This window comes from Arthrobacter sp. 9AX, assembly GCF_902506095.1.
Classification (GTDB): Bacteria; Actinomycetota; Actinomycetes; order Actinomycetales; family Micrococcaceae; genus Arthrobacter.
This window is the reverse complement of record NZ_LR733293.1, coordinates 55582-111493: the sequence shown is the minus strand read 5'-3', so window position 1 is coordinate 111493 and position 55912 is coordinate 55582. Positions and strand designations below refer to the sequence as shown.

Below are 55912 nucleotides of genomic sequence, written 5' to 3'. Positions count from 1 at the left end.
TGCATTTGATGCGGACCGCCCCGTGATGACCCTCACCGAGGTGGCTGCGCGCACCGGGCTGACCCGGGCTACCGCACGGCGGTTCCTGCACACGCTGGTGGAGTTGGGTTACGTGCGGACCGACGGCAAGACCTTTGCGCTCACCGCCAAGGTGCTCCAGCTCGGCTACGCGTACCTGTCCGGATTGTCGTTGCCGCAGCTGGCCCAGCCGCATCTGGAGGAGCTCTCCTTGAAACTGGGCGAGTCCACCTCTGCGGCTGTGCTGGATGGAACGGACATCGCCTACATCGCTCGCGTCACGACGCGCCGGATCATGAATGTCGGCATCACGGTGGGCACCCGCTTCCCGGCCTACGCCACCTCCATGGGCCGCGTGCTTCTTGCTGCGCTGCCGCCCGCGGCGTTGGAGGCCTATTTGGCAGAGGCGGAGATCAAACCGCTCACTCCGCGGGCTCTTGGAACCGCCAAGGAGCTGCTCGCGGTGCTGGACATCGTCCGCGCCCAGGGCTGGTGCCTGCTGGACCAGGAGCTGGAACTGGGTCTGATGTCCGTGGCTGCCCCCGTGTACGACGGACCCAAGGTGGTGGCCGCCGTGAACGTCTCGCTCCAGGCCCAGTCCGTGGCAGCCCGGCCGGACCCGGAGTCATACCTGGCGTCGGTGGCCCGGGAGATCGTGGCGACGGCGAAACTCGTCTCCGCGGACCTCACAGCCCGCGGCTGACCCCCACAGCCGGCCCGGGCGCCGGAGCGACCCCGGGTTTCATAGCGCAGACCGGTACAAGCAGATCGGTACGAGCCGGGCGGACTGCGGCCCACCGCTCAACGAACTGCTTGATGATTCCTACCTGCCCGCGGGTGGCAGGCCATAGACTCTAGCCAACTACGTGCAGCAGCGCCGCTCCGCGAAGCCCAAGATCCAACGCATCCGGGAAGGCGGCGCCGCAGCACCCGTGCAGCGATGGGAGTCAGCGGGTGAAACTGGGCATACCGCGGGAACGCCGGGAGGGTGAGCGGCGGGTCGCTGCCACACCGGAGTCTGCCAAGCAATTGGCGGCGCTCGGTGTGGAAGTGCTGCTTGAGGCGGGCGCGGGCGAAGCCGCCGGGTATCCGGATATGGCATACAGCCACGCCGGCGCCACGATCGTTCCGGACCTGGACCTGGCGCGGCTCGATATCCTGGCACATGTCCGCCCCCTCGACCCGGACACCGCGCGGTCCCTGAAAAGGGGCGCTGTCACCGCGGGCCTCGCGTCGCCGTCGTCCGAACTCCCCACTGTCGAGGCACTTGCCGACGCCGGCGTCACTTCCTTCGCCCTCGAACTGGTGCCCCGCATCTCCCGCGCCCAGTCCATGGACGCCCTGAGCTCCCAGGCGCTGGTGGCCGGCTACCGCTGCGTGTTGGAGGCGGCCATCCGGCTGCCACGGTTCTTCCCGCTCTACATGACCGCAGCCGGAACCGTCCCGCCGGCAAGGGTCCTGGTCCTCGGGGCGGGCGTGGCCGGCCTGCAGGCCATCGGCACCGCAAAACGCCTCGGCGCCCGCGTCTTCGCCAACGACATCCGACCCGCTTCCGCGGATGAGGTGACCTCGATGGGCGGCACCTTCATCCGGCTGGACCTCGAAACCGCCGAGGCGGCCGGGGGCTACGCCCGCCAGCTCAGTTCCGACGCCGGCACCAGGCAGCGGCAGCTCCTCGCCCCGCACGTGGCGCAGGCGGACGTGCTGATTACGACGGCGGCCGTCCCCGGCAGGCGCGCCCCGCTCCTGGTCACCACGGAGATGGTGCAGGGCATGCGCCCGGGCTCGGTCGTCGTCGACCTCGCTGCCGAGTCCGGCGGCAACGTGGAGGGCGTTGTCCCCGGCCAGGACATTCCCGTCCCCGCCGCGGACGGCTCCGGCTACATCACCCTGGTGGGACTCAAGGACGCGCCCTCGGCCATGGCCTTTGACGCGTCCCGGCTGTACGCCAAAAACGTGGCCAACCTGCTGGCCCTCCTCATCAAGGAGGGTACTTTGGGTATGGATTTCGACGACGAAGTCCTGGCAGGTGCCTGCCTGACGCACGACGGCGCGGTGCGGCACCAGCCCACTGCCGAACTGCTGGCGGCGCGGGCCGGGAGCCGCCGGGAAGGGACGCTCTGATGGACGGAATGAGCCTGCTGACCATCACGGTCCTGGCTGTGTTTGTAGGCTTCGAAGTGGTCTCCAAGGTCTCCAGCACTTTGCACACGCCGCTGATGTCCGGTGCGAATGCCATCCACGGCATCATCCTGGTGGGCGCCATCATCGTTGCCGGACAGGCAGGTGGCCCGTGGGTACTCGCGGTGGCCCTGCTCGCCGTCGTCCTCGCCACGGCCAACCTGGTGGGCGGCTTCGTGGTGACGGACAGGATGCTGCACATGTTCCACGCGAAACGGGAGGTCGGGCCGCAAAAGGCCGGCACCAAAGGGGCGAAGGTGGACGGCAAATGAGCCTCCTCGACCCCGTCTGGTCCTCACTCCTCTACCTTGCCGCCGCCGTCTGCTTCATCCTTGCCCTGCGCGGCCTCAGTTCACCGCGCACCGCACGCCGCGGAAACCTCATCGGCGCGCTGGGAGCCCTGATCGCCGTCGTGGCCGTGTTCCTGTCCGCCAGGCTCGAAAACATCCCCTGGATCCTCGCCGCCATAGCCCTCGGCGCTGCGGTGGCTGCCCCCGTGGCCCGGCGCGTGAAAATGACCCAGATGCCGCAGCTCGTGGCGCTGTTCAACGGCGTGGGCGGCGGTGCGGCCGCGCTGGTGGCGCTCCTGGAACTCAGCCACGCGGAGGACCCCTGGGTGCGTCTGGCCATCGTCTTCACGCTGCTCGTGGGTGCCGTCTCCTTCGCCGGCTCGGGCGTCACCTTCGCCAAGCTGCAGGAGCTGATGACCACGCGTCCAGTGGTGTTCCCGGGACTGCCCGCCGTGATGACGGCGGTGCTGCTCGCGGCGGTGGTGGCCGGTGTCGCCGTTATCCTCACGGGTTCGCCGCTGCTGGCGGTGCTGCTCCTGGTGCTGGGCCTGGTCGCCGGCGTGCTCCTGGTGCTGCCCGTGGGCGGCGCCGACGTCCCCATCGTGATCTCACTGCTGAACGCCTTCACCGGCCTGGCAGTCGCGGCTTCGGGCCTGGTGCTCGGCAACGTGCTGCTGGTGGTGGCGGGCACGCTGGTGGGCGCTTCGGGCACCATCCTCACCCGCGCCATGGCCGCCGCCATGGGCCGCAGTGTGGCGGGCATCCTGTTCGGTGCCTTCAAGGGAAGTTCGACGGCGGGATCCACCGCCCTGAGCGAACGTCCCGTGCGGTCTTCCAGCGCTGAGGACGTGGCGGTCCTCCTGGGCTATGCGCAGCGGGTGATCATCGTCCCCGGGTACGGACTGGCGGTGGCGCAGGGCCAGCACACCGCGGCGGAACTCGCGCAGGCGCTGGAGGCCCGCGGCATCGACGTCGATTTTGCCATCCATCCCGTGGCAGGCCGCATGCCCGGGCACATGAACGTCCTGCTGGCCGAGGCCAATGTGCCCTATGAATCGCTCAAGGAGATGGGTGAGATCAACGCCGAATTCAAGACGGCGGACGTTGCGCTGGTGGTGGGTGCCAATGATGTGGTGAACCCGGCGGCCAAGACGTCCGCCGGCTCGCCCATATACGGGATGCCCATCCTGGAAGTGGCCGACGCCCGGCAGGTGGTGTTCCTGAAGCGGTCCATGCGGCCAGGGTTCGCGGGGATCGAGAACGACCTGTTGTACGAGCCGCAAACGTCCCTGCTGTTCGGTGATGCCAAGGATTCGCTGGCCCAGGTCCTCGGAGCGGTGAAGGCGCTGTAGCCTGTCTTGCTGCCCGGCGCCCGCGGGCAGGCTAGTCTTCTGTGAGAAGTAGCCTTCCCATCCGCCACCAGAGGACGCCATGACTGCCAATTCCACTGCCCCCAGGCGAGCAGCCATCATCATCAATCCTGCCAAGCCGGTGGACATCGACGTGCGCGGCCTGGTGTCCAAACACTGTGTGGAAAACGGCTGGGGCGAAACGCTGTGGTTCGAAACCACCAAGGAGGACCCCGGGGTCGGCCAGGCGAAGGAAGCCCTCGCGCAGGGAGCGGACCTCGTTATTGCCGCAGGCGGCGACGGGACGGTCCGGTGCGTGGCCGAGGTGCTTTCCGGCAGCGATACCCCGATGGGCCTGCTTCCCCTCGGCACCGGAAACCTGTTGGCCCGCAACCTGGGCATGGATGTCACGGACTACGACGGCGCCATGGCCGGTGCGCTGACCGGCACCGAGCGGAAGATTGACGTAGTCCGGGCCCGCCGGAGTGACCCGGACAAGGAGCAGCTCTTCCTGGTGATGGCCGGGGTGGGGTACGACGCCACCATCATGGCCGACACCAACGAGGACCTTAAGGACAAGGTGGGCTGGCTCGCGTACGTGGACGCCGGCATCCGGAACCTGCCGGGAAAGCCGGTCAAGGCGACCATCGTGATTGACGGCAAAACCGTGGTGCAGCGCGGCGTCCGCAGCGTGATGGTGGGCAACTGCGGCAAGGTGCAGGGCGGGCTGGAGATCTTCCCGGACGCCAAGGTGGATGACGGGCTGCTGGACGTTGCCGTACTGGCACCCCACCACGGAAAACTGGGCTGGCTCTCGGTAGTGGCCGGCATGATCGGCAAGGGCCGCGGCAAGGACACCGCCGTGGAGTATTTCCAGGGCAAATCCGTGGAAATCACCCTGGAACACAGCGACGACTACCAGCTCGACGGCGACCACGAGGGCCAGGGCAAACACGTCCTGATGACCATGGCCCCATCTGCCCTGACCCTGCGCATGTAGGCCTGGTTGAGGGGCGGCTACCGGGGGAAGACGGCCCGGCGGTACGCCAGGATTTCGGCGAGCTCCGCGAGCCGGTGGGCCCGCGCAGACTCTGCCGGCGTGAACGGCTCCCCGGGCCGGACGAAGGTGATGGGGCCGTGCCAGGCCGTCGGGATCTTCAGGAGGGTGCCGGCGTCGTACTGTTTCGCGGCCCCGGCGGGAGTAAGGATCCTCGCCTGCAGCAACTCGGCCACCGCAAGAGGAAGCTCCTCCGGCGCGTCCGCGATGCGGGCGGCGAGGCTGAGGGCCTTGGTCTGCCCGTCAGCCATGGCCAGGGCGGTGGTGGGCCAGACGTGCGGACGGGTGCCGCCGCCGTCGTGCAGGGCAGCCAGGAGTTCACGTTCACCGAGGTGCCCAGGCGCCGAAAGGACAAACTCGTCCAGCACGCCCGCCGCCACCGGGTGGACATGGATGCTCAGGATGTTGGTCCCGGTCCTGGCCAGCGCCCGGGTGAGCCGCTGCAGCGAACCGGGCTCATCCAGGAGGACAGTCCGGGCCCGCCACAGGGCAGGGGCCGCCGCCAGCTTCCGCCGGTGCCGCAGCGCCGGCGCATGAAGCCAGCCGCGCAGGATCCGCGCCGCGGACGGTTCGGCCACCCAGATCACCAGCACCGTGGCGGTCAGGGTAAGCACCAGCACCTTGGCCACGTACGGCAGGTGGGTTTCCACCACCAGGGCATGCACCAGGAGTTCGATGGGAAGCATCACCGCCACGTTGGCCAGGGTCAGCCGCGCTTTGGGAGGTTCAGGCATCAGGCCGCAGACTTCGCAGCTCAATTCGGCAGCGGGTGTATTCCGTGCGGGAGGCTTCATGCCTCAAGCATCGTGCGGCGCTGTTTCGGTGGTATTGCCCCGCCGTTCCATTCATGGGAACGCCAGGGTCCGTTGCGGAGGCCGCCGCCGTAGGATTTAGCATGAACGTCAGCGCGGCCGCCCGTCACAATCCACCCAGCAGGAAGGCGCCGCCCCGTGAAGCTGCTCGCTGAGATTTTCGGCATCGGTCCAGGCAACAAGGACCACCACCCGGCGATCAGGTGCGCGGTGGGCGTCTTCGTTCCGCTCCTCACGCTGGTGCTCCTGGGCCGGCTGGACCTGGCCATCTTCGCGTCCTTCGGCGCCTTCACCGGCATTTACGGCCGGGGCGAGCCGCACGGCACCCGCTTCGCGCTCCAGTTGCGGGCAGGGCTGCTGATGCTCGCGGTCATCCTGCTCGCCACGCTCGCGGCCAGGACCGCCGCCGCCCTCAACTTGGACAGCACCGGCACCGCATGGCTCCTGGTTCCCGCCACCACGCTCGTGGCCGGAGCCTGCTCCCTGATCATCTCCTGGTGGCGGATTCGCCCGGCGGGCTCGCTGTTCCACATCTTCGCATTCGCCGCCATCGCGTCCATCCCCAACCAGCCGCCGCTGTGGCAGGCGATGTTGGTTGCCGTCCTCACCACCGCGTTCTGCCTGTTGATCGGCTTCTCGTCCAGGATCCTGCCCAGCCACCGTTCGCCATGGATCCGGCCGCGGCCCGTCCGCCGAACCCCCAACGAGCGACGCGCCGCCTGGCTGGAGGGGCTGGGCTACCTCATCGCCGCCGGACTCGCGGGCTCCCTTGCCACCTGGGCCGGACAGCTGCTTGGCTTCGGGCACAATTACTGGGCCATGGTGGCGGCCGTGGTCCCGCTGGTGGGGCACACCACCCGGCACCGGGTCCGCCGCGGCGTCCAGAGGATCATCGGCACCATCCTTGGCCTGGTCATCCTGGCCGGGATTGTGCTGCTGCACCTTGAGCCCTGGCAGACGGTGCTGGTGATGGCCCTCTGCCAGTTCGGCGCGGAAATGTTCATCATCCGCCAATACCTGCTCGCCCAGCTCTTCGTCACGCCCCTGGCCCTGATCTCCACGCTCCTGGTGGTGCCCGCGCCGCCTGACATCCTGCTCCGGGACCGCATCATCGAAACGGTGATCGGCGCCGTCGTCGGCATTGCCGTGGTGCTGGCGCCCGGTGCGTGGCGCCGGTTACGGGAACGGACGACGACGGGTCCCGGCGAAGTGCCCCAGGCACCACGGCCGCGCCGGGGGTAGGCTGGGAAGCAGCCCATTGAACGGAAGCGGGGTGTGCTGTGGCCAATTCCCCTTCCGGCGATTCCGTAGTGGACCGCATCGTCCGGCTGATCGCCGCCTTTCCGCAGGACGTGGGTGCCCTGCAGCTCTCCGAACTCGCCGAACGCGCCGGGCTGCCGCTGACCACCACCCACCGCCTGGTCCGCCAGCTCGCAGGCCATGGACTGCTGGACACCGGCCCCGGCGGCACGGTCCGGCCGGGCCTGCGTCTGTGGGAGCTCGTCAACCGCACGTCCCCGGCACTGGCCTTGCGTCAGGCCGCGATGCCGTTTATGGAGGACATCCAGCACGTCCTCAACCAGAACGTGAACCTGGCCGTGCTGGACGGCTGGGAGGCACTCTTTGTGGAGCGGCTGTCCCGGCGCGGTTCCGTGGCCAACCGCGCCCAGGTGGCCGGCAGGATGCCCATCCACATTTCGTCCGCCGGGTTGGCGCTGATGGCCCACCAGGACAGGGCGCTCCAGCGTGAGTACCTGGACCAGTTCTCCGATCCGGACGGGAAACTCACCCCGGACGGTGTCCGGAGCATGCTGGCCGAAACGGCGCACCAGGGCTTCGCCCAGCTGAAGGGTGTGGTTGATCCGGACACCTGGGGGATCGCTGTCCCGGTGCTTAACAAGAGGCAGCGCGCGGTGGCGTCGCTCGGCGTCGTGGTTCCCTTGCGGGAGATGCGCCTGCAGGCGCTGGTTCCGGCGCTCCAGACGGCCGCACGGGGCATCGCCCGCCGCCTCGCAGACTCCTGAACCATTCAACGGAATCGTTGTGTCGGGAATCACCAGCGGAAGCGCACACTGGGTGGCAGACCTACCCGACGGCGCCGCCCCTGCGGAGCCCCGCAACGAAGCGAGACGCGCTCATGGCACGCAAGATCATTACCACCCAGGTGGCCATCATGGGAGCGGGGCCCGCCGGGCTAATGCTCTCCCACCTGCTGGCGAAAGCCGGCATCGAGTCCACGGTCATCGAAGTCCGGAGCCACGAGGACATCGCCCACACCGTCCGCGCCGGCATCCTGGAACACGGCACGGTGAACCTGCTGGTGGACAGCGGCGTGTCGGACCGGGTGCTGCGTCAGGGCGACCGGCACGACGGCATCGAGCTGCGGTTCAACGGCGAAAGCCACCGCGTGGACTTCAAGGAGCTGGTGGGGGAGTCCGTGTGGCTGTACCCGCAGACGGATGTGTTCCTGGACCTCGCCGCGCGCAGGAAGGATGACGGCGGCGACGTCCGCTACAGGGTTACCGACACGTCCGTTCACGACCTCGAGGGCAAGCCGAAGGTCTGGTTCACCGACGCCGACGGCGTGGAGTTCGAGATCCAAGCCGACTTCCTGGTGGGCGCGGACGGCTCCCGCAGCCACTGCCGGTTCCAGATTCCTGAAGCGCACCGCAAGTGGTACTTCCACGAGTACCCGTTCGCGTGGTTCGGCATCCTGGCCGAGGCGCCGCGCAGTTCGGACGAGCTCATCTATGCCAACTCGGACAACGGGTTCGCGCTGATCAGCCAGCGGACCGAAACGGTCCAGCGGATGTACTTCCAGTGTGACCCCAAGGAGAACGTGGCCGAATGGGATGACGACAGGATCTGGGCCGAGTTCCGCTGCCGGGTCAACGGCAACGGCTTCGAGCTCAAGGAGGGCCCTGTTATCGAGAAGATGGTCCTGCCCTTCCGCAGCTTCGTCCACACCCCCATGCGGTACGGCAACCTGTTCCTGGCCGGCGACGCCGCGCACACCGTGCCGCCCACCGGCGCCAAGGGCCTGAACCTCGCCATCAACGACGTCAAGGTCCTCTTCGAAGGGCTGGACAGCCACTACAACTCCGGCTCCGACCGGCTGCTCGAGTCCTACAGTGAACGCGCCCTGCAGCGGGTATGGAAGGCCCAGCAGTTCTCCTACTGGATGACCACCATGCTGCACACCCCGGCCGGCGCCGATGACTTCTCCCGCGCCCGCCAGTTGGGCGAGCTGAACTCGGTGGTCTCCTCACGGCACGGCATGGCCTACCTCGCCGAGGCCTACACCGGCTGGCCCGGCCAGGCCTGACCCCCACCCCCACGCGGAGTTTTTGTCCACATATGCAGGCCTAAGGGGCGTTTTGCCCTGCATATCTGGACAAAAAACTCGGGGGACCGGACGACGGCGGGAGGCCGGGGCGCAGGCTCAGGGTGCCAGCAGCCGCCGGACTGCTGCGGCAATGGCTGCGGCGTCGGGCTGCTCGTCGCGCCTGACCGTGAGCAGGTGGAGCAGCACACCGTCGCCGTAGTCGGCCACGTCCCGTGCACGGCCGGCAGGATCAGCTGCCCCCAGCGCGGTGAGGGCCTGCTCCAGCCCGCCCACCAGCCGGAAGTGCCCGGCCGTGACGGATTCGGGCTTGTCCAGCGACAAGGCCAGCCGGGCACGGGTGAGGCCTGCGTGCTTCCCGGCCAGCGCCAGAATTAGGCTGGCCAGTTGGTGTCCCAGCTCCTCAACGTTTTGCGGCGGGCCGGCCGGTCCCTGGTCCTGCAGGAGTGCGGCGTCCAGCTCCAGGAGGCGGTCCAGCACCGCGTCCACGAGGGCCGTGCGGTTCCGGTAATAGTTGGACGTGGTGCCTTCGGGCAGGCGTGCGGCGGCATCCACCGCCCGGTGGGTGAGGCCCTTCATGCCCTTGTCCGCCAGAAGGGCCAGGGCAGCATCCAGCAGGCGGGTCCGGCGGTCAGGCATGGGCCCAGTGTAATTGCCACTTCCGGGGCACTACAAAAGTAGTAAAATTGCTCCATGGATGCGATTTCGATCGTTGGCGGCGGCATTGCCGGGTTGGCGCTCGCCGCCAGCCTTGACCCAAGCCGGTTCCAAGTGACAGTTTTCGAGAAGCGGCCGGAGCTGCCCGCTGTGGGCAACGCGCTGGGGATGTGGCCGAACGCCCAGCGGGCGCTGGCGCGGCTGGGGGTGCTGGAAGAGGCCCGGGCCGTCAGCCCTATGATTGGCAGCGGATCGGTCCGCAACGCCGCCGGCGAGCCCTGGATTACCGTCGACGGCGGCGAGATGTTCGGCATCTCGCGCGTTGACCTGCTGCGGCTGCTTGATTCGGCCGTGCCCGGGACGGTCCGGCGGGTTACGAGCCAGGTCCAGGCGCTGCCGGCCGGCGGCGGCCTGGTGGTTGGGGCGGACGGCGTGCACAGCCTGGTCCGCCGCGAGGCCTGGGGTTCCGGGACGGAAGCCCGCCTCACGCCCTACCTGGCCCTGCGCGGTACTCTCCCGTCCCTCGTCAGCCCCGACGCCGTGGGCGAGTACTGGGGCCGCGGCGACCTGTTTGGGATGGCCGCCTCGAACAGCGGCATGTTCTGGTACGCCAGCTACCGGTCCGGGCTTGGGCCCTATGACATCGACGTGGCCTCCGCCCTGAAACAGGCCCGGGAACGCTACGCCGGGCACGCGCCGGCCATCCGGCAGGTGCTGGCCGCCGCAACACCCGGCGCCTGCCTGGTGCAGCGGATCTGGACAACCCCTTATCTCAGTTCCTTCGTGCGCGGCAGGACTGTACTCATCGGCGACGCCGCACACGCCATGCTCCCCACCCTCGGCCGTGGCGCCTGCGAGTCGTTGGTGGACGCGCTGACACTCGCTGACCTCCTGAACACCCTGCCCGAAGACCAGGCCCTGCGTGCCTACGACCGGCAGCGGAGGCTGAGGACACGCACCTTGAGCCTGGCATCCTCAGCGCTGGGGCGGGTGGCGCTCGCGGAAGGTGCCCAGCCCTTCCGTGACCGCCTGCTCAACCTGGCCCGACGGCGGAACGCACCCGCCGCCGTCGGGCGCGGTTAAGCCGCCGGGTCACCGCGCGGGTGCTGCCGGAAGCTTGCTGTCCTCACCCGAAACGGCCGTGACGGCGGGCGGAGGCGCGGCCGATGACACCGGTGGAAGCGCCCGCCCGCGCTTCGGGGATGTTCCGCGACGGCCGGCGCGCCCATATACGAGGTACATGGTCACACCCGTGATCACCATCAGCAGCACGGTGTACACGAAAGTGTTGGCCACGCCTTCCACCCCCTCCGCGCCGTCGGTGTTGGCTTTGATGACCAGGCCCAGGGGCTGGACCAGCGGGTGGGCCAGGAAGATGGCGGTGTCGTAGTCGTCCAGGAGGCTGTTGAAGTTCAGGGCGGTGATGGCCGCAGCCGCGGGCAGCACCAACGGCAGGAGGATCCGGCGGAACATGTAGAGGGTCTTGGCGCCCATGATGGCTGCCGCCTCCTCCAGCGAGGAATTCACCGAAGCGAAGGAGGCCTTGAGCATCCGGAGCGTGAAGGGGATCTTCACCGTGACGAAAGCGATCAGCAGTATCACCGTGGTTCCCGTCAGGACGGCACCGCCCACCAGCGGATTCGGGTGGTCATAGCTGACGATCAGGCCCAGCGCGAGCAGTGCCGATGGCAGGATCCACGGAATGTGAAGCAGGTACTCGAAGGCAGTCGCCACCCAGTTCCTGTACTTCTGCAGCAGCCGGGCCACAAACAGCAGTCCGCCCACGGCAATCAGGGCCGCCAGGGCGCTGTACACCACACTGACAATGAACGGCCGCAGCCCGGACTGCTGGGTCAGGACCCGTGAGTAATTGTCCAGCGTGAGGCTGCCCAGTGAGAGCTGGCCGGTCTGGATGGCTGCGCCGTCCGCAAACGAGTACAGGACGATCAGCACCACCGGGAGCGTATATATCGCAAAGAGTATATAAGCCGCGGCGTGGACCACCACGTTGGCCACCGGGTTGGTGATGTCCTGCTTCTGCAGGGCGGAGGACACCTTGGAGACCGAGAAGTAGGTGCCGCCCCTTTCGAGCCTGGACATCACGGCCAGCATCAGGATGGTGGCAAGGCCCAGGATGACCGCCAGCAGCGCGGCGAGGTCGCGGGACGTAGGGCTGTTGGTGAAGGTAAGGATCATCGGCGTGATCGTCTGGAAGTCCCGGCCGCCCAGCACCTGCGGGGCGCTCAGGGCACCGAGGCCGGTCAGGAAGGACAGGATGGTGACGGCGAACAGCGTGGGCTTGAGCATGGGCAGCACAATCCGGCGGAGGATGGTCCAGGGGGAGGCGCCGAGGTTCTTCGCCGCCTCGATGGTCTGGTAGTCGATGCCCTTCAAGGCGTTGGCCACAAACAGCATGTGGTTGGTGGTGGTGGCGAAAGTCATCACCACCAGCACCGCGAAGAAGCCCGAGAACCATCCCGGATCCATGCCCGGGAACATCTTCACCAGCAACGACGTGACAATGCCTTTGTCCCCATAGATGAATTTGTACCCCGCCGCCAGGACGATGCCGCCGTAGATGAACGTGGAGGCGTACCCCAGGAACAGGATCCTCGATCCCCTGATCCGGAAGTAGTGCGTCACCAGGACAATGAAGATTCCCACCAGGTTCACGGTGACGGAGAGCGCCACGGCGAGCAGGAAACTGTTCCCGAGGGCTTTTATGGCGCGCTGGGAGGAGAACAGCTTCTCGGCGGCCCGGCCGGAGAAGCTGCCGTCCGGGAAAAACGTTGCCAGCAGGATGTTGAGGTTGGGCCAGACCAGGAACGCGGCGATGAACCAGGTGAGGACAGCCCCCACCACCAGGACAAACGGCGAGCGGGCCATGCTCCGGACCGACGTGCCGCTCATGGCAGCCGGACCGCCTGGTCTTCCCGCTGCAGGGCCGCCCCGGTCTCCGGGTGGTACTGCAGGACATGCGCGGGCTGGAAATACACGGTGACTGTACTTCCCGGCTCCGGCTGCGGGCTGCCGTCCTCCCGGAGCAGCAGACGGATATCGGCGCCGTGGCTGTGCACCACGTACCGGCTGTGCAGGCCGTGATAGGTGCGGGAGGTCACCGTGCCGGGAAGCCCGACGACGGTTCCCCCGTCCGCATTCAGGGACGCCTTCTCCACGCGCAGGTAGGAGTTGGCGTCCGTGAGGAGGTCCGCTCCCGAGAGCCGGTTCACCTCCGCGACGAAGTCCGGCGTGAGCGCCGAGCTGTCCCCGATGAAGTTGCAGACGAACTCGGTGGCGGAGTGGTCGTAGATCTCCTGCGGAGTTCCCACCTGCTCCACCACGCCCTTGTTGAACACAGCCACCCTGTCGCTCATGGCCAGTGCCTCGTCCTGGTCGTGGGTGACGTAGACGGTGGTGATGCCGAACTCGCTTTGCAGGTCCTTTAGCTGCTGCCGCAGTTGATGCCGCAGCTTCGCGTCCAGGTTGGACAACGGTTCATCCAGCAGCAGGATTTTGGGCCGCAGCACCAGCGCCCGCGCCACAGCCACCCGTTGCTGCTGGCCGCCGGACAGCTCGGCAACATTCTTGGCCAGTTGCTCATCACTGAGGTCCACGCGCCGGGCGATGTCCCGGACCAGGTGGTCGCTGTCCGCCGGTTTCTCCTTCCGCACCCGCAGCCCGAAGGCAATGTTTTCCCACACGCTCATGCTGGGGAAGAGTGCATAGTTCTGGAACACCATGCCCACCTGCCGCTTGTCGCTGGGAAGCCGGGTGACATCCTTGCCGTCCACCCGGACTGTGCCCTTGGCGGGCTGGATGAACCCCGCCAGGGTCCGCAACGCCGTGGTCTTTCCGCACCCGGAAGGCCCCAGCAGGGTGAAGAACTCGCCGGGCCGTACGTGCAGGTCCAGGTTGGGGATGGCGGTGAAATCACCAAAGGAAACTTCGATGTTGTCCAAGCGGATCATTGCTAAACCTGTCTGGTGGAACGGGCTGGTGGGCGGTGGCCGGGCTCAGGTCATGTATTCGAGTTCAATCTTCTCCACCCAGGCGCCCATGTTTTCCTGCACGAATTCCCAGTCAATGTCCTGCTGCTTAAGGTCCGCGAAGAAGTCCACCACGTCCGGGTTAGCTTTCGCCTGGGCCTTTTTGTTGACCGGCATGGAGTTGAACTTCTGCGCAAACTCGCCCTGGACGTCGGCGCTGCCGAACCAGTCGATGAACTTCTGTGCCTGTTCCTTCTTTTTGGTGCCCTTCACCAGGGCTATCTGCTCCACGGCAAGCGGGACGCCGACCGACGGAATGACGGTCTCCACGTTCACGTTGAAGGACTTTTCGCGGTCGGCAATGATTGATGACGGCATCTGTCCCATGTCCACTTCGCCGGAGGCGATGCGGGCGAAGAGGTCCGTCTTGGCGACGGCGGGGCTGCCGTTCCGGAAGTACTGCTCCACCTGCTTCCAGCCTTCGTCGGAAATGCCGAGGTCGCCGGAATCGTCACGGTACCGGCTGAGGATGCCGGCGAAAACCAACTGGGCTGTGGCCGTGCCCAATCCGGTGACCCGCTCGTAGCGGGCTTTGAACTCGTCCTTCGTCCAGAGATCGGTCCAGTCCCTGGGGCCGGCGTCCTTGGAGATTTTTTCCGAGTTGTAGCCCAGCAGGATGGCCTGCTTGACCAGCGGCCAGTACGTTTCGCCGTCCGCGAGTTCCTTGTCCACGTCCCCTGCCCAGGCGGGTTCGTAGGGTTCAAGGGCGCCGGCGGCCTTGATCTGCGAGAAGTACATGTTGTTCAGCCCGAAAGCGACGTCGGCAATCGGGTTGTTCTTCTCTGCGATCAGTTTGTTGGTGGCGTCCGCGCCGCCGGCACCCACGATCTCGATCTTGAAGCCGGCCTCCGCGGCCTTGGCAGTCAGCCAGTCACCCCGGCCTTCGCCGTTGGAGTTGGTGTAGACCACCAGGGTTTCGCCGGAGCCGCCTGCGGGAGCCGATGAAGCCCCGTCCGAGGAGGCAGGCGAAGCCGAGCCACCGCCGCATCCGGCGAGAAGGGTGACGGCGACGGCGGCGGCAGCCAAAGTTTGCAATTTACGCACGATCAGGACTCATTTCTGGACTGGAATCGGAGCATGTCTGGCCAGCCTATAGCCGGGCATGCGGAAAGTCCGGCGGTATTGCTATCGATTCGATAAACAGCCGGGCTGTCCACTCTGGTTCAGTGCTGGAAACGGTCGGCGCCCCGCGCGTGAACGCGAGGTTAACTCCGCAACCCAGCCTCCCGCCGTCGTGATTCCGCTGGCGTCAGTCCTCCGGAAGCGTCTCCGTCAGGTGGTGCGTGGGGATCCTGTCCCGCTCGTAGGTGATCTCGGTGTAGCCGTGCGGCTCCGGCTTGCCGGAGCCGTTGAGGTTCACGAACACGATCTCCTCGATGGTCAGGATGCTCTGGCGCGTGATCATGTTCCGGACCTCGGCACGCATGGTCAGCGACGTCCGGCCGAACCGGGTGGCCGTCAGCCCCATCTCGATCAGGTCGCCCTGGACGGCGGAGCTGACGAAGTTGATTTCGGAAATGTACTTCGTCACTGCGCGGCCGTTGCCGAGCTGGAGGATGGCGTAAATGGCCGCTTCCTCGTCAATCCACTTCAGCAGGCTGCCGCCGAAGAGCGTACCGTTCGCGTTGAGGTCCTCCGGCCGGACCCACTTTCGGGTCCGGAAGGTGATGTCTGCTGATTCCATAGGCCGAGATTAGCCGAGCGGCGCCGGCGGCACCGAGTGTGACACCGACGCCCCGGCTGCTACGCCATTGCTGTGCGCGCTGCGCTGCGGGCGTGGATGCTTTTCGCGTAGCAGTAGGAGTGCGCCACCCCCGCGTAGGGGCCAAAGTTGGGAACGGGCTCAAAGCCTGAGTTCTCGTAAAAGTTCCGACCGTCGGGCTGCGCGGAACCGGCCTCCGCCTTGATCCGGGTGATTCCCTGCTTGAAGGCTTCGGCCTCCAGTGCGGCGAGGATGGAGCTGGCCACGCCTGATCCGCGGGTGTAGGGCAGGACGTACAGCCGCTTGATTTCCGCTGTGGTGGCATCCAGGAGCCGCAGTCCGCCGCAGCCCACGGGCTGGCCTGAGCCTTTGTCGTAGGCCACCAGGAACACGGCACAGTCAGCGCCGGACGGCGGCGGGCCGGGTTCATGGTCAGGGGTACCAAAGCGGGCGTCGAGTTCGGCCTGCTGGGCGCGGCGCAGGTCGGCACCAACGGGGTTGGACCAGGAGACCTGCCGGATGTGCAGCCGCGGGTTGGTCTGCATGTCTGCCTCGATTCGCCGAAGGGATATGCCACTCAACGCTACGAGACGGCGGTTACGCCGGTGTTTCTTCTGCGTAAGCGGCCGGATAACCGGCAGCGAATTCGCTTGGCTGTCTAGTTATCAGCTGGTCTAGTATGTTTCTATGCGTTCCACCGGTAATAACGGCTCAGGGTATTGGTATGGGCCGGACGGCCAATTGGACCCCAGTGCCGCCGTGCTCAAGTCCCTCCGCGACTACCGCGCGGCCGAGACCGCTGTACGGCGTTCCGCCCGCGACTCAATGGGCATGGGCGAAACGGACATCCTTGCCCTCCGTTACCTGCTGCGGGCGCAGGCCGCCGGAAGGGCAGTGGCGCCCAAGGATCTCAGCCAATTCCTGGCCATCACCAGCGCTTCCACCACCTCCCTGATCGACAGGCTGGTAGCCAGCGGGCATGTCAGGCGCGAAGCGCATCCCACGGACCGCCGCTCCGTGGTGGTGGTTCCCACAGTGGAGTCGGACAACGAGGTCAGGGTCACTCTTGGCGCAATGCATCGCAGGATGATGGCGGTGGCTGAGGGCTTGAGCGCCGAGGAAGCACGGGTGGTTGTTGAATTCCTGCAGCGTATGACCGGGGCGCTGGAGCATCTGGATGAGGGCCAGGAAGAGAATAGCTAGCCGGACTAGCTAGAGGGGCTAGCAATATGTATGCTTACGATAATTCCTGAACCCTTTCAGCTGGAGTCGTGAGTGCATTGGTTACTTTTACTGAGCTTGGTTCCCCTGAACTATTCGCTGGCTCCTCATTGCCGGACCCCTTGCCGCTGACCTGCGGCGTGGAGACGGCGCCGGTCCATTGCGGAACCGGCATGGAGCTGGTGGCACCCGCCGTGCGGCGGGACCTTGCCGGCTACACTTTTGAACCTGATGACGCCGGGCCCGTCCAGCTGCCGCCCGTATGGCGCTGCGGCTGCGGCTTTCAGCTCGACGCCGGGATAGGCGCCGTCCATACCGGCTCCCACGCCTCCGCGCTCCCGGCATGAGCATCCCCGCCGCAGTGGCCGTCGCGGGCCCTGCCCTTACCGGCGGGACGGCCCTTGCAGGTCGCTACGAGCTTAAGGAACGGCTAGGGCGCGGTTCCTTGGCCGAGGTCTTTCGCGCAGCCGATCGTGAGGGCGGGCCGGATGTAGCCGTCAAGGTGGCTGTGGGTGGCTCCAGGAAACACTTCGAGAGGATCGGCAATGAAGCGGCTGTCTTGGCGCAGCTTCACCATCCATCGATCATCAGGTTCATCACCCAGTCCGTGATGCCGGCGGGAAAACCGCTCGCGGGGCGTCCCTTCCTGGTGGAGGAACTGGCCCTCGGAACGAGCCTTTCCGAAAAGGTCTGCACCGGCCGGCCCCGCCCGGGTGATGTTGCCGGCTGGGCGCGCGGACTCTTTGATGCCCTCGCCCACCTGCACGAACAGGGGCTTGTCCACCGGGACATCAAACCCGCCAACCTGATGCTGAGCGGCCTGCGCAGGAGCCCGGTGCGCATCATCGACTTCGGCATCGCAGCAGCGGCCGGCTCGCCCCCGGAACCGGGTATTTCCTCCGGCACCGTGCACTACATGAGTCCCGAGCAGGCCGCGGGAGGACCGGCCCGCCCGTCCTGGGACGTCTATGCCATGGGTTTGGTACTGCTGGAGTTGCTCACGGGATCCAAGGCATTTCCCGGCACCGCCATCGAATCGCTGGTGGCCAGGACCCTCCGAAGCCCCGATGTTCCTGACGCGCTCGGGCCGGAATGGTGCCGCCTGCTCCGGGCGCTGACCGCCATGGACAGTGGAGAGCGGCCCACCGCGGCCGAGGCCGCCGCCGTGGCCGCCAGGCTTCAACCGGTCGAATCTGCAGGTGGGGCCAACAGCCCGTGCAGGAAGACGGCAGTCTTCCCGTCCCGCCGGCTCCGGCAGTTTGTTTAGGGCTCCAGGACATTCTTTCCGGTGGGGTCCGCTGCGGTGGGATCTGCAAGTGCCAGCCCGCCTACCGGACTCCCGTCCCAATGGAGGAGCTTCCAGCCGTTGTCCGGATCGCCCTCCAGGGCAACGATTCCGGTGTTGGCCAGCACGTGCTTGGCCGCGAACTCGTGGTCTGCGCCCTCCGCCCGGCGTCCGGCCCAGGTGCGGATGGCTGCACCGTGGCTGACCACAGCCACAGTTGCCTCGTGGCCTGTTGCCCGCGCCAGGGCTGTGGTGATCGCTGCGTCAAAACGGGCGAAGAAGCCGTGGCCGTCAGGGCCCGCAGGCATCCGCCGATCGAGGTCCCCGGCGGCCCAGGAAATCACCGTCCCCATGTACCGCTTGTGCGACTCGTGGTCCGTCAGCTTTTCCAGCGACCCTGCCTCGATCTCGTGCAGGCCGTCCAGCACCTCGACGTCCAGGCCGTGCAGCCGGCCCAGAGGCGCTGCGGTAATCTGCGTCCTGATAAGCGTGGACGCGTACAGGGCATCGATCCGTTCATTCGCCAGCGAGCGGGCCAAGGCCTCCGCCTGCCGTTCGCCCAGTTCTGTCAGGCCGGGACCGGGGTGGGCCGTGTCGAGCTGGCCCAGGACATTTCCGGGGGTCTGGCCGTGGCGGATGAGGAGCAGCTTCATGCCTCCAGTTTCGCATCTGGAAGCGGGCCGCCCAGCGAGCCACAGGGAAGGCTCCACAACGGAAGGCGCCGGGCTCCTCGAAGCCCGGCGCCGCCGTCGTACTTTTGCTGCCGTGCGCGCAGGCGCTACTTCAGGTGGTCCACCAGCTGGTCCGCGATGCCGGTGTACTTGCCGGGCGTGAGCCCGAGGAGGCGCGCCTCGGCCTCGGGCGAAAGGCCCAGGCCCTGCACGAATTCCTGCATCCGGGCGGCGTCCACGCGCTGTCCGCGGGTGAGGTCCTTGAGCCGCTCGTAGGGGTTTTCCATGCCTTCGACGCCGGCAATCGCCTCGGCGCGCATGACCATCTGGATGGCTTCACCCAGCACTTCCCAGTTGGTGTCGAGATCCGCGGCGAGGACATCCTCGGCGACGTCGAGGCGCTCCAGGCCCTTGGCGACGTTGGAGATGGCCAGCAGGGAGTGGCCAAATGCCACGCCGATGTTGCGCTGGGAGGAGGAGTCGGTGAGGTCGCGCTGCCAGCGGGACGTCACCAGCGTGGAACCCAGGACATCCAGCAGGCCGGAGGAGATCTCCAGGTTTGCTTCGGCGTTTTCGAAGCGGATGGGGTTGACCTTGTGCGGCATGGTGGACGAGCCCGTGGCGCCGGCCACCGGGATCTGTGCGAAGTAGCCGATGGAGATGTAGCTCCAAATGTCGGTGCAGACGTTGTGGAGGATGCGGTTGAAACGTGCCACGTCGGCGTAGAGCTCGGCCTGCCAGTCGTGGCTTTCGATCTGAGTGGTCAGCGGGTTCCAGGTCAATCCGAGGGCTTCGACGAAGGACTTGGACACCTGCTGCCAGTCGGCGCCGGGAACGGAGGCAACGTGGGCGGCGTAGGTTCCGGTGGCACCGTTGATCTTGCCCAGGTATTCGGTCTTGGCGATCCTGTCCAGCTGGCGGGTGAGGCGGTGAGCGATCACTGCCAGTTCCTTGCCGAGCGTAGTGGGGGTGGCGGGCTGGCCGTGGGTGCGGGACAGCATGGGAACGGCGCGGTTGTCCTGCGCCATCTTGCTGATCTGGGCCACGAGTGCGCGTGCTGCGGGCAGCCACACGTCCTCCACAGCGCCCTTGACGCCCAGTGCGTAGGAAAGGTTGTTGATGTCCTCTGACGTGCAGCCAAAGTGCACCATGGCGGTCAGGTTCTCGATGCCGATGGCGGGAAGGCGGCGGCCGATGTAGTATTCCACGGCCTTCACATCGTGGACGGTGACAGCCTCGATTTCGGCCAGTTCGGCCACGGAGGCGGCGTCGAATTCGGTGACGATCGCGCGGAGCTGTTCCTGCTGCTCTGCGGTGAGGGGCCCCGCCCCGGGAAGAACGTTGTTGCCGGTCAGGTGGATGAGCCACTCAACTTCCACTGCCACGCGGTCGCGGTTGAGCGCTGCCTCGGACAGGTAGTCAACGAGGGGCGCGACGGCGGACTGGTAGCGGCCGTCCAGCGGGCCGAGCGCGATTTTTTCCGGGGACGCGGCGAGGGCCAGGCGTCCTGAGGGCGTACGGGTATCAGCTGTGGCGGCAGTTTCAGGCATGTGCTGATTCTTTCATGAACTGCCGCGGCGGCTTTAGCCCTTCCGCGCAGGTTACTTGACCGGGAAGGAGATTTTGTCCACATAGCCGACGGCGATGGTTGGGTCCGCCGCGTGTCCTCCGTAGCGTTCATCCCGGGGAGAGCAGCGGAGCCGGGTTGCGGGGAGAGGGAGTTCGGGTGATGGGCAGCCAACTGGCAGGGACAGACCTGCAACGGGAGATGCTGCGCGTCGCGCAGGTGCAGCAGTTGGCGCAACGGGTGGCGGTCTGCGTTGGCCGCGGTGAGGAGGTTCTGGACGGTTTCCGGGACATCCAGCTGCTGCAGTGGGAGTCGCCGGCCGGGCGTGCCTACAGGGATGCGGTTTTGCTTCAGTCGGCAGCACTGCGCCGAGCACTGGAGGCGTTGATCGAGGCAAAAGCTGCGGTGGAGCGGCACAGCCAGGAGACCCTGACGGCCGGCTGCACGTATCCGGGCGCGGGCTGATGGCCGAGGCAACGCCCTCCGGCAGCGGCTCCATCCGCTTGTCCGGCCCTCCACAGGACGGAACCCTGACGGTCCGTGGAGGCGTAGGCGGCATCAGTTTCCAGCTCGAGGAGCTCGCAGGGGGCGCCGAAAAGCTCGATGACCTGGCGGGCAGGCTCTCCGGACTGGAGGTCGAGCTCCGCCGGATCTGGGAAGACCTGGTTCCCTTCCAGGAACTGCCGCGGTGGTCGGGCAGCCTGGCCACGAACGCGGTGGGGGAGGCGGAGCGGAACGTTCAGGCCGTGCGGGCCGAGCTGCAGCGCATCTGCAGCCACGTCCGTGCCTGCAGGCAGGAATACGAGGCGGCGGAGGCGCTCGCTTGGTCGGCCAGGTCTCTCGGCCTGGTGACTCCCGGCGATATCTTCGGCTCCCTGGCGAATTTCGCGGCAACTCACGCAGCTGACGACAAAACGGCAGAAGCCGTCGTGGGGATCCTGGGACTCGAGGCAGCGGACGTAAAACGGCAGGCAGACAAGGATTCCGGAATCTGGGAAGTCCTGGAGCGGGACGGCACTGTTGGCCGCCCCCTGGCCGTGCACCGGGAAGAGTCAGTCCAGGTGGACCTCGACACTTCGCCCGTGGGCTTACTGGAACGGATTCGGCAAATAGACGCCCGCGGTGCCGGGTTTATAGAGGTCATCGAGGTGACCAACGGCGGGGAAAGGTCTTACGTCCTGGTAGTTCCCGGCACCCAGCCTGCCTGGTCCGGCGCCGGCGGGGATAACCCGTTCGATGAAGTGGGCATCCTGGAGGCGATGGCATACAGCTCTGACGACATGACTGTTGCGGCGCTCGAGGCACTTCAGGCGGCCGGTGCGGAGCAAGGATCGCCGGTAGTGGCTGTGGGCTACAGCCAGGGAGGGATCCACGCCATGAACCTGGCTGCCGATCCCCGCGTCCTCCGCGAATACGACGTTCAGTACGTCCTGACGGCAGGCTCTCCTGTCGCCGGGATCGTCCCCCCGGCAGGGGTGCAGTCCTTGCATCTTGAGCACCGCGCAGACTGGGTGCCCGGAGGGGACGGGGCGCCAAACCCGGAAACCAGGGACCGTGTGACGGTTTCCCTGACCCAGACTCCGAGGGCCTCGGGAGGGGAAGGCGGCCTGGGGCCGGGGCATACCCTTACCACCTACCAGGACGGAGCCCGGCTGGTGTCGGCCAGCAACGATCCCTCGCTGGTGGCGTCAACGGCGGCACTGGGCGCTGCGCTGGGGGCGGGTGGAACGGCCACGGCAACCCGGTTTTCGCTGTCCCGCACGAAAACCGCTCCCAATCTCCATGCGGCGGACAACCGCAGGAACGAGCGCGGGTACGGCGGGCGGTAGCGGGACCGGGAGCAGGCGCAGTTCAGCACGGCTGCGGGTGCATTGCAGGCGCCGTGTTCAGCTACCGTCGAGCTCCGGTGATCCTCCCGGCAACGAGTGAGACCACAGTGATGATGATCGCGGCGAGGACAGCTGTCCAGAAGAACGAGTCGATGGTGAAGTGCACCGGCGTGTAGCTGCTGATCCACGATGTCAGGTACAGCATCGCCGCGTTGATGACGATGGTGAACAGCCCGAGCGTCAGGATGGTGAGCGGCAGCGCCAGGAGGCTCACCAAAGGACGCACCAAGGCATTCACCAGGCCGAAGATCACGCCGATGAACAGATAGGCCAGAACAATCCCGATGGTGTCCGTCCCCTGTGTCACGCCGGTCTTGGCCACTGCATCGGTGGCAGCGGAGCTGGAGATCTCCAGTCCCGGCAGTATCCAACCCGCCACCCAAAGGGCGAGACCATTGATCAGTACCCGGGCAATCAGTCGCATACGCCCATGGTTTCACACCACACTGGACGTGAGGTCAAAGAAAGCGGACGGCGCTTGGGCAGCCAGACCTCCGGCGAGCTCGGCAGGCGGAGATTCCCCGGCCCGTTCACGCTCCCAACCCGCGGCCAGTCCGGCCTTCCGTCCCGCGGACGGAGAAGTAGGCTGGTCTCCATGACGTCTTCAAACACCCTTGCCGGGGGCACCCAGCCGCGTCCTGTGGTGGCAAGGCTGCCACGCTACGCCGCGGGGAAGCCTCCCGCGGCAGTCGAGGGGCTGACCAGCTACAAGCTGTCCTCGAATGAAAATCCGCTGCCTCCGATTCCGGCGGTGGTCGAGGCCATCGCCCGGCAAACGGACTTCAACCGCTACCCCGACCCCTTGAGCACCCTGCTGCGCACCGAGCTGGCCGGGTTCCTCAATGTTCCCGCCGAGGATATCGTCACGGGCGCCGGCAGCCTGGGCGCCCTGAACCAGTTGCTGGCCGCCTTTGCCGGACGGAACGAAGACGGCAAACCGGACGAAGTTGTCTACGCCTGGCGCTCCTTCGAGGCGTACCCCATCAGTGTTGGCCTCTCCGGCGCGGAAGGTGTTCCGGTACCGCTCACCGCCGCGGGACGCCACGACCTGAAGGCGATGGCGGCGGCCGTCAGCGCCCGGACCAAGGTGATCCTCCTCTGCACCCCCAATAATCCCACCGGCCCTGCCCTGGGCGCGGTGGAAACAGAAGAATTCGTCCGCTCAGTCCCGTCCGACGTCGTGGTGGTCATCGACGAGGCCTACCAGGAGTTCGTGCGGGCGGAGGACGCGGTGGACGGAATCAGCCTTTACCGCAAGTACCCCAACGTGGTGGTGCTCCGCACCTTCTCCAAGGCACACGGGCTGGCCGGCCTGCGCGTGGGCTACAGCATCTCCAATCCGGCGCTGACGCAACACCTGCGGGTCGCCGCCACACCATTCGCCGTGTCGCAGATTGCACAAACGGCGGCCATTGTTTCCCTCCAAAATTACTCCCAGGTTGTAGAAAGGGTACAAAGGTTGGTGAACGAGCGGGACCGCGTCACGGCGGGGCTCCGAAACCTGGGCTGGGCAGTTCCCGATGCCCAGGGAAACTTCGTCTGGCTTGACCTTGGTGCTGACAGCGCCGAGTTCGCCGAGTTGGCGGGCGCGCAGGCGTTGTCGGTGCGGGCATTCGCCAACGAAGGCGTGCGGGTGAGCATCGGCGAGGAAGAGGCCAACACGCGGTTCCTTGCGTTGTGTGCGAACTATACAAAGGCCCCGCGCGGTTCCTAGCACTTAACAAGTAGCTTCGCGCTTACTTACTGAAGATAAAGTTAGGATCAGTAAGCCACCATATATGCCACGGCGGTAATCTATTCCCCTCAGGGCATATATCCCAGCGACATTGCATTGCATCCGGATGCGGCAAGCAAGGAGACGGTATGGGCACACATCTGCCTTCCACCGAGTTCGACGGAACAGCTGTAGACGACCAGCGCGAGGCTGATGCCGAAGCAGTAATGGGCGAGCCCCCGGCGCAGATGGTCCAGCTCCTCGGCCCGGACGGGAAGCTGGGCTTCGATCCTGTCTTCACCGGCTATGCCGCCAAGCTCACCCCCCAGGTGCTCCGGGGACTCTACGCGGACATGGCAGCCATCCGCAGGTTCGACGTCGAAGCGACCGCCCTGCAGCGCCAGGGCCAGCTGGCCCTCTGGGTGCCGCTGACGGGCCAGGAAGCCGCGCAGATTGGCTCGGGGCGGGCCAGCCAGCCGCAGGACTACATTTTCCCCACCTACCGGGAACACGGCGTTGCGCTCACCCGCAACGTAGACCTGGCCGAGCTCCTGCGCCAGTTCCGCGGAGTTTCCAACGGCGGCTGGAACCCCAAGGACACCAACTTCCACCTGTACACGCTGGTCCTGGCGGCGCAGACACTTCACGCCGTGGGCTATGCCATGGGAATCCAGCGGGACCAGAAGCTGGCCGCCGCCAACGCCGCAGCCTCCGGAACTCCGGTTACTGAACCGGACGCGGCAGTGATCGCCTACTTCGGCGACGGCGCCAGCTCTGAGGGCGACGTCCACGAATCCATGGTGTTTGCCTCCTCCTATAACGCCCCGGTGGTCTTCTTCTGCCAGAACAACCACTGGGCCATTTCCGTCCCTACTGCCGTGCAGACCCGGGTACCGCTGTCCAACAGGGCCAAGGGCTACGGCTTCCCCGGCATCCGCGTGGACGGCAATGACGTCATCGCCGTCCACGCCGTCACGGAGTGGGCACTGGAACACGCACGCCAGGGCAAGGGCCCGGTCCTGATCGAGGCTTTCACGTACCGCGTGGGCGCCCACACCACCGCCGACGACCCCACAAAATACCGGGAGGCTGCCGAAGAGGACGCCTGGCGGGCCAAGGACCCGCTGGCACGGCTGGAGAAGTACCTCCGCGCTGAAGGCCTGGCTGATGAGGCGTTTTTTGCGAAGGTCAAAGACGACGGGGACCACCTCGCCGCTTACGTCCGCCGCACCACGCACGACCTCGAAACCCCGGACATACGCACCGCTTTCGCCAACACCTACGCCGAAGCCCACCCCCTGGTGGCTGAGGAACTCGCCTGGTTCGAGGAGTACTCGGCGGGCTTCGCTGGTGAAGAACCGGCGGAAGAGCAGGACAGGCAGGCAGCAACTGCCCAGGTATCACCGAAGGCAGGCCACTGATGACCACCATGACCATTGCCAAGGCCATTAACGAGGGTCTGCGCGCAGCACTGACGGACCACCCCAAGTCCCTGCTGATGGGTGAAGACATCGGCGCGCTGGGCGGCGTCTACCGCGTGACGGACGGCCTGATCGGGGAGTTTGGCCCGGACCGCGTGGTGGACACCCCGCTGGCCGAATCCGGCATCATCGGCACCGCCATCGGGCTGGCGCTGCGCGGGTACACCCCGGTGTGCGAGATCCAGTTCGACGGCTTCGTTTTCCCCGGCTTCAACCAGATCACCACGCAGTTGGCCAAAATCCACTCCCGCAGCAACGGCAACCTCAGCGTCCCCGTGGTCATCCGCATCCCCTATGGCGGCGGCATCGGCTCCATCGAGCACCACTCCGAATCACCCGAGGCACTCTTCGCCCACACGGCGGGCCTGCGGATCATCACCCCCTCCAACCCGCATGACGCCTACTGGATGGTCCAGCAGGCGGTGGAGTGCCAGGATCCGGTGATCATCTTCGAACCCAAGCGGCGCTACTGGCTCAAGGGCGACGTCGACGTCCAGGCGCCGGGACCGTCCGAAGACCCCTTCAAAGCCCATGTCCTCCGTGAAGGGGCTGACGCCACCATCGTGGCCTACGGCCCGCTGGTGCCGGTGGCCCTCGCAGCGGCCAACGCCGCCGCCGAGGACGGGCACAGCCTGGAAGTGATCGACCTTCGCTCCATTTCACCCATCGACTTCGACACCGTCACCGCCTCCGTCCAGAAGACCGGCAGGCTGATCGTGGCCCACGAGGCGCCCACCTTCGGCGGGATCGGCGGCGAAATAGCTGCCCGGATCAGTGAGCGGGCGTTCCATTCATTGGAGGCGCCGGTAATCCGCGTGGGCGGCTTCCACATGCCCTATCCCGTTGCCAAGGTGGAGGAAGACTACCTTCCGGACATCGACCGCATCCTCGAGGCGCTGGACCGCGCCCTCTCCTACTGAGGACACCATGACCCTGAACAAGTTCAACCTTCCTGACGTCGGCGAGGGCCTGACCGAGGCGGAAATCGTCTCCTGGAAGGTCAAGCCGGGCGACGCCGTCGCCATCAACGACGTCCTCTGCGAGATCGAGACGGCCAAATCGATCGTGGAACTGCCCTCCCCGTTCGCCGGCACGGTCACTGAACTGCTGGTCCCCGAAGGCGTCACCATCGACGTCGGCACCGCCATCATCAGCGTCACCAGTGGAGTGGCCGGCGATCCCACGCCGGCTGACGTCCGCGCCCCCGCGACTCCCGTGCAGCCGTTGTACGGCAAGCTTTCAGCGGCCGACGACGATACACAGGACAGTGCGTCAGCAACAGGCAGTCCGCTGGCTGGCGGCCCGCTGGTGGGCTCCGGCCCCAAAGCGGACGCCGTCAAGCGCCGCCCGCGGATCGCGAGAGGCTCAACCAGCGGCGGCGGCGCAGCCGCCGCCGCGCTCACGGTCAACGCCCCCGAGGTGGAGCCGGTCCAGCCCCGTACACCTGCCGAAGTCTCCTCGGCGGCAACCGCGCCGGCGGGCTCCGAACCGGTGGACAACCGTCCCACGCTGGGTGGAGCCATCACCGGGCTGGTGAACAAGGTCCTGGCCAAGCCCCCGGTCCGCAAGATCGCCCGCGACCTGGGCATCGACCTGGCGGACGTGGTGGCTACAGGCCTGCGCGGCGAGGTAACGCGCGAAGACCTGGTCAGCTACCAGGCGCAGCGGGACGCGGAGGTGGACAAGGCGGACGGATTCTGGGGCAAGGCAGGAAAGCCGCAGGACCAGCGCATCGAGCAGATCCCGGTCAAGGGCGTCCGCAAGGCCACGGCCAAGGCGATGGTGGATTCGGCGTTCTCCGCACCGCACGTCAGTATTTTTGTGGACGTGGACGCCAGCCGCACCATGGAGTTCGTCAAGCGGCTCAAGGCCTCCCGCGACTTCGAAGGAATCCGTGTTTCGCCCCTGCTCATCCTCGCGAAGGCAGTGATCTGGGCGGCCGCCCGGAACCCCAGCGTCAATGCCACCTGGGTGGACACCGCTGACGGTGCCGCCGAAATCCACGTCAAGCACTACATGAACCTGGGCATCGCCGCGGCAACACCCCGCGGGCTGATGGTGCCCAACATCAAGAACGCCCAGGACCTGTCGCTGAAGGAGCTGGCGCAGGCCCTGAACAACCTCGCCACCACCGCCAGGGCCGGAAAGACCCAGCCGGCCGAAATGCAGGACGGAACGCTGACCATCACCAACATCGGAGCGCTCGGCATCGACACAGGCACGCCCATTATCAACCCGGGCGAAGTGGCCATCGTGGCGTTCGGAACCATCAAGCAGAAGCCCTGGGTGCTGGACGGTGAGGTGATCCCGCGCTGGATCACCACCCTCGGCGGCTCGTTCGACCACCGTGTGGTGGACGGCGACCTGTCCGCACGCTTTATGGCCGACGTGGCCGCCATCCTGGAGGAACCGGCGCTGCTGCTGGATTAGAAGACATGGTCTCCAACGCCGGCGCCATCCGTGCCAAAAACAGGACCGCCCGGTGGATTACCGAAGCCTTCCAGCCGCCCGTGGTGGTGAGCCTGCAACTGCTGGTCAGCCCAATCACGCAGCCGGGGTTTCCCGGCACCATGGTGTACGGGGCGCTGGCGGCCCTGTTTGTCTGCGTGATCCCGCTCCTCCTGCTGCTGGTCCTCGTGCGGCTGGGCAAAGTCACGGACCACCACGTCAGTGACCGGAAGCAGCGGGCTCCTGTGCTGCTGATGGCGTTGGGATCGATTGTGGTTGGGCTGCTGGTGCTGGAAGCGGCAGGGGCTCCGGAGAGCGTCGTGGCTATGGTTCTGTCCCTGGTGGGCGGTGTGGTGGTGCTGGCCGGCGTCAGCCCGTTCTGGAAGATCAGCGGCCATGCCGCCGCGATTTCCTCCTCCGCCGTGATTGCCGTCCTGATGCTCGGCCCGGCCTGGCTGCCGCTGCTGCTGCTCATCCCCGCCGTGGGCTGGTCCCGGGTGGTGCTGCGCGCCCACACTCTGGCCCAGGTGGTTGCCGGAGCCCTGTTCGGGGGCACGGTGATGGCCGGTATCTGGTGGCTCCTGCAGGGCTGGATGGTCCCTTAGCTGGACGGCCCCTTAGTAGGACGAGTACGACATCATTTCCAGCATGGCCGGGTCGGCCGTTGTGCCGAGGGCGAAAGCTGCCGCCACCATCAGCGCACCCATTCCGGCGGCCGCAGCTCCGCAGACCGTCAGGATCTTCCAGTCGCGGCGCATCACGCTGGCCACCGTCTCCGGAAGCTGGAGGTTCGGGGAGATGAGGTTCGGCGCGCTGTCAACGGATCCGTCGTCCAGCAGTGCCACCACGGTATCGTTGCCGCGGTCGACGCGCATGGAGCAGATGTGGTTTCCGTGGCGGGCCAGCAGGATGTCGTGGCCGACGAGTTGGCGGCGCTGGAGAGTAAGCAATGGAGCCCCTTGATAACGGTGGAAGGTGGGTGTCCGCACCATTGGGGGCTTATCCAATTTTATCGTTGCGCCCAGAGCGGAACCGGCTCACAGGGCGTGAGAACAGCCACTCCCCGTCGCGACCTTCGCCACTGCGGGGAGTGCCTGCCGTAACTGTTAGTCGGCGTCGTACGTATTGGCGATGTACACGTCGCAGGGGGCGTTGTGCGCCACGCTGTTGGCCACGCTGCCCAGCACGCGGCCGATGCCCTGCATACGCCGGTTTCCCACTACGATGATCCGGGCCTCGGTCCTGATGGCCTCCTTGATGAGGGCGTCCGCCGGGCGCCCGCGGGCTGCAGAATAGGTGACCTTGATGTCGCGGCCCAGGGACTCGGCCACGGTACGGGCAACATGCTCGGCGGCATCGGCGTCGGAGACGATCCATTGGTCGCTGCCGCTGCCGAAGACCTCAGTGCGGTCGCTGTCGAAGGCCGAAACCACGTGAAGCGATGCGCCCAGCGCCGCAGCCAGGTCCCGTGCCGATTCCGCCGCCTTCTTTGCCGTGCCGCTGCCGTCAACGCCTACAAGAATGATTCCGCTCATGTATTGCTCCTTTGCTTGGTACGCGGCTTAAGTCAGTGAGCCCTACGCTACAGCGCGGCGATGGCTTCGCGCAGTACCGGCGCCAGCCTCCGGACACCCTCGGTGATCGCCTCCGGGGGCACGGCACTGTAGGCGAGGCGCAGCTTGTTGGACGGCTCGTCCGACGGCGTGAAGGCTGCGCCGGGGATAAACACCACTCCGGCGTCGATCGCCTTGTGCAGCAGCGGGTAGGTGTCCACCCCGTCCGGCAGCGTCACCCAGACGAAAAAGCCGCCCTCGGGAGTAGTCCAGCTGGTCCCGGCAGGCATGTGCTCCTCCAGGGCAGTGAGCATGGCGCGGCACCGCTCCGCATACAGCCCGCGGTAGGTTTCGATCTGGCCCTTCCAGTCGTAGTCCCGCAGGTAGGCGGAGACCAGCATCTGGTTAAGGGCGGGCGGGCACAGGGTCACCGCTTCCGCGGCCAGGTAGTAGCGGCGCTGGAGATGCTCCGGAACCAGGGCCCACCCGATGCGCAGCCCCGGCGCAAAAATCTTCGAGAAGGACCCCAGGTAGATGACGTCGGCCGGGTTGTCCGCGCGGAGCGGCGCGAGCAGCTCGCCCTCAAAGCGCAGGAGCCCGTACGGGTTATCCTCCAGAACTAGTATATTCGCGTTGCGGCATATATCCACGATCCGTTGCCGCCGGCCTTCGTCAAGTGTGATGCCTGAGGGATTGTTGAAGCTGGGGATGGTGTACAGGAACTTGATGTTCTTGCCGGCCAGCTGCAGGGCTGCGATCTTGGCCTCGAGCAGATCCGGCACCAGCCCGTCCTGGTCCATCTCCACCGTTTCCACCTGCACCTGGTACGCCTCGAAGGTGTTCAGCGCGCCCACATAGGTAGGGTCCTCCACAAGTACCACATCGCCGGGGTTGCAGAAGACCTTGGTGGCCACGTCCTGCGCGGACTGGGACCCGGCGGTGATCACCACGTTCTCCGGCCGGGCGTCGAGGATGCCTTCGGCGGCCATCACCTCGCAGATCTGGGCGCGGAGTTCCTGGGTCCCCTGGCCGCCGCCATACTGCAGCGCAGTCAGGCCTTCCTCGGCGATGATCGCGGCGGCAGTGGCGGCGAGTCGGTCCAAGGGGAGGGACTGAAGATAGGGGCTGCCGCCGGCAAGGGAAACGAGTCCGGGGCGCAGGGAGATATCGAAAACGTCCCGGACTGCGGATTGGCGGATGTTGGCTGCGCGCTCTGAGAACAGTTCCTCATGGCGGTGGGCGGAGGTTGCCGCCCGCTCGATGGCATCAATGGCTTCGGCAGGCAGCGTCCGTGCTGCGGCGTCGAGTGTCTCGTGGCTCACAAGCTACAGGATACAACCGGATGTTGCTAATAGGGCAACATCTGTTTAGCAGGACTCGATCACGGCTGAAAGCTGGCCAGCCGGCCGGCCGGTCAGTTCAGGCGCAGCGCTTCGGTGAGGCCTCGGCCGTTGACATAGATCTCGGCCCGGATCGCGCCCACGGCTGCCACCGCCGTCTGGGTCAGCTGCGCCTCCACCCGGGGGATGTCGCACACTCCGCCCAGGCTGAGCGTGCCCGCCAGGTAAACGGTCACCGTGGTGCCGTCGAAACTTCCCGACAGGAATTTCAGGTCGGATCCGGACAGGGAGTTATAGAGGCCGGTTCCTGGCGTGGACGGCAGTGAGGCGGCTGATGTATCCAGCAGCGTCCCCACTGCGGCAGGGAGCGGCTCCTCCGCGCCGGAACTGTTGCGGGCGACCCCCACCAGGCTGTCATTGCAGCCGAAACGCACCCCGTTGCTGCCGCCGTCGTCCAGCATCACGAAGTAGGCCGTTACGGTCTGTACTTCGGCGCCATTGCCGGAGCGGCCACGGGCGGATGGCGCGGGACTTTCCGACGCCGGTACTTCCGCTGCGGTCGCGGACGGCACCGGTGTGCCGTCCGGGGAAGCACCTGCGGAGGTTGCGGGCAACCCCTGGCTCTGCGGTTCCAGGGGCCCGGGTATGGCCGCAGACCCGGGCGGCGGCGGATCCTGCGGCTGCGGGGCCGGATCAGCCGGCGCGGCAGTCGCGGTGGGGCCCGGGCCGGCGTCCACCAGCGGAGCGGCGGAAGGCGGGGCAGGGACCGGCGGCGCGGTGACGCACGAGGAGAGCCACAGCGAGAGGGCGGCCGCAGCCATCCCAGCGCGGACCACCTTCATCCGCTGCCCATCCTGGCGCCTGTCTGCCATTCCTGCACCGCAATCCCGTCCCGGTACTTTCCGTGGATTAACGTTACGGCTGGGGCATCGGGCAAAGAATGTCCGGGAGGTACCGGTTGGGACAAGAGTTGGTCACGGCGGCGCCGCTGTCAGGAGTTCGTGCGGCCCGGCCAGACCTTGCCGGCCCAGGGATCATAATCGGCGATCAGTTCCTCCTGCCCCGGGCGGTCCCCCTCGGGGATGTGCTGCAGGTTCACCCGGACCCGGTACCACAGCGAGCTGGATCCGCGCATGCCATCCACCATCACGTCCGCCGGGTGCAGGGCCGGAACCAGGCCCGCATGCCGGGACTTCCACTCGTCCAGCGCGGCAAGCGCCTCGGGTTTGGTTTTGGTTCGCGCAACCTCGATCAGCGGCATCATCGACAGCCTGCGTCCGGAGCCGTCCCCGCTGCGCGGTGCTTTCTCCGCCGGGCCCAGTTCGGCCGCCAGCGCAAGGAGGCCCGCCAGCGAGCCAACCGCCGCGTCGATTCCGGCGTGCGGATCGCCTGCGTCGGCAAAGCGTCCGGGCACCGTGCGTACCGTGAACTGTTCAGGCCGGGCCGAGCGCACCTCGTCCCAGGCCAGCGGCGTTGAAACGCGCGCATCCGGCAACGGCCTGACGGAGTAGGCGGAGGCCACCGTGCGGTCCTTCGCGTTCTGGTTGAAGTCAACGAACACGCTCTCGCCGCGCTCCTCCTTCCACCACCGTGCGGTGGCCAGGCCGGGAGCGCGGTTCTCCACCTCGCGGGCGAGTGTTTCGGCGGCGAGCCGCACATCGCGGTAGGACCACTGCGGCGCAATGCGGACCAGTATGTGCAGGCCCCGGGACCCACTGGTCTTCGGCCACCCCACCAGCCCGACGTCGTCGAGCACTTCCTGGGCGACGTAGGCGACGTCAACAATTTGCGACCAGTCCACCCCCGGCATGGGATCCAGGTCCACCCGCAGCTCGTCCGGGTGGTCCAGGTCCTCCGCGCGGACCGGATGCGGGTTGAGGTCCAGGCAGCCAAGGTTCACCACCCAGGCCAGTCCCGCGGCGTCACGGATCACCGCCTCTTCGGCCGAGGTCCCTGACGCGTAGTGCAGCGTGGCAGTGTCGATGAAGTCCGGGTGGTTCTCCGGCACGCGCTTCTGGAAGAACGGTTCGGCATCGAGGCCTTTGGGAAAACGCTTGAGCACCATGGGACGGCCGCCGGCGCCGCGCAGTGCCCCGTCCGCCACGGACAGGTAATAGCGCACCAGGTCCAGCTTGGTCAGCCCGGGGCCGGGGAACACCACCTTGTCAGGGCTGGAAATGCGCACCTCGGCGCCGGCGATGTCGAGGATCTCGGCCGGGGTCTTCGAGGGGCTCATGGCGTCACGCTAGCAACGATCCGGTGCGGCAGCCAGAGGGCAGGGCCGCCGGATGAGACACAAAAGTGCCCGGCGCGCAGATCCGCGCCGGGCACTCGGGAAGGTTGCCTAGGCGGCCGGCTGGACGGCCGCGAGGGCGTCGAACACACCCTTGATCTGCTCCACGACCTCTGCGTCATCCTTCGGGTGCAGTTCGGCGAAGCGCACCATGGAGCCCGGAACGGCGAGCTTGACGTCCTCAAGGATCTGGGCGCCGGCGATTCCTGCCGCCTTGCGAGCCTCATCCTGGGCCCAGACTCCGCCGTACTGGCCGAAGGCTGTACCGACGACGGCGGTGGGCTTGCCTGCGAGGGCGCCGGCGCCGAAGGGGCGGGACAGCCAGTCGATGGCGTTCTTGAGTGCGGCCGGAACGGTGCCGTTGTGTTCGGGGGTCACCAGCAGGAGGGTGTCCGCGTCATTGGCTGCGGCGCGCAGGGCAGCAGCGGCGGTGGGCACCTGGCCTTCGACGTCGATGTCCTCGTTGTAGAAGGGGATGTCGCCGAGGCTTTCGTGGATAACTACCTCCACCTGCTCCGGCGCGTTCAGCTGGATCGCCTCGGCCAGCTTCTGGTTGGTGGACTCGGCGCGCAGGCTGCCGACGAGGGTGAGTACGGTGCTCTTGGTCATGTGGACTCCTGGGGTTGGGTCGGCGGGTGGGGGACCGCCGGCCGGGGGAAGTACGGAGGCTTGTTGGTGCCTTCACCCGATCTAAACGGACTATGGTCCGTTTCTATTCCCGGGGTCTAGAATGTGCAGTGTGAGCTCCATCTCAATGCGGCCGCCACTTCCGTTAAGGGACGCCGCGGAACGCAGCGACGCCGCCCGGAACCGGGAGCGGCTGCTCAGCGCGGCCCGCGAACTGATTGGCGAATGCGGCGCGGCGGGGCTCACCATGGACCGGCTCGCCGAGCAGGCGGGAGTGGGCAAAGGCACTGTCTTCCGCCGTTTTGGCAGCCGGGCCGGCCTCATGCTGACCCTGCTGAGCGACTCCGAGGCGGCGTTCCAGGAGCGCTTTATGTTCGGACCCCCGCCGCTGGGGCCGGGCGCTCCGGGCCTGGAGCGACTCATCGCGTTCGGTGAGGAACGCATCGCCTACATCATCGAGTTTGGCGAGTTGGCGCTGGCGGCGGAAGACGCCACTCACGGCCGGTCCCAGCCGCCGGCCGCGGCCCTGTGGCATCGCCACATCGAGGTGCTCCTGCGCGAGGAGGGGTTCGACGCGGACCCCTGGCTGATGGCACGTTCCCTGGCCGCCACCCTCGCCCCGGACCGCCTCCTCAACCTCCTCCAGGTGCACGGCGTAAGCGCCGGGCGCCTGGGTGCAACCTGGCGTGATCTTGTCACACGGGTTGTCAGCGGCGCGTAGATTACGCCCGTCCCTGCCGGTGCGTCCAGTCACATCAAGTTCACAAAATTATTCATAACAATCTGATACGGGCCGGTAGGTTTGCGTGCATCCGCCCGTATTTTCGCGGGCCGCTTGTGATAGTTTCCTCTTCGAATGTGACCCGCAACATAGTCCACAGGACTGGCCCTAAAGCCAGCGGGTTGCCAGCTACCCGCTGGCAAAGGACCCGGTCAGGCGGCACAACCCCCGCCCACCCGGGGAAACGGAAGGATCCAGCACGTGATCGTTGATTTGCCCGACACCGTAACCCACCTGCGGACTCCATGGCTCCCTGGCCTCCAACTGCGGGCGGCGAAACAGAACTAGGCCCATGCTCAGGTACCTCGCAAAGCGTGGCATCACGTACGTATTTATGATCTTCCTGACCACCTCGGCGGGATACTTCCTGGCGGTCAGTTCGCTGAAGCCGGCCCTGCTCGAACAGGAACGCATTCCCCGGCCCACGCCCGAACAGGTGGCCAGTTCCATGCGCCTCAAAGGCCTGGACCCGGACCTCAGCCCGTGGGAGCGCTACGTGGAATGGCTGACGGCCATCGTTACCCGCTGGGACTGGGGGCGCAGCCCCAACGGCGCCTTTATCAACGCCGAGTTCGGCGACCGAGTGTGGATCTCCACCCGCCTCTTCCTGGCCTCCATCATCCTGACACTGGTCATCGGCGTGGCGCTCGGGGTCTACTCCGCGGCACGGCAGTACAAGTTCCAGGACCGCGTCATCACGTCCTACAGCTACCTTGCCTACATCGTGCCCGCACCCATCGCCTACTTCCTGGTGCAGCTGGGTGCCATCAGCGTCAATGAAACGGTGGGGGAGCGCATCTTCTTCGTCACCGGCATCTCCACGCCTGGAACGGCCCCGGGATGGGCGCAGTTCGTTGACATGCTGGCGCACTACGCCGTCCCCACCATCGCCATCACCCTGGTCGGCTGGGGCTCCTACCAGATCGCCCAGCGCCAGTATCTCCTGGACAACGTCAACGCCGACTTTGTCCGGACCGCCCGGGCCAAGGGCCTCACCCGCAACCAGGCCATCTCCCGGCACGCGCTGCGGGTTTCGTTCATCCCCGTGGCCCAGAGCATCGCCTTCACCATCCCCGCCATTTTCGCCGGCGGGTTCTTCGCGGAGAAGATCTTCGCCTGGCCCGGAGTGGGTTCCTGGAGCATTGACGCCATCTCGCTCCAGGACGTCAACGCCGCCACGGCCACGCTGGCCTATGGTTCGGTCATCTTCGCCCTGGGGGCCATCCTGGCGGACTTCGCCACCACGCTTGTAGACCCGAGAGTGCGGGTGCAGTAGCCATGACCAACCTCAATGCCGTGGATCCGGCAGCCGTCGCCCAGGACGCACACCTGGAAAATGCCGATGTCATCATCGGCAAGAACACCATCATCTTCCGCCGCTTCCTGCGCAACAGGACGGCGGTGGCGGGCCTGGTCATCTTCCTCGCCCTGACGATTTTTTCGTTCGTCGGCGGCTACCTCACCCAGTGGGACAAGGAAACGATCGACCCCTTCAACATCGGCATGCCGCCATCGGCCGAGCACTATCTCGGCACCTCCCAGGCAGGCATCGACCTCTATGCCATGACTGTCGAAGGCACCAGGATCTCCATCCTGATCGGCCTGGTGGTGGGGCTGGTATCCGTCCTGATCGCCGCCGTCTACGGGTGCACCATGGCCTACTTCGGCGGCAAGGTGGACAAGGTAATGCTCTTCGTCCTGGAGGCGCTCATCATGATGCCAGCCCTGCTGGTGGTGGCCGTGGCCACCAGCGGCGGAGGCGCGGGCCTTAAAAGGGATTTGCCCTCCTGGCTGCTGCTGATCATCGTGCTGCTGGTCTTCAGCTGGATGGGCACCGCCCGCCTGATCCGATCCCTCTCGATGTCCCTCATGCAGCGCGACTACGTCAAGGCTGCCCAGTACATGGGCGTCCCGCCGCGCCGCATCGTCTGGCGCCACCTGGTCCCCAACATCGGCTCATTGCTGGTCCTGGACGTCACCCGCGGCGTCACCGGCGCCATCCTTGCCGAGGTGGCCTTCTCCTTCATCGGCATCGGCATCAAGGTCCCGGACGTCAGCCTGGGTGTCCTCATCGGCGGAGCCACCTCACAGGTGCAGACCTTCCCGTGGATGTTCTGGGTCCCGCTCACCGTGATGTTCCTCCTCACCGGCTCACTCGCCATGATGAACGACGGACTGCGGGATGCCTTTGATCCCAGCTCCAGCTCCAGCGGCACCGCACGGAAGCGCAAAGCACTGAAAAACCGCGCGGAGAGGAACGCCCCATGAGCAGCGAAATCGCCGCCGGTCCGGCCGGGCAACCCCAGTCAGCAGTGGAGCGCCTGCACGTTGCCGGGCTCCACGGTCCCACCGGCGCCGTCCTGTCCGTCCGGGACCTCAACGTCAGCTTCAACACCGAAAACGGCGTGGTGCACGCCGTCCGGGGCGTCGATTTTGACCTCCTGCCCGGCAAAACGCTCGGCATCGTGGGTGAATCCGGTTCGGGCAAGTCCGTGACCTCCCTGGCGATCATGGGGCTGTTGCCCGCCACTGCGGAGATCTCCGGCTCGGTCCGGCTCCACGGCAAGGAGCTGCTGGGCCTCAGCGACAAAGCGATGTGCGCCTACCGCGGCAACGAGCTGTCCATGGTGTTCCAGGACCCGCTCTCCTCGCTGACACCCGTCTACACCGTCGGCACCCAAATCGTGGAAGCACTCGCCATCCACAACCACGGCATGAGCAAGCAGGCCAAAGAAGCCCGCGCCGTCGAACTTCTGGCCATGGTGGGCATCCCCAGCCCCAAGGACAGGCTGAAAGCCTTCCCGCACGAGTTCTCCGGCGGCATGCGCCAACGCGTCATGATCGCCATCGCCATCGCGAACAATCCCCGGGTTTTGATCGCGGATGAGCCCACGACGGCACTGGACGTCACCATCCAGGCGCAGGTGCTGGAGGTACTGCATGCCGCCCAGGAGGAAACGGGCGCCGCCGTCGTGATGATCACCCACGATCTTGGCGTGGTGGCGGGCATGGCGGACGACATCATGGTCATGTACGCCGGCAAGCCGGTCGAAACCGGGGCGGTGGAAGACATCTACTACAACCCCCGGATGCCGTACACCATGGGCCTGCTCGGCGCCGTGCCTCGCGTAGACGTCGCTGAGAAGTCCTCGCTGGTCCCCATCGAAGGCATCCCGCCCAACCTGATCCACACCCCTGCCGGCTGCTCCTTCGCGCCGCGCTGCCCGCTGGCGTCCGAGGCCTGCCTTGACGGCGAACCCGCGCTGGCGCCCGTGGCCGGCAGCACGCTGCACCGTGCCGCCTGCATCAAGTCCGGCTCACTCGGCGGCGATGTTGACGTCCACGATGTCTTCTCGGCGCCGCCGGTTCCCGTGTCCAGCTTTGACGCCATCCCCCGGGAGGACCGGACCACCGTCCTGCAGCTGAAGGACGTGCGGAAACACTTCCCGCTGACCAAGGGCGCCCTGCTGAAGCGGAGGATCGGCACGGTAAAAGCCGTGGACGGACTCAGCTTCGACATCCGCGAGGGGGAGTGCTTCTCGATCGTGGGCGAGTCTGGCTCAGGGAAGACCACCACACTGCTCGAGATCATGGAGTTCCACAAGGACCAGGACGGCGAGGTGGTGATCGGCGGCCTCAGCAACAAGCAGGCTGCCGATGCCCGGACCAAGAGCGCCATGCGGCGCGAACTGCAGATGGTGTTCCAGGACCCCACCGGCGCCCTGGACCCCCGCTTCACTGTGTATGAAGTCCTTGCCGAACCGCTCCAGAACGCGGGCATGGACCGGCAGGCCATCAAGAAGCGCATCATGGAGCTCATGAAGCTGGTGGGACTCCAGCCGGATCACGTTAACCGCTTCCCCAACCAGTTCTCCGGCGGACAGCGGCAGCGCATTGGCATAGCCCGGGCACTGGCGGTGAATCCCAAGCTGGTGGTCCTCGACGAGCCCGTCTCCGCCCTGGATGTCTCTGTCCAGGCCGGCGTGATCAACCTCCTGGACAAGCTCCGCGCCGAACTGGGCCTCAGCTATCTCCTGGTGGCGCACGACCTCTCTGTGGTGCGGCACATCTCCAACCGTGTTGCCGTGATGTATCTGGGCAAGATCGTGGAGATCGGCGAGGTGGACCGGGTGTTCGACAACCCGCGCCACCCTTACACCCGCGCCCTGCTTTCGGCCATCCCGGTGCCGGACCCGCGCCTGGAGCGGACCAGGGAGCGGATCATCCTCCGGGGCGACCTTCCCTCCCCGCTGGATGCCCCCAAGGGCTGCAACTTCGCCACCCGCTGCCCCGTTTTCGCCGCCCTGCCGGCTGCGAAACAGGAAAAGTGCCTCACCCTGGAGCCCCCGCTGGAGCCGGTAGTGCCTTCCGCGGCCGCCCAGGCCCTGGCGGCCGGTCCGCTGCCGGCCCTGGACCAGGGCTTCGCCTGCTTCTTCCCCGACGGGGAGCTGGACGAGGACATGCTGGTGGTCCATGACCCCGCGGACCGTCATGCCCCGTAGATTTGTTCCATCCATCCCCAGTGTCACCAGCATCACCACCCGCAACAACGAAGGGAACACCATGAGGAATCTGACCAAGATCGGCGGAGTGGCGGCTATTGCCGCGGCTCTGACCCTGACTGCCTGCGGCGGTGGCGGCGCCACCGGACCGGAAACGGCCAAGGGCCAGGAGGCAGGAAGCGATCTGTCCAAGCTCATCAGCATCAACGAGAAGCCGGCAGCCGATCTTGAACAGGGCGGGAAGGTCACCCTTCCGCTGGGCAGCATCGGCCCGGACTTCAACGGGTTCTCCAACAACGGCAACAGCTCGGACAACTCGGCCCTGATGGCGCCCATCAACCCTGTGGCGGTCTCCGGCGGCGGAATCGGCGGCTGCTGGAAGGTGGACTTCGAAGGCAAGGCCACGCCGAACAAGGATTTCTGCGAGTCTGTGGAGAGCGAGGTGAAGGACGGCAAACAGATCGTCACCGTCAAGGTCAACGACAAAGCCACCTTCAATGACGGCACTCCCATTGACGTCAAGACCTTCCAGAACACCTGGAACATCCTGAAGAGCCCGGATCCCGGGTACGACATCGTCACGTCCGGGTCCTACGCCTTTGTTGAGTCCGTGGAGGCGGGCAGCAGCGACAAGGAAGTCATCACCACGCTGAGCCAGCCCGTCTACCCGCTGGAAGACCTCTACTTTGGCCTCATCCACCCGGCCGTGAACAGCCCGCAAATCTTCAATGAGGGTTTCGTTGGCGAGATGCACCCGGAGTGGATGGCGGGACCGTTCAAGGTGGACCAGTATGACGCGGCCGCCAAGACCGTGAGCCTGGTGCCGAACGAGAAATGGTGGGGCACCAAACCGGTCCTGGCGAACGTGGTATTCCGCCAGCTTGAGACCAGCGCCCAGATCGCCGCGTTCAAGAACGGCGAAATCGACGCCATGTCCGCCAACACCATCGCCCTCTACAAGCAGCTTGAGGGCACCAAGGACTCCGAGGTCCGCCGCGGCCAGCGGCTCTTCGCCGGTGGCATGAACATCAATGCCCAGAAGATCACCGACGTGGCAGTCCGCAAGGCGATTTTCGCCGCGGTGGACCGCGAAGCGCTCCGAAAAGTCCGCTTCAACGGCCTGAACTGGGAAGAGCCCAGCTCCGGGTCCATGATGGTCCTGCCGTTCTCCGAGTACTACCAGGACAACTACCCGGTCAAGGAAACCGGCCCGGACGCCGCCAAGAAGGTCCTCACAGACGCCGGATACACGGCGAACGCGAACGGCATCATGGAGAAGGACGGCAAGCCCGCGGCCTTCAAGATCAGCAACTTCGGCGACGATCCCACCACCCTTGCCTTCACCCAGACCCTGCAGAAGCAGCTGCAGGCAGGCGGCATGGACGTCGGTATCGACCAGCGTGCTTCCGCCGACTTCGGCAAGGTCATCGGCGGCCGCGACTTCGACATGAGCGTCTCCGGCTACACGGTTGGCCCTGACGCCACGTCCGCCGTCAAGCAGTACTACGACTCCAAGACCAATGAAAACGGCCTGGGCGATGCTGAACTGGACAAGAGGATCGCGGAGCTGACGTCCATTGCGGACAACGCCGAGCGCAACAAGGCAGCCATGGACGTGGAGAAGGAGCACATGGCGAAGTACTTCTCCATGGGTGTGGTCATGAACGGCCCCCAGATCTCCTTTGTCCGCACCGGGCTGGCCAATTACGGACCGTCCCTGTTCCAGAGCCTGTCCCAGGTTCCGGACTGGACCACCCTCGGCTGGGAAAAGAAGTAACCCCGCCCCGGGACGCTCTCTCACTTAACGCGGGTTTTCCCGCAACGCTCTCTCACTTAACGTGGGTTTTCCCGCAACGCTCTCTCACTTTCTTCAAGGAAGCGAGAGAGCGTTGGCGGTTAAGGGCCATTAAGTGAGAGAGCGTGCGGGAGTAGCGTAGTCCCATGACCGGGATTGAAGCTGAGCGCACCATCCGTACGGCTGTCGTCGGCTATGGGCTGTCCGGCAGCGTCTTCCATGCCCCCTTGATCGGGGCGGACGGGCGTTACTCACTGGACGTCATTGCCACCTCCCATGCGGAGCGGCAGAAGGCGGCCGCTGCCCGCTATCCGGGAGTGAGGACAGTGCACGACGGCGACGCTGTCCTTGCGCGCGCTGCTGACCTTGACCTGGTAGTGCTGGGCACCCCGCCCGCCACCCACTACCCGCTCGCCAAGGCGGCCCTGGAGGCCGGGCTGGATGTGGTGGTGGACAAGCCGTTCGCCGTGAGCAGCGACGAAGGGCAGGAGCTGACGGCCTTGGCCCGTGAGCTCGGCCGGGTGCTGACCGTGTTCCAGAACCGGCGCTGGGACGGCGACTTCCTGACGCTCCGGAAACTCCTCGCCGCGCAGGCGCTGGGGAAGGTGGCCCGGTTCGAATCGCGTTTCGAGCGGTGGTCACCCACCATCGCGAAGGCCTGGAAGGCGCACGCCACTGCGGCGGACGGCGGGGGCGTGCTGTTCGACCTCGGCAGCCACCTGATCGACCAGGCCCTCCTGCTGTTCGGTCCCGCCACCGTGGTCCATGCGGAACTGAAGGCCAGGCGGCAGGACGAACGGGCTGACGACGACGTCTTCCTGGTCCTTCGGCACGAGTCCGGGGTGCTGAGCCACCTCACCATGAATATGCTGTGCGCGCAGCAGGGTGCACGGTTCCGTGTCCTGGGTTCGGTGGGGGCGTTCACCAAGAACGGGGTTGATCCCCAGGAGCCGTACATCGTTGCCGGCGGCAGCCCCCTCGACGACGAGTACGGCGAGGAGGCGCCGGAATGGGCTGGGGTCCTGGGCCGCGACGGCCACCTGGACGCGCTGCCCACCGAACGTGGGGCCTACCCGCAGTTCTACCGGATCCTGGCAGAAAAGATCCTCGACGGCGGAGCCGACTCCCCCAAACCCCTCCCGGTAAACCCGGAAGACGCCGTCGAGGCCCTCAAGCTAATAGAACAGGCGCGCGGACTGGCCTAAGCCGAAACCAGTTCGTGCCAATCCTTGACCAATGGCAGGTTGTGGGCCTCGGAGACGGAGTGGTGTGCCACGTGGCCGGCGGCGATGTTGAGGCCGGCGGCGAGGGCGGGGTCGCGGTCGAAGGCGGCCTTGACGCCGAGGTTGGCCAGGGACACGGCATAGCGCAGGGTGACGTTGGTCAGGGCGTAGGTGGAGGTGTTGGGCACGGCGCCGGGCATGTTGGCCACGCAGTAGAAGATGGTGTTGTGGACCTTGTAGGTGGGTTCCTGGTGCGTGGTGGGGTGGGTGTCTTCGAAGCAGCCGCCCTGGTCCACGGCGATGTCCACCAGGACTGAGCCGGGCTTCATGCGGGCCACGAGCTCGTTGGTGACGAGCTTGGGGGCCTTGGCGCCGGGGATCAGGACGGAGCCGATCACCAGGTCCGCATCCACCACGGACTTTTCGATCTCGTACTTGTTGGAGGCCACCGTCTTGAGCCGGCCCTGGTACTGGGCGTCCAGTTCGCGGAGGCGGTTGATGTTGATGTCCAGGATGGTGACGTCGGCGCCGAGGCCCAGTGCCATGGCTGCCGCGTTGGTGCCGGCAACGCCGGCGCCCAGGACGACCACCTTCGCGGGCCGGACGCCGGGGACGCCGCCCAGCAGGACGCCCTTGCCACCGGCGGGTGCCATCAGTGAGGCGGCGCCAACCTGAACGGAGAGCCGGCCGGCCACCTCGGACATGGGGGCCAGGAGCGGGAGGGTGCGGCCTTCCTGCACCGTTTCGTAGGCGATAGCGGTGACGCCGGAGTTGATCAGCTCACGGGTGAGTTCGGGCTCGGCGGCGAGGTGGAGGTAGGTGAAGAGGATCAGGCCCTTGCGGAAGCGGTGGTATTCGGCCTTGATGGGCTCCTTGACCTTCATGATCATGTCCGCGCGGGCCCAGACGTCATCGGCCTCGTTGACGATTTCGGCGCCGGCAATGGCGTATTCCTCATCGGTGATGCCTGAGCCCAGTCCTGCGCCGCGTTCCACCAGCACGGTGTGGCCGTGGGTGCGGAACTCGTGGACGCCGGCAGCGGTGATGGCTACCCGGAATTCGTTGTTTTTGATTTCTTTGGGGACACCGATGATCATCGTGGGCTCCAGGTTCTCGGCCGGTCAGCCGGAAAAGTGCGGAAGGATTTCGTATTTCCACGATAAATCCGGTTGTGAGCCAGCCAACACAAAGCGCCAAAAGGCGCCGGACTGGAACCGCGCCACTGCGCGGATTCTGCCGCCGACGACTCGACGTTTGTCCAGCCTGGGGGCGGCAAGTGTCGCCTGGTGTCCGTTCGTGTCGCGCACTCTGAAAGCAGTAGTCTTGGCCCATGCAGCAGCAGGGTGTGGAACAACTGGTCGAGCAGGTGGCGCAGAAGCTGGGCCGAGGGCTTTCCCTGGAGGACCTGGACGGGGTCTTGCTCGCCTACAGCTCCAACCAGTCCCACGCCGACCGCGTTCGGGTGAACTTCCTGCTCAGCAAGAAAGTGCCGGCGGACGTCAGCGCCTGGCAGCTGTCCCACGGCATCGCTACCGCCGTCCGCCCGGTGGTGGTTCCCGCCAACCCGCACCTGGGCATGCTGGGCCGCGTCTGTGTCCCGCTGATGGTCCGCGGCTTCCGGGTGGGCTACCTGTGGGTGCAGCAGGAATCGGTGGAGGAGAATCCGACGGCGATCCTCACCCAGCTGCCCGCTGTCGCCAACGAGCTTGAAATGCTTTCGGCGCTGCTGCTCGATTCCAACACCGCCGAATCCGAATTCCGGCGGGGACGCGAACGGGAATTCCTGGCGGCGTGCGCGGGGGAGAAGAACGCGGTGGCGGCCGTGGCCGGGTGGAAGGAAATCCAGGGCCGCGGGCCGTGGCAGATGGTCACGGTGCTGGACGCCGACGGTTGGGCGGGCGGCCCGGACCCCATCGCCAGCACCCTGATCCACCGCTCCGCAGCGCTTCAGGCGACCATCGGTGTGGACGCCGCCCTCTTCAGCGCCGGAACGGAAACGCACTCGGTGGTGCTCTTCCGCGAATCCACCGGCCGGGCCAACCATGCCCAGGTGCTGGTCCACTACCAGCTGGAGCTGGCCAAACGCTCAGGCCGTCCCGTGCACCGCATTATCCTTGGCATCAGCGAAGGATTCGCCAGGCCACGCGAACTCGCCGAGGCCTACCGGGAATCCAAGCTGGCAGCACAGGCGGCTGCGGTGGATCCGCAGCTTGGGGAACTCGTGGACTGCCGGTCCACCGGTGTCTATCAACTGCTGGCATCAGCCGGGGGAGGAGCGGGCGCCTGGGTGGACCCGAGCTCTGTCTACTTCCGTATGCTCGAGGACCACGACCGCAACAGCGAACTCATCCCGGTCCTGGAACTCCTCTACGACAACGATGGTTCCGTCCAGGACGTCGCCGCCAAACTCCACCTGCACCGGAGCAGTATCTATAACCGGCTGGGCCGGATCCGCCAGCTGCTGGGGGTGGATCCGTTGAAGGGCATGCCCCGGCTGGAACTCCACTCTGCCCTTAAGATGCGGCGCTGGGCGGCCCGTCCGCGGATCTGACTTTCTTCTGTTCCTCAAGCCAGGCCATGATGGCGGTCCGTGGAATGCGGCGGTGGCTGCCGCGGTACTCGACCGGAATCTCGCCGCGGTCGGTCATGTTGCGCAGGTACGTGTGGGAGATTCCCGCCAGCTCCGCAGCCTTGGAGGTGGTCAGCATATCCTCCAAGCTGCTGACCGTGACGGCCTCGCCGCGGCTGAACCGCTGAAGGAGGTCCACCACGGCATCCCTCGCCAAGGGCGGGAGCCGGTGGACAGTGCCGTCCACAAAGACCGTGATGTCGTCGCTGCCCGCGAGGGCCCGCTGAAGCTTCTCGGCTTCCTCGGGCGGGAGGGCGGCGGCCATCCTGGGAGCAATCAGTGCCATGGGCCAAGCCTATCGGGCCTGCAGCGGCTCCGGCGGTATGCTCGGCTGATGGCATTGAGTGGTGGCCGGAACGTGGAAGCCGGCGGTCTGCAGGGGAGGCTTTACGCGTCCGTCCAGGAACCCGGAACCAGCGTGGAGGCAGAAGTGCGCCACGCCTACGTGCTTTTGCATGGCATCGGTGTTTCGCACCGCTACCTGGCCAGGCTGCACCGGGAGCTGGCTCAAGTGGCTGACGTCTACTCCTTCGACCTGCCCGGCTTCGGGAAGGCAGCAAGGCCGCACCGGCAGTTGCAGGTAGAGGACTTTGCGGCATTTGTCAGTGCTGTGCTGACGGACGAAGGGGTTGGAACCTGCGTTGTGGTGGGCCACTCCATGGGAACGCAGTTCGCGGTTGAACTGGCGCTCCGGGATCCAGGCCGGGTGGCCGCGGCTGTGCTGATGGGGCCCGTGGTGGATTCCAGCAGGAATACGGTGCCCCAGCAGGCGATGTCACTGGCCAGGGACGCCATGCTATGCGAGTCCCTGACCTCCAACGCGATCGTTTTCAGCGACTATTTCCGTGCGGGCCCACGGTGGTACCTGACGGAATTGCCGGTGATGATGCAGTACCCGATGGAGGACCGGCTGGTGTCTGTCCGCCAGCCGGTCCTGGTCCTCCGCGGCACCAAGGACCCGGTGGCCCGGCGTTCCTGGTGCGTCAAACTCTCCACTGCCGCCCAGCAGGGCAGCATGGACGAAGTCCTGGGCCAGGGCCACGTTTTCCAGCACACGGCACCGGTGGCCTCGGCTCAGGCCATCAGCGGCTGGGTCCGGGCGGTGGACGGTTTCGGCGTCCCGGCCTGAACCCAGCGCCGCGGACTAGAGTCCCAGTTCCTCCAGCACGGGCAGCTTTTCGCGGACCCACGCCCGCGCCTCGGTAGCGCTCGGGGCGGACAGGGCCAGCTTTGCCAGCTGCTGCGCCTCCTCAAGCGTCACCGTCTTCAGGACAGCTGCCACGGCAGCGAGGGAGCGCGCTGTCATCGACAGGGTGCTCACGCCCAGTCCGGTCAGTACGACGGCGAGGGCCGGGTCAGCCGCGGCCTCACCACAGACGCCCACGGGTTTGTTGTTGCCTTCAGCGCGCGAGCCTTCCACGGTCAGGCCCACCAGGCGCAGGACGGCCGGCTGCCAGGGGGTGTTCAGGTTGGCCAGCGGGCCCAGTTGCCGGTCGGCGGCCATGGCGTACTGCGTGAGGTCGTTGGTGCCCAGGCTCGCGAAGCCCACTTCACGCAGGATCGCTTCGGCAGTAAGGGCCGCGGAGGGAACCTCCACCATCACGCCGGGTGTGTTGATGCCGGCGTCTGCGCACATTGAGGCAAAGCGTGCAGCCTCCTCGGCCGTGGAGATCATGGGTGCCATGACCCACACGTCCGCCTCTGACTGGTTCGCCGCCAGTGCGATCGCTTCCAGCTGGCGGTCCAGGACCCCGGGCGTGGTGAAGTCGGTGCGGTAGCCGCGGACGCCCAGGGCCGGGTTGGGTTCGGTGGAGTCGGTCAGGAAGGGCAGCGGCTTGTCCGCGCCGGCGTCAAGCGTGCGCAGGACCACCTTCTTGCCGGGGAAGGCGTCGAAAACGCTCTTGTAGGCCGCGGCCTGCTCCTCCACGCTGGGTTCGGTGTCCCGTTCCAGGAAGCAGAACTCGGTGCGGAACAGACCCACACCCTGGGCGCCGAGCTTGGCGGCCGCTTCGGCGTCCTTGCCGCCGCCCACGTTGGCGAGGAGCGGCACCTGGTGGCCGTCCGCCGTCGTACCTGTTCCGGTGAACTCAGCCAGCAGCGATGCGGTGGTTGCCCAAGCCTCGGCAGCGGCACGCAGGGATTCATCCGGCTCTGCGGTGACAGTGCCTGCGGCGCCGTCCACATATACTTCGGTGCCGTCCGCGATGTGGTCCACGCCCACGGCGGCAACCACGGCAGGAAGGCCCAGGGAGCGGGCGATGATGGCCGTGTGGGACTGCGGGCCGCCGCCGGAGGTGACCAGCGCCAGGACTTTGTTCGGGTCCAGGGTGGCGGTGTCCGCCGGGGCGAGGTCCTCGGCCACGAGGATGAAGGGTGTGCTGGAGGCGGGGATGCCGGGGGCAGGCACCCCCCGCAGCTCGGCCACGATCCGTGCACGGACGTCCAGGACGTCGGTTGCACGCTCGGCCATGTAGCCGCCCAGGTTGTGAAGCATTTCCGAGACGGAGGAGCCGGACTCCCAGATGGCGCGCTCGGCCGACGTGCCCCGGGCGACGAGCTTGGCGGCACCCTTGATCAGCATGGTGTCCTTGGCCATCAGTGCCGTGGCTTCCAGGACTGCTTTGCCGTCGCCGGTGGCATGCGCAGCACGCGCTTTCAGCTCGTCATGCACAGCCTGGGAGGCGGCCTTCAAGGCAGCGGTGGCTTCCTCTGCGGTGGTGTCCTGTGCGAGTTGCGCGCCGGCCGGCGGTTCGCTGATGGGTTTGGGCATCTGCCGGACGGTGCCGATGACGCGGCCTGGACTGACGCCTACTCCTGGGAAGTTCTGCACTGAAGGTCCTCATTCTCTTCCGTTTGCCAGGCCCGCCGGTACATCCGGCGCCATGCCGGTCCGCCCGTGGACTGCTACGTCCGCCAGGCGGGAAACGTGCCTGAAAAAAATTGTATGTGAGTCAGTTCATATAGCAATGCTATAGGTGCTAGGGTAGCGGTTATGAGTTTGGATGGCCAGCTTCCCCCCAAAATGCGGCTGCTCCGTGCAGCGGCGGAATTGCTGGCAAACTCTGCGGGCTCGCCGGTCTCCACGCGCCAGATCACGCAGCGGGCCGGGGTATCGGCTCCCACGCTTTACCACCACTTCGGTGACAAGGAAGGTCTGTTCGACGCCGTCGTCGCCGCAGGGTTTGAAGAGTATGTTGCGGGCGAAAGGGATTTCGCCCCGTCCGGACAGCCGCTTGAGGATATCCGGAGAATGTGGGACAACCACGTGCAGTTCGGCCTCAACCAGCCGGAGCTGTACCTGGTGATGTTCGGCAACATCCGCCCGGAAAGCCGCCCCGCCATCGTGGCCGATGCCGAGGCGCTGATGGAGGAGATGCTGAACAAAGCAGCGGTAGCGGGCCAACTGAACGTCCAGCCCCGGGAAGCAGCCAGGTCCATCCTGGCCGCCAACGTGGGCGTGACGCTGATGCTGATTGCGGAGCCCGCTTCCGACCGGAACCTCGAACTGTCCACCATGACCCGGGACGCCATGATTTTTGCGGTGTCCGCCGAGCCCGCCAATGGCGCGGCCCCGGGAGACACCGGAAAGTCATCGGTGGTGGTGGCAGCGATTGCCCTGAACGCCGCACTTCAGGCCTCGCACTCAGACCAGCTCTCCAGCTCGGAGCTCAAGCTCTTCCTCGAATGGCTTCACCGCATCTCCACCAGCCCGGCGGGCTAAAGCGCCAGAACGTCCAGTAGAACGTCGTCGTAAGTATCGGACCATCCTGCGGAGCCGCAGGAATGACGGTTAGGAAATCACATGGCAACAGAGACAGTTGCAAAACCCCGCACCAGCGCGCGTGTGCACGTCCAAAAGTTCGGGACCTTCCTGTCCGGAATGATCATGCCCAACATCGGGGCCTTTATTGCCTGGGGCCTGATTACGGCCCTCTTCATCGAGAAGGGCTGGATCCCCGTCCCCGAACTGGGCGGCTTCGGCGAGACAAACGGCCAGCCCAACACCGGCCTGGTGGGGCCAATGATCACCTACCTGCTGCCGCTCCTGATCGCCTACACCGGCGGCCGGATGGTCTACGACGTCCGCGGCGGCGTCGTCGGCGCCATCGGCACCATGGGTGTCATTATCGGCGCCGGCATTCCCATGTTCATCGGTGCAATGATCATGGGCCCGCTGGGCGGCTGGACCATGAAGAAGATCGACTCGATCTGGGACGGCAAGATCCGCCCCGGATTCGAGATGCTGGTCAACAACTTCTCGGCGGGCATTTGGGGTGCCGTGCTGGCGCTGCTTGGCTTCTACGGGATCGCCCCGCTGGTTTCGGCCTTCAGCACCGGCGCCGGCAACGTGGTCCAGTTCCTGGTCAACAACGGCCTGCTCCCGCTCACCAGCATCTTCATTGAGCCGGCCAAGGTCCTCTTCCTGAACAACGCCATCAACCACGGCGTGCTCACCCCGCTGGGCATCCAGCAGTCCCTCGAACAGGGCAAATCCATCCTGTTCCTGCTCGAAGCCAACCCCGGCCCGGGGCTCGGCCTTCTGCTCGCCTACATGTTCTTCGGGAAAGGGGCAGCCAAGGCCTCGGCGCCTGGGGCGGCCATCATCCACTTCCTGGGCGGCATCCACGAGATCTACTTCCCGTATGTCCTGATGCGCCCGCTGCTCATCCTGGCCACGATCGCCGGCGGCATGACCGGTATCGCCACCCTGGCCATCACCAACTCCGGCCTGGTGGCGCCGTCCGCCCCCGGTTCCATCTTCGCGGTGCTGGCCCAGACCTCCAGGGACAGCTACCTCGGCGTGATCCTGGCGGTCCTGCTCGCAACTGCCGTTTCTTTCCTGGTGGCCTCGGTCATCATGAAGACCACGAAGCACAGCGATGAGGTGGACCTGAATGACGCCACCTCCCGCATGGAGCAGATGAAGGGAAAGAAGAGCACTGTCGCTTCCACCCTCACCGGTGCCGGCGCAGCTGCCGGCGCAGGCGGAGTGGGTGTCCTCGCCGGCCCGGTGCGCAACATCGTGTTCGCGTGCGACGCCGGCATGGGCTCCAGTGCCATGGGCGCCTCGGTGCTGCGCAACAAGATCAAGGCTGCCGGGTTCCCGGACGTCAAGGTCACCAATGCCTCCATCGCCAACCTTAACGACACGTACGACGTTGTGGTCACCCACCAGGACCTCACCGAACGTGCAAAGCCCGCCACGTCCAGTGCCGTGCACTATTCAGTGGACAACTTCATGAACAGCCCCCGGTACGACGAAATCGTCGAGCTGGTCCGGGAAAGCAACACCGAGGGCAGCACGGCAACCGAGGGCCCGGACGCCGGAGCGGGAACTCCCGGCGGAGCCTCCGCCTCAGGGCCGGCAACGGCTGCCGCGGCCGGAACTGCAGCCGCGGGCACCGCCGTCGGACGCTCTGAATCCGAAGCCCCAGAGGCGGGCACGGGTGAGATCCTGGCGCGCGAAAGCGTGGTGCTCAACGGTTCTGCCACCACCCGTGACGCCGCCATCGACGAAGCCGGGCAGCTCCTGCTGGCCCGCGGTGCCGTGGACGAGGACTACGTCCGGGCCATGCATGAGCGCGAACAGTCCGTGTCCACCTACATGGGCAGCTTCCTGGCCATCCCGCACGGAACCAACGCGGCCAAGGACCACATCCGCAAGTCCGCGGTGTCCGTGATCCGCTATCCGGAAGGCATCGACTGGAACGGCAAGCAGGTCAAGTTCGTGGTGGGCGTCGCCGGCGTCAACAACGAGCACCTGCATATCCTGTCCTCCATCGCGAAGGTGTTCACCAACAAGGAGCAGGTGGCCCGGCTGGAGGCCGCAACGTCCGAGGACGAAATCCTGGAGCTCTTCGGAAAGGTCAACGCATAGTGAAGGCAGTACATTTCGGGGCCGGAAACATCGGGCGCGGCTTCGTGGGCCTGCTCCTGCACGACGCAGGCTATGAGGTGGTGTTCGCCGACGTCGCCGAGGAGCTCATCAACCAGCTCTCGGCTGCAGACAGCTACGCCGTACATGAGGTGGGCGAAAACCCGGCCGTGCGGGCCGTGGACAACTTCCGGGCGTTGAACTCCAATACTCAGGAAGCTGAGCTCATCGCGGAAATCGCGACGGCGGACATCGTGACCACCGCCGTGGGGCCGCACATCCTCAAGTTCGTGGCCCCGGTGATCGCCAAGGGCATCGTGGCCAGGGCGCCCGGCCTCGCGCCGTTGCAGGTGATGGCGTGCGAGAACGCCATCAACGCCACGGACATCCTGGCCAAAGAGGTGGCCTCCCAGCCGGGGGCCGCCGCCGGGGCGCTGGACGGCAAAGCGGTGTTCGCCAACACGGCTGTGGACCGGATCGTGCCCAACCAGGAAGCCGGCCAGGGCCTGGACGTCACCGTGGAATCCTTCTACGAGTGGGTCATCGACCGGAAGGCCTTCGGCGACTCGGCCCCCGTGATTCCCGGTGCCACCTTCGTGGACGACCTCTCTCCCTATATTGAGCGGAAGCTGTTTACGGTGAACACCGGCCACGCCTCGGCCGCCTACTTCGGCTTCGAGACAGGCATGGCGAAGATCTCGGACGCCATGGCGGACCAGGATGTTGCCGAGGACGTCCGGGCGGTGCTCGAGGAGACCAAACAGCTCCTGGTCCGCAAGCACGGCTTCAGCAACGACGAGCAGGAGGCCTACGTCCAGAAAATCCTGGTCCGCTTCTCCAATCCATACCTGCCGGACACCGTGACCCGCGTGGGCCGTGCGCCGCTGCGGAAGCTGGGTCGGCACGAGCGGTTCATCGGCCCCGCTGCCGAACTCGCTGAACGCGGAGTGGTACCGGAGGCGCTGCTCGGCGCCATCGCCGCTGCCCTGCGCTTCAACGATCCCGCCGACGCCGAAGCAATTGAACTGGCTGGCATCCTGGCATCCAGCAGCCCTGCCGACGCCACCGCGAAAATCACGGGCCTGGAGCGGGAGCACCCGCTGTTCAACGCGGTCGCCACGCTGGTGGAAGAACGCCAGGCCGAGGTGGCCCGGACTCCCGCCTGACCAACCCTTCCGCAAGGACGACGCCGGCATTCCTCTTGAGTGCCGGCGTCGTTCTGTGTGATCTCTCCCACTTATGAAGGAATGCGGGGGCTTTCATTTTGAAGTTAGCCTTCCCTTACTTATAGGCTCTGGGCTATTAGGCAACGAAGATGTGACGTATTAGCCGACTGGAGAGAAACCGTGAAGAAGAAGCTTTCGAGCTACCTGGGGGCACTGGCTGCGGGAGCGGCGCTGTTGACCGTCACTGCCTGCGGAGGAAGCGCGACGGCCACTTCGGCTGAAGAATCCCCGACCATCACCGTGGAGCACGCGCAAGGCAGCACCGCCAACGTGCCCGTCAACCCGGACAAGGTCTTCACCTTCGACCTTGGTGTCCTGGACACCCTCGACGCGCTCGGTGTTGAGCCTGCAGGTGTGCCGGAAGCTGCCTACCCTGAAGCGCTGGCAAAGTACTCGGACGTCAAGTACGCCAAAATCGGTTCACTGAAAGAGCCGGACTTCGAAGCCGTCAGCGCGGGCGACCCGGACCTCATCATCATTTCCGGCCGCACCGCGGGCGCCTACGGGGAACTGAGCAAGATCGCACCCACCATCGACCTGTCCATTGATGCAGCCCAGCCGATGGAAAGCTTCAAGGCCCAGGCTGAAAAGCTTGGGACCATCTTCAACAAGTCGGCGGAAGTGGAAGATCAGCTCGCGGCAGTCGAGGCCATCGTCTCTGACACCAAGGCCAAGGCGGCCACCGCCGGCAAGGGCCTGATCGTCCTGACCTCCGGCGGTGAAGTGACCGCCTACGGCGCAGGTTCCCGCTTCGGGATCATCCACGACGTCCTGGGCGTCCCCACCGCCGCCGATGTCAAGGTTGACGGCAGCCACGGCGAGGCCATCTCCTTCGAATACATCAGGCAGGCCAACCCGGACCTCCTCTACGTCATCAACCGCGACACCGCCACCGGCGCGGATGCCTCGGCGGCCAACCCGATCCTGGACAATGAACTGGTCAAGTCCACCAATGCCGCCAAGAACAACAAGGTCATCAACCTTGACCCCGCCGGCTGGTATGTCGTGGGCTACGGCCTGAACAACGTCAAGGCGATGGTGGACGCAGTCGCCGCCTCCGTGGCGTAACGCGCCGGGCTCCAAACCCCCATGACCGCCACCGCCGTGCGCCCGCCCGCGCCGGCAACCCGGAGCCAGGCCCGCCACAGTGCAGGCCTGGCTGCGGCCGCAGTTGCCGTCCTTGCCCTCGCCGCAGCCAGCATGTTCGTTGGCGTCAGCGATGTTTCCCTGCCGGACCTGTTGTCCGGTGACCAGGCCACGGCGGAGGTCTTCTGGATCTCCCGCGTCCCGCGCACGCTCGCTGTGCTGCTCGCCGGGATGGCCGTGGCCGTGGCCGGCCTTATCATGCAGCTGATGGCCCGGAACCGCTTCGTGGAGCCGTCCACCGTAGGTACCGTGGAGGCGGCCACCCTGGGAATCCTGGTGGTCACGGTCTTTGCCCCGCAGGCCCCGGTTCCCGCCAAGATGCTGGTGGCCAGCGGCTTCGCGCTGCTGGGAACTGCCCTGTTCCTGGCCATCCTGCGCCGCCTCCCTGCCCGGAACACCCTCCTTATCCCGCTGGTGGGCATCATGCTGGGCGGGGTCATCGCGGCCGTCACCACGTTCTTCGCCTACCGCTACGACCTGCTCCAGACCCTGAGCAACTGGATGATCGGCGACTTCTCCGGCGTGCTGCGGGGCCGGTATGAGCTGCTCTGGATCGTCGCCGTCCTTATGCTGCTGAGCATGCTCGCCGCAGACCGTTTCACCGTAGCCGGAATGGGCCAGGACTTCACCACCAACCTTGGCCTGAACTATGGCCGGACCATGCGGCTGGGGCTGGTCATCGTCTCACTGATCTCGGCCGTTGTGGTCACCACTGTGGGCGCTGTGCCCTTCCTGGGGCTGGTGGTTCCCAACATCGTGTCCCTCATCTTTGGGGACAACCTCCGCCGCGCCGTCCCGTGGACCGCTCTGTTCGGTGCCGCGTTCGTGCTGGTCTGCGACATCATCGGCCGCACCATCCGCTACCCCTACGAGGTCCCCGTGGGCATGGTGATGTCCGTGCTCGGCGCCGTTCTCTTCCTCGTCCTGATCCTGAGGAAGCGCAATGCCTGAAAGCCCAACGGTCCAGCCGCCGGTGAAGGAACCGCTTACCGCGCCGGCTCCGGCCGCAGGAGGCGTGGGGAGGCTCAAGGCCGCCGCCCGCAACGCCTCGCCGCGCCTGGTGGCGGGCATCCTGCTCGCGGTGACGGCCGCCGTCGTCTGCTTCTTCCTGTTCTTCGAGCTCAAAGGCAACGTGGGCTACATCCTGCCGCGCCGTGCTTTCAAGGTGGCCGCCATGCTGCTGGTGGCCATAGCTGTGGGCGTCTCAACCCTCCTGTTCCAGACGGTCACCGCCAACCGGATCCTCACCCCCTCCATCATGGGTTTCGACTCGCTGTACATCCTGGTGCAGACGGTCATGGCATTCACCCTCGGCGGCGCCGCCGTGGTGGCCGCCCCGCCCACGCTCCAGTTCGGCGCCGAGGTGCTGCTGATGGTGGCGTTCAGCGCACTGTTGTACCGCTGGATGTTCACCGGCGCGGCCCGCTCCCTGCACCTGCTCCTGCTGGTGGGCGTCATCCTGGGCAGCCTGTTCCGCGGCCTGTCCTCGCTGCTGCAGCGGCTGATGGAACCCAGCGAATTCATCATCCTGCAGGATCTGTTCTTCGCGAGCTTCAACAACGTGGACCCAGCCCTGCTCGGGGTCTCCGCCGTGATCATCGCCGCGGTCTGTGCCGTGGTGTGGCGGGCCCGGCACACGCTGGATGTGCTGGCGCTGGGACGTGATGTCGCCATCAACGTGGGCGTGGACCACCGGAAGGTGGTGATGAGGGTGCTGCTGGGGTGTTCGCTGCTGGTGGCCGTCTCCACCGCGCTGGTGGGCCCCGTGACCTTCTTCGGGCTGCTGGTGGTGAGCCTGGGTTACCAGCTGTGCCGCGGTTTCAGTCATGCCTGGCTGCTGCCCATCGTGGTGTTGATCGGCGCCGTTGCCCTGGTGGGCGGCCAGCTGCTCCTGGAAAAGGTGTTCGGCTTCGGCACGGCCTTGAGCGTGGTCATCGAGTTCACGGGCGGCATCCTGTTCCTCTACCTCCTCCTGAAAGGCGCGCTGAAATGACCATCGCGGTCCGGAATGTCTCCAAGAGCTACGGCGGCCAGCCGGTCCTGGACGATGTCAGCTGTGTCATCCCCGAGGGCGGCATCACGTCCATCATCGGTCCCAACGGGGCGGGCAAGTCCACTTTGCTCTCGCTGATCAGCCGGTTGCAGCCGTTGGAGGCAGGGGCGGTCTCCGTGGCGGGCCTGGACATCGCCGCCACTGACAGCCGGGAACTGGCCAGGACCATGGCGATCCTGCGGCAGGAAAACCACCTGACCATGCGGCTCACGGTGCGGGACCTCGTGGCCTTCGGCCGGTTTCCGCACTCGGGCGGGCGGCCGACGGTGGAGGACCTCGCCAAGGTGGAGGAGGCCATCGCCCACCTCGACCTGACCCCCATGGCGGACAGGTTTGTGGACGAGCTTTCGGGCGGCCAGCGGCAGCGGGCCTTCATCGCCATGGTGCTGGCCCAGGACACCCGATACCTGCTCCTGGACGAACCGCTCAACAACCTGGACATGAAGCACTCGGTGGAGATGATGCGGCTCCTGCGCCGGCTCGCTGACGAGTTCGGCAAAACCATCGTCCTGGTAGTCCACGACATCAACTTCGCGTCCTGTTACTCGGACACCATCCTGGCCATGAAGGACGGGCGGCTGGTCCACCAGGGCAGCCCCCGGCAGATCATGCAGCAGGCCATGCTCCGCGACGTCTACGATATCGACATCCGCATCGAGGACATCGACGGCAACCGGATCGGCGTCTACTTCGCCTGACCCGTCCCGAAGGCATGAAGCTGATGCCCTGCGCCTTGACCGTTAGGTAGCCTAAATGTTAGGTTACCTAATGATGAACAGGAAAAGCGATGAGGAAGAACTCCGGGAGCTTGCCGGAGACTTCCGCGAGGCCCTTCGTCACAGTGTGTACCTGGTGCGCCGGCTCGATGCCGAGGGCGAACTCAGCGCCGCCCAGCTTAGCACCCTGAAGATGCTGCTGGACGGCGGGGTGCGGGTCGGCGAGATCGCCAGGAACCTGGGTGTCCGTGTGCCCAGTGCCACGGAGCAGATCATCAAACTCGAACGGGCCGGCCTGGCCCGCCGCGAACCCGACCCGGACGATTCCCGCGCCGTCCGCGTGGTGCTCACCCCCGCAGGCCGCGACGCCGTCGACTCCGCAAACGCCCGGCGCAACGCCGTGATGGCCGGCATCCTCAGCT

The 55912-nt window shown here is 66.3% G+C and carries 54 protein-coding genes (2 of these 54 running past the window's edge); 35 read left to right on the top strand and 19 right to left on the bottom strand.

What is annotated here, in order from left to right; all coding sequences use genetic code 11:
• The 5 genes from BACI348_RS00550 to BACI348_RS00530 all read left to right on the top strand — a co-directional run.
• Window positions 1-721 carry the 3' portion of an IclR family transcriptional regulator domain-containing protein gene (locus tag BACI348_RS00550; RefSeq protein ID WP_159823476.1) on the top strand. It extends 89 nt beyond the left edge of the window, so only the last 721 of its 810 coding nucleotides appear in the window; its start codon lies off the left edge, out of view; its stop codon occupies window positions 719-721.
• A gap of 251 nt (window positions 722-972) precedes the next feature.
• Window positions 973-2142: a Re/Si-specific NAD(P)(+) transhydrogenase subunit alpha gene (locus BACI348_RS00545; RefSeq protein WP_159823475.1), complete on the top strand. Its 1170-nt coding sequence runs from the start codon at window positions 973-975 to the stop codon at window positions 2140-2142.
• Window positions 2142-2471 (top strand): NAD(P) transhydrogenase subunit alpha part 2, encoded by a 330-nt coding sequence (locus tag BACI348_RS00540; RefSeq protein ID WP_159823474.1) that lies wholly within the window; start codon window positions 2142-2144, stop codon window positions 2469-2471. Before BACI348_RS00545 ends, BACI348_RS00540 begins: the two co-directional genes overlap by 1 nt.
• Window positions 2468-3841, top strand: a complete 1374-nt coding sequence (locus BACI348_RS00535) for an NAD(P)(+) transhydrogenase (Re/Si-specific) subunit beta (RefSeq protein WP_159823473.1) — start codon at window positions 2468-2470, stop codon at window positions 3839-3841. Before BACI348_RS00540 ends, BACI348_RS00535 begins: the two co-directional genes overlap by 4 nt.
• A 79-nt stretch (window positions 3842-3920) precedes the next feature.
• The gene (locus BACI348_RS00530) at window positions 3921-4838 is read left to right on the top strand and encodes a diacylglycerol/lipid kinase family protein (RefSeq protein ID WP_159823472.1); all 918 of its coding nucleotides are present in this window, start codon (window positions 3921-3923) and stop codon (window positions 4836-4838) included.
• 17 nt (window positions 4839-4855) lie between these two features.
• Here the strand turns inward: BACI348_RS00530 and BACI348_RS00525 are convergent, their stop codons facing one another.
• Complete coding sequence (locus BACI348_RS00525) at window positions 4856-5689, bottom strand: amino acid-binding protein (RefSeq protein WP_159823471.1); 834 nt, start codon at window positions 5687-5689, stop codon at window positions 4856-4858.
• Window positions 5690-5845: 156 nt separating this feature from the next.
• On the opposite strand from BACI348_RS00525, the gene BACI348_RS00520 reads away from it, so the two are divergent.
• The 3 genes from BACI348_RS00520 (at window position 5846) to BACI348_RS00510 (ending at window position 9032) form a co-directional block, all read left to right on the top strand.
• Window positions 5846-6949, top strand: coding sequence for an FUSC family protein (locus tag BACI348_RS00520; RefSeq protein WP_159823470.1), 1104 nt, complete (start codon window positions 5846-5848; stop codon window positions 6947-6949).
• Window positions 6950-6987: 38 nt separating this feature from the next.
• Window positions 6988-7731, top strand: a complete 744-nt coding sequence (locus BACI348_RS00515; RefSeq protein ID WP_159823469.1) for an IclR family transcriptional regulator — start codon at window positions 6988-6990, stop codon at window positions 7729-7731.
• 113 nt (window positions 7732-7844) lie between these two features.
• A complete protein-coding gene (locus BACI348_RS00510; RefSeq protein WP_159823468.1) occupies window positions 7845-9032 on the top strand; it encodes a 4-hydroxybenzoate 3-monooxygenase in 1188 nt (395 codons plus the stop codon).
• A gap of 117 nt (window positions 9033-9149) precedes the next feature.
• On the opposite strand, the gene BACI348_RS00505 is transcribed toward BACI348_RS00510, so the two are convergent.
• Complete coding sequence (locus tag BACI348_RS00505) at window positions 9150-9689, bottom strand: TetR/AcrR family transcriptional regulator (protein ID WP_159823467.1); 540 nt, start codon at window positions 9687-9689, stop codon at window positions 9150-9152.
• A gap of 54 nt (window positions 9690-9743) precedes the next feature.
• Here BACI348_RS00505 and BACI348_RS00500 point away from each other — a divergent pair, with 54 nt between their 5' ends.
• The gene (locus tag BACI348_RS00500) at window positions 9744-10790 is read left to right on the top strand and encodes an FAD-dependent monooxygenase (RefSeq protein WP_159823466.1); all 1047 of its coding nucleotides are present in this window, start codon (window positions 9744-9746) and stop codon (window positions 10788-10790) included.
• 9 nt (window positions 10791-10799) lie between these two features.
• Here BACI348_RS00500 and BACI348_RS00495 read toward each other — a convergent pair whose 3' ends face one another.
• From BACI348_RS00495 to BACI348_RS00475, 5 genes are all read right to left on the bottom strand, one after another.
• Window positions 10800-12617 (bottom strand): ABC transporter permease, encoded by a 1818-nt coding sequence (locus BACI348_RS00495; protein WP_159823465.1) that lies wholly within the window; start codon window positions 12615-12617, stop codon window positions 10800-10802.
• Window positions 12614-13675 carry an ABC transporter ATP-binding protein gene (locus tag BACI348_RS00490; protein ID WP_159823464.1) on the bottom strand — a complete coding sequence of 354 codons (1062 nt, stop codon included), beginning with the start codon at window positions 13673-13675 and terminating at the stop codon, window positions 12614-12616. The genes BACI348_RS00495 and BACI348_RS00490 overlap by 4 nt, the downstream gene beginning before the upstream one ends.
• A gap of 45 nt (window positions 13676-13720) precedes the next feature.
• Window positions 13721-14797, bottom strand: coding sequence for an extracellular solute-binding protein (locus BACI348_RS00485; RefSeq protein ID WP_159823463.1), 1077 nt, complete (start codon window positions 14795-14797; stop codon window positions 13721-13723).
• 205 nt (window positions 14798-15002) lie between these two features.
• The gene (locus BACI348_RS00480; protein ID WP_159823462.1) at window positions 15003-15437 is read right to left on the bottom strand and encodes an acyl-CoA thioesterase; all 435 of its coding nucleotides are present in this window, start codon (window positions 15435-15437) and stop codon (window positions 15003-15005) included.
• Between the two features lie 59 nt (window positions 15438-15496).
• Window positions 15497-16000, bottom strand: coding sequence for a GNAT family N-acetyltransferase (locus BACI348_RS00475; RefSeq protein WP_159823461.1), 504 nt, complete (start codon window positions 15998-16000; stop codon window positions 15497-15499).
• A 142-nt stretch (window positions 16001-16142) separates the two neighbouring features.
• Between BACI348_RS00475 and BACI348_RS00470 the strand changes: the two genes are divergently transcribed.
• The 3 genes from BACI348_RS00470 to BACI348_RS00460 all read left to right on the top strand — a co-directional run bounded on the left by BACI348_RS00470 (window position 16143) and on the right by BACI348_RS00460 (window position 17943).
• The gene (locus BACI348_RS00470) at window positions 16143-16658 is read left to right on the top strand and encodes a MarR family winged helix-turn-helix transcriptional regulator (protein ID WP_159823460.1); all 516 of its coding nucleotides are present in this window, start codon (window positions 16143-16145) and stop codon (window positions 16656-16658) included.
• Between the two features lie 128 nt (window positions 16659-16786).
• A complete protein-coding gene (locus tag BACI348_RS00465) occupies window positions 16787-17023 on the top strand; it encodes a hypothetical protein (protein WP_159823459.1) in 237 nt (78 codons plus the stop codon).
• The gene (locus tag BACI348_RS00460; RefSeq protein ID WP_159823458.1) at window positions 17020-17943 is read left to right on the top strand and encodes a serine/threonine-protein kinase; all 924 of its coding nucleotides are present in this window, start codon (window positions 17020-17022) and stop codon (window positions 17941-17943) included. The genes BACI348_RS00465 and BACI348_RS00460 overlap by 4 nt, the downstream gene beginning before the upstream one ends.
• Here the strand turns inward: BACI348_RS00460 and BACI348_RS00455 are convergent.
• Together BACI348_RS00455 and purB are read right to left on the bottom strand one after the other, a co-directional pair.
• On the bottom strand, window positions 17940-18614 hold the full coding sequence (locus tag BACI348_RS00455) for a histidine phosphatase family protein (protein WP_159823457.1): 675 nt from the start codon (window positions 18612-18614) through the stop codon (window positions 17940-17942). The genes BACI348_RS00460 and BACI348_RS00455 overlap by 4 nt on opposite strands.
• 125 nt (window positions 18615-18739) lie before the next feature.
• Window positions 18740-20182 carry an adenylosuccinate lyase gene (gene purB / locus BACI348_RS00450; protein ID WP_159823456.1) on the bottom strand — a complete coding sequence of 481 codons (1443 nt, stop codon included), beginning with the start codon at window positions 20180-20182 and terminating at the stop codon, window positions 18740-18742.
• 179 nt (window positions 20183-20361) lie between these two features.
• Between purB and BACI348_RS00445 the strand changes: the two genes are divergently transcribed.
• Together BACI348_RS00445 and BACI348_RS00440 are read left to right on the top strand one after the other, a co-directional pair.
• Window positions 20362-20664 carry a hypothetical protein gene (locus BACI348_RS00445; protein ID WP_159823455.1) on the top strand — a complete coding sequence of 101 codons (303 nt, stop codon included), beginning with the start codon at window positions 20362-20364 and terminating at the stop codon, window positions 20662-20664.
• The gene (locus tag BACI348_RS00440) at window positions 20664-22028 is read left to right on the top strand and encodes an alpha/beta hydrolase (protein WP_159823454.1); all 1365 of its coding nucleotides are present in this window, start codon (window positions 20664-20666) and stop codon (window positions 22026-22028) included. The genes BACI348_RS00445 and BACI348_RS00440 overlap by 1 nt, the downstream gene beginning before the upstream one ends.
• 61 nt (window positions 22029-22089) lie before the next feature.
• On the opposite strand, the gene BACI348_RS00435 is transcribed toward BACI348_RS00440, so the two are convergent.
• Window positions 22090-22512: a phage holin family protein gene (locus tag BACI348_RS00435; protein WP_159823453.1), complete on the bottom strand. Its 423-nt coding sequence runs from the start codon at window positions 22510-22512 to the stop codon at window positions 22090-22092.
• 171 nt (window positions 22513-22683) lie between these two features.
• Between BACI348_RS00435 and BACI348_RS00430 the strand changes: the two genes are divergently transcribed.
• The 5 genes from BACI348_RS00430 (at window position 22684) to BACI348_RS00410 (ending at window position 28336) form a co-directional block, all read left to right on the top strand.
• On the top strand, window positions 22684-23802 hold the full coding sequence (locus tag BACI348_RS00430; RefSeq protein ID WP_159823452.1) for a histidinol-phosphate transaminase: 1119 nt from the start codon (window positions 22684-22686) through the stop codon (window positions 23800-23802).
• A gap of 149 nt (window positions 23803-23951) precedes the next feature.
• Entirely contained in the window at window positions 23952-25223 is a 1272-nt protein-coding gene (gene pdhA / locus BACI348_RS00425; RefSeq protein ID WP_159823451.1) for a pyruvate dehydrogenase (acetyl-transferring) E1 component subunit alpha, read from the top strand.
• On the top strand, window positions 25223-26203 hold the full coding sequence (locus BACI348_RS00420; protein WP_159823450.1) for an alpha-ketoacid dehydrogenase subunit beta: 981 nt from the start codon (window positions 25223-25225) through the stop codon (window positions 26201-26203). Before pdhA ends, BACI348_RS00420 begins: the two co-directional genes overlap by 1 nt.
• A 7-nt stretch (window positions 26204-26210) precedes the next feature.
• A complete protein-coding gene (locus BACI348_RS00415) occupies window positions 26211-27713 on the top strand; it encodes a dihydrolipoamide acetyltransferase family protein (RefSeq protein WP_159823449.1) in 1503 nt (500 codons plus the stop codon).
• Window positions 27714-27718: 5 nt separating this feature from the next.
• On the top strand, window positions 27719-28336 hold the full coding sequence (locus tag BACI348_RS00410; protein WP_159823448.1) for a phosphatase PAP2 family protein: 618 nt from the start codon (window positions 27719-27721) through the stop codon (window positions 28334-28336).
• 12 nt (window positions 28337-28348) lie between these two features.
• On the opposite strand, the gene BACI348_RS00405 is transcribed toward BACI348_RS00410, so the two are convergent.
• The 6 genes from BACI348_RS00405 to BACI348_RS00380 all read right to left on the bottom strand — a co-directional run bounded on the left by BACI348_RS00405 (window position 28349) and on the right by BACI348_RS00380 (window position 33526).
• Entirely contained in the window at window positions 28349-28681 is a 333-nt protein-coding gene (locus tag BACI348_RS00405) for a hypothetical protein (protein ID WP_159823447.1), read from the bottom strand.
• A gap of 156 nt (window positions 28682-28837) precedes the next feature.
• Window positions 28838-29266: a universal stress protein gene (locus BACI348_RS00400; RefSeq protein ID WP_159823446.1), complete on the bottom strand. Its 429-nt coding sequence runs from the start codon at window positions 29264-29266 to the stop codon at window positions 28838-28840.
• Window positions 29267-29313: 47 nt separating this feature from the next.
• Window positions 29314-30606: an aminotransferase-like domain-containing protein gene (locus BACI348_RS00395; protein WP_159823445.1), complete on the bottom strand. Its 1293-nt coding sequence runs from the start codon at window positions 30604-30606 to the stop codon at window positions 29314-29316.
• A 92-nt stretch (window positions 30607-30698) separates the two neighbouring features.
• Window positions 30699-31496: a hypothetical protein gene (locus BACI348_RS20540; RefSeq protein ID WP_236557318.1), complete on the bottom strand. Its 798-nt coding sequence runs from the start codon at window positions 31494-31496 to the stop codon at window positions 30699-30701.
• A gap of 119 nt (window positions 31497-31615) precedes the next feature.
• A complete protein-coding gene (gene ligD / locus BACI348_RS00385; protein ID WP_159823444.1) occupies window positions 31616-32860 on the bottom strand; it encodes a non-homologous end-joining DNA ligase in 1245 nt (414 codons plus the stop codon).
• A gap of 108 nt (window positions 32861-32968) precedes the next feature.
• Window positions 32969-33526 (bottom strand): NAD(P)H-dependent oxidoreductase, encoded by a 558-nt coding sequence (locus BACI348_RS00380; protein ID WP_159823443.1) that lies wholly within the window; start codon window positions 33524-33526, stop codon window positions 32969-32971.
• A gap of 130 nt (window positions 33527-33656) precedes the next feature.
• Here BACI348_RS00380 and BACI348_RS00375 point away from each other — a divergent pair, with 130 nt between their 5' ends.
• The 6 genes from BACI348_RS00375 to BACI348_RS00350 all read left to right on the top strand — a co-directional run bounded on the left by BACI348_RS00375 (window position 33657) and on the right by BACI348_RS00350 (window position 41827).
• Window positions 33657-34265 carry a TetR/AcrR family transcriptional regulator gene (locus tag BACI348_RS00375; protein WP_442858478.1) on the top strand — a complete coding sequence of 203 codons (609 nt, stop codon included), beginning with the start codon at window positions 33657-33659 and terminating at the stop codon, window positions 34263-34265.
• A 352-nt stretch (window positions 34266-34617) separates the two neighbouring features.
• Window positions 34618-35601 carry an ABC transporter permease gene (locus tag BACI348_RS00370; RefSeq protein ID WP_159823442.1) on the top strand — a complete coding sequence of 328 codons (984 nt, stop codon included), beginning with the start codon at window positions 34618-34620 and terminating at the stop codon, window positions 35599-35601.
• A 2-nt stretch (window positions 35602-35603) separates the two neighbouring features.
• A complete protein-coding gene (locus BACI348_RS00365) occupies window positions 35604-36593 on the top strand; it encodes an ABC transporter permease (protein ID WP_159823441.1) in 990 nt (329 codons plus the stop codon).
• Window positions 36590-38827, top strand: coding sequence for an ABC transporter ATP-binding protein (locus tag BACI348_RS00360; RefSeq protein ID WP_159823440.1), 2238 nt, complete (start codon window positions 36590-36592; stop codon window positions 38825-38827). Before BACI348_RS00365 ends, BACI348_RS00360 begins: the two co-directional genes overlap by 4 nt.
• A 61-nt stretch (window positions 38828-38888) precedes the next feature.
• Window positions 38889-40604 (top strand): ABC transporter family substrate-binding protein, encoded by a 1716-nt coding sequence (locus BACI348_RS00355; protein WP_159823439.1) that lies wholly within the window; start codon window positions 38889-38891, stop codon window positions 40602-40604.
• Window positions 40605-40768: 164 nt separating this feature from the next.
• Window positions 40769-41827, top strand: coding sequence for a Gfo/Idh/MocA family protein (locus BACI348_RS00350; protein ID WP_159823438.1), 1059 nt, complete (start codon window positions 40769-40771; stop codon window positions 41825-41827).
• On the opposite strand, the gene ald is transcribed toward BACI348_RS00350, so the two are convergent.
• Entirely contained in the window at window positions 41824-42942 is a 1119-nt protein-coding gene (ald, locus tag BACI348_RS00345) for an alanine dehydrogenase (protein ID WP_159823437.1), read from the bottom strand. The genes BACI348_RS00350 and ald overlap by 4 nt on opposite strands.
• Before the next feature lie 233 nt (window positions 42943-43175).
• Here ald and BACI348_RS00340 point away from each other — a divergent pair, with 233 nt between their 5' ends.
• Window positions 43176-44396 (top strand): PucR family transcriptional regulator, encoded by a 1221-nt coding sequence (locus BACI348_RS00340; protein WP_159823436.1) that lies wholly within the window; start codon window positions 43176-43178, stop codon window positions 44394-44396.
• Here the strand turns inward: BACI348_RS00340 and BACI348_RS00335 are convergent.
• On the bottom strand, window positions 44359-44760 hold the full coding sequence (locus BACI348_RS00335; protein ID WP_159823435.1) for a helix-turn-helix domain-containing protein: 402 nt from the start codon (window positions 44758-44760) through the stop codon (window positions 44359-44361). The genes BACI348_RS00340 and BACI348_RS00335 overlap by 38 nt on opposite strands.
• A gap of 48 nt (window positions 44761-44808) precedes the next feature.
• Between BACI348_RS00335 and BACI348_RS00330 the strand changes: the two genes are divergently transcribed.
• Window positions 44809-45603, top strand: coding sequence for an alpha/beta fold hydrolase (locus BACI348_RS00330; protein ID WP_159823434.1), 795 nt, complete (start codon window positions 44809-44811; stop codon window positions 45601-45603).
• 15 nt (window positions 45604-45618) lie between these two features.
• Here the strand turns inward: BACI348_RS00330 and ptsP are convergent, their stop codons facing one another.
• The gene (gene ptsP / locus BACI348_RS00325) at window positions 45619-47304 is read right to left on the bottom strand and encodes a phosphoenolpyruvate--protein phosphotransferase (RefSeq protein ID WP_159823433.1); all 1686 of its coding nucleotides are present in this window, start codon (window positions 47302-47304) and stop codon (window positions 45619-45621) included.
• Window positions 47305-47466: 162 nt separating this feature from the next.
• Between ptsP and BACI348_RS00320 the strand changes: the two genes are divergently transcribed.
• From BACI348_RS00320 to BACI348_RS00285, 8 genes are all read left to right on the top strand, one after another.
• On the top strand, window positions 47467-48195 hold the full coding sequence (locus BACI348_RS00320) for a TetR/AcrR family transcriptional regulator (protein WP_159823432.1): 729 nt from the start codon (window positions 47467-47469) through the stop codon (window positions 48193-48195).
• A gap of 81 nt (window positions 48196-48276) precedes the next feature.
• On the top strand, window positions 48277-50352 hold the full coding sequence (locus tag BACI348_RS00315) for a PTS mannitol transporter subunit IICBA (RefSeq protein ID WP_159823431.1): 2076 nt from the start codon (window positions 48277-48279) through the stop codon (window positions 50350-50352).
• Window positions 50352-51515: a mannitol-1-phosphate 5-dehydrogenase gene (locus BACI348_RS00310; RefSeq protein ID WP_159823430.1), complete on the top strand. Its 1164-nt coding sequence runs from the start codon at window positions 50352-50354 to the stop codon at window positions 51513-51515. Before BACI348_RS00315 ends, BACI348_RS00310 begins: the two co-directional genes overlap by 1 nt.
• 180 nt (window positions 51516-51695) lie before the next feature.
• A complete protein-coding gene (locus BACI348_RS00305; protein WP_159823429.1) occupies window positions 51696-52643 on the top strand; it encodes a siderophore ABC transporter substrate-binding protein in 948 nt (315 codons plus the stop codon).
• A gap of 21 nt (window positions 52644-52664) precedes the next feature.
• Complete coding sequence (locus tag BACI348_RS00300) at window positions 52665-53672, top strand: ABC transporter permease (protein WP_159823428.1); 1008 nt, start codon at window positions 52665-52667, stop codon at window positions 53670-53672.
• The gene (locus tag BACI348_RS00295) at window positions 53665-54714 is read left to right on the top strand and encodes an iron chelate uptake ABC transporter family permease subunit (protein ID WP_159823427.1); all 1050 of its coding nucleotides are present in this window, start codon (window positions 53665-53667) and stop codon (window positions 54712-54714) included. The genes BACI348_RS00300 and BACI348_RS00295 overlap by 8 nt, the downstream gene beginning before the upstream one ends.
• Window positions 54711-55472: an iron ABC transporter ATP-binding protein gene (locus tag BACI348_RS00290; RefSeq protein WP_159823426.1), complete on the top strand. Its 762-nt coding sequence runs from the start codon at window positions 54711-54713 to the stop codon at window positions 55470-55472. The genes BACI348_RS00295 and BACI348_RS00290 overlap by 4 nt, the downstream gene beginning before the upstream one ends.
• Before the next feature lie 70 nt (window positions 55473-55542).
• Window positions 55543-55912, top strand: partial view of a MarR family winged helix-turn-helix transcriptional regulator gene (locus BACI348_RS00285; RefSeq protein WP_442858477.1) — the 5' portion only. 80 nt of this gene lie beyond the right edge of the window; only the first 370 of its 450 coding nucleotides appear in the window; it begins with the start codon at window positions 55543-55545; its stop codon lies off the right edge, out of view.

Excerpts from the sequence above, each read along its gene's own strand:
- BACI348_RS00540 (WP_159823474.1), top strand. The coding sequence starts at position 2,142 with ATGGACGGAATGAGCCTGCTGACCATCACGGTCCTGGCTGTGTTTGTA.
- BACI348_RS00535 (WP_159823473.1), top strand. The coding sequence starts at position 2,468 with ATGAGCCTCCTCGACCCCGTCTGGTCCTCACTCCTCTACCTTGCCGCC.
- BACI348_RS00530 (WP_159823472.1), top strand. The coding sequence starts at position 3,921 with ATGACTGCCAATTCCACTGCCCCCAGGCGAGCAGCCATCATCATCAAT.
- BACI348_RS00525 (WP_159823471.1), bottom strand. The coding sequence starts at position 5,689 with ATGAAGCCTCCCGCACGGAATACACCCGCTGCCGAATTGAGCTGCGAA.
- BACI348_RS00510 (WP_159823468.1), top strand. The coding sequence starts at position 7,845 with ATGGCACGCAAGATCATTACCACCCAGGTGGCCATCATGGGAGCGGGG.
- BACI348_RS00505 (WP_159823467.1), bottom strand. The coding sequence starts at position 9,689 with ATGCCTGACCGCCGGACCCGCCTGCTGGATGCTGCCCTGGCCCTTCTG.
- BACI348_RS00500 (WP_159823466.1), top strand. The coding sequence starts at position 9,744 with ATGGATGCGATTTCGATCGTTGGCGGCGGCATTGCCGGGTTGGCGCTC.
- BACI348_RS00495 (WP_159823465.1), bottom strand. The coding sequence starts at position 12,617 with ATGAGCGGCACGTCGGTCCGGAGCATGGCCCGCTCGCCGTTTGTCCTG.
- BACI348_RS00490 (WP_159823464.1), bottom strand. The coding sequence starts at position 13,675 with ATGATCCGCTTGGACAACATCGAAGTTTCCTTTGGTGATTTCACCGCC.
- BACI348_RS00480 (WP_159823462.1), bottom strand. The coding sequence starts at position 15,437 with ATGGAATCAGCAGACATCACCTTCCGGACCCGAAAGTGGGTCCGGCCG.
- BACI348_RS00475 (WP_159823461.1), bottom strand. The coding sequence starts at position 16,000 with ATGCAGACCAACCCGCGGCTGCACATCCGGCAGGTCTCCTGGTCCAAC.
- BACI348_RS00470 (WP_159823460.1), top strand. The coding sequence starts at position 16,143 with ATGCGTTCCACCGGTAATAACGGCTCAGGGTATTGGTATGGGCCGGAC.
- BACI348_RS00460 (WP_159823458.1), top strand. The coding sequence starts at position 17,020 with ATGAGCATCCCCGCCGCAGTGGCCGTCGCGGGCCCTGCCCTTACCGGC.
- BACI348_RS00455 (WP_159823457.1), bottom strand. The coding sequence starts at position 18,614 with ATGAAGCTGCTCCTCATCCGCCACGGCCAGACCCCCGGAAATGTCCTG.
- purB (WP_159823456.1), bottom strand. The coding sequence starts at position 20,182 with ATGCCTGAAACTGCCGCCACAGCTGATACCCGTACGCCCTCAGGACGC.
- BACI348_RS00445 (WP_159823455.1), top strand. The coding sequence starts at position 20,362 with ATGGGCAGCCAACTGGCAGGGACAGACCTGCAACGGGAGATGCTGCGC.
- BACI348_RS00440 (WP_159823454.1), top strand. The coding sequence starts at position 20,664 with ATGGCCGAGGCAACGCCCTCCGGCAGCGGCTCCATCCGCTTGTCCGGC.
- BACI348_RS00435 (WP_159823453.1), bottom strand. The coding sequence starts at position 22,512 with ATGCGACTGATTGCCCGGGTACTGATCAATGGTCTCGCCCTTTGGGTG.
- BACI348_RS00430 (WP_159823452.1), top strand. The coding sequence starts at position 22,684 with ATGACGTCTTCAAACACCCTTGCCGGGGGCACCCAGCCGCGTCCTGTG.
- pdhA (WP_159823451.1), top strand. The coding sequence starts at position 23,952 with ATGGGCACACATCTGCCTTCCACCGAGTTCGACGGAACAGCTGTAGAC.
- BACI348_RS00420 (WP_159823450.1), top strand. The coding sequence starts at position 25,223 with ATGACCACCATGACCATTGCCAAGGCCATTAACGAGGGTCTGCGCGCA.
- BACI348_RS00415 (WP_159823449.1), top strand. The coding sequence starts at position 26,211 with ATGACCCTGAACAAGTTCAACCTTCCTGACGTCGGCGAGGGCCTGACC.
- BACI348_RS00410 (WP_159823448.1), top strand. The coding sequence starts at position 27,719 with ATGGTCTCCAACGCCGGCGCCATCCGTGCCAAAAACAGGACCGCCCGG.
- BACI348_RS00400 (WP_159823446.1), bottom strand. The coding sequence starts at position 29,266 with ATGAGCGGAATCATTCTTGTAGGCGTTGACGGCAGCGGCACGGCAAAG.
- BACI348_RS20540 (WP_236557318.1), bottom strand. The coding sequence starts at position 31,496 with ATGGCAGACAGGCGCCAGGATGGGCAGCGGATGAAGGTGGTCCGCGCT.
- ligD (WP_159823444.1), bottom strand. The coding sequence starts at position 32,860 with ATGAGCCCCTCGAAGACCCCGGCCGAGATCCTCGACATCGCCGGCGCC.
- BACI348_RS00380 (WP_159823443.1), bottom strand. The coding sequence starts at position 33,526 with ATGACCAAGAGCACCGTACTCACCCTCGTCGGCAGCCTGCGCGCCGAG.
- BACI348_RS00370 (WP_159823442.1), top strand. The coding sequence starts at position 34,618 with ATGCTCAGGTACCTCGCAAAGCGTGGCATCACGTACGTATTTATGATC.
- BACI348_RS00365 (WP_159823441.1), top strand. The coding sequence starts at position 35,604 with ATGACCAACCTCAATGCCGTGGATCCGGCAGCCGTCGCCCAGGACGCA.
- BACI348_RS00360 (WP_159823440.1), top strand. The coding sequence starts at position 36,590 with ATGAGCAGCGAAATCGCCGCCGGTCCGGCCGGGCAACCCCAGTCAGCA.
- BACI348_RS00355 (WP_159823439.1), top strand. The coding sequence starts at position 38,889 with ATGAGGAATCTGACCAAGATCGGCGGAGTGGCGGCTATTGCCGCGGCT.
- BACI348_RS00350 (WP_159823438.1), top strand. The coding sequence starts at position 40,769 with ATGACCGGGATTGAAGCTGAGCGCACCATCCGTACGGCTGTCGTCGGC.
- ald (WP_159823437.1), bottom strand. The coding sequence starts at position 42,942 with ATGATCATCGGTGTCCCCAAAGAAATCAAAAACAACGAATTCCGGGTA.
- BACI348_RS00340 (WP_159823436.1), top strand. The coding sequence starts at position 43,176 with ATGCAGCAGCAGGGTGTGGAACAACTGGTCGAGCAGGTGGCGCAGAAG.
- BACI348_RS00335 (WP_159823435.1), bottom strand. The coding sequence starts at position 44,760 with ATGGCACTGATTGCTCCCAGGATGGCCGCCGCCCTCCCGCCCGAGGAA.
- BACI348_RS00330 (WP_159823434.1), top strand. The coding sequence starts at position 44,809 with ATGGCATTGAGTGGTGGCCGGAACGTGGAAGCCGGCGGTCTGCAGGGG.
- BACI348_RS00320 (WP_159823432.1), top strand. The coding sequence starts at position 47,467 with ATGAGTTTGGATGGCCAGCTTCCCCCCAAAATGCGGCTGCTCCGTGCA.
- BACI348_RS00315 (WP_159823431.1), top strand. The coding sequence starts at position 48,277 with ATGGCAACAGAGACAGTTGCAAAACCCCGCACCAGCGCGCGTGTGCAC.
- BACI348_RS00300 (WP_159823428.1), top strand. The coding sequence starts at position 52,665 with ATGACCGCCACCGCCGTGCGCCCGCCCGCGCCGGCAACCCGGAGCCAG.
- BACI348_RS00295 (WP_159823427.1), top strand. The coding sequence starts at position 53,665 with ATGCCTGAAAGCCCAACGGTCCAGCCGCCGGTGAAGGAACCGCTTACC.
- BACI348_RS00290 (WP_159823426.1), top strand. The coding sequence starts at position 54,711 with ATGACCATCGCGGTCCGGAATGTCTCCAAGAGCTACGGCGGCCAGCCG.